The organism is Streptomyces sp. NPDC052040, assembly GCF_044548405.1.
GTDB lineage: Bacteria > Actinomycetota > Actinomycetes > Streptomycetales > Streptomycetaceae > Streptomyces.
This window is the reverse complement of the sequence record NZ_JBIUBV010000012.1, coordinates 113,729-170,758: the sequence shown is the minus strand read 5'-3', so window position 1 is coordinate 170,758 and position 57,030 is coordinate 113,729. Positions and strand designations below refer to the sequence as shown.

Annotated in this window: 45 protein-coding genes, 1 tRNA gene and 5 pseudogenes; 23 read left to right on the top strand and 28 right to left on the bottom strand. The window is 72.5% G+C overall.

What is annotated here, in order from left to right; all coding sequences use genetic code 11:
- Window positions 1–17: 17 nt before the first annotated feature.
- Window positions 18–533: pseudogene (locus tag ACIHAA_RS23280) on the bottom strand (DUF2617 family protein); the annotation flags it as partial.
- Between the two features lie 818 nt (window positions 534–1,351).
- Window positions 1,352–1,660: a hypothetical protein gene (locus ACIHAA_RS23275; protein WP_399820152.1), complete on the bottom strand. Its 309-nt coding sequence runs from the start codon at window positions 1,658–1,660 to the stop codon at window positions 1,352–1,354.
- Between the two features lie 131 nt (window positions 1,661–1,791).
- Between ACIHAA_RS23275 and ACIHAA_RS23270 the strand changes: the two genes are divergently transcribed.
- Both ACIHAA_RS23270 and ACIHAA_RS23265 read left to right on the top strand, forming a co-directional pair.
- Window positions 1,792–2,991: a pyridoxal phosphate-dependent aminotransferase gene (locus ACIHAA_RS23270; RefSeq protein WP_399820150.1), complete on the top strand. Its 1,200-nt coding sequence runs from the start codon at window positions 1,792–1,794 to the stop codon at window positions 2,989–2,991.
- Between the two features lie 127 nt (window positions 2,992–3,118).
- Window positions 3,119–4,321 (top strand): hypothetical protein, encoded by a 1,203-nt coding sequence (locus ACIHAA_RS23265; RefSeq protein WP_399820148.1) that lies wholly within the window; start codon window positions 3,119–3,121, stop codon window positions 4,319–4,321.
- 13 nt (window positions 4,322–4,334) lie between these two features.
- Here the strand turns inward: ACIHAA_RS23265 and ACIHAA_RS23260 are convergent, their stop codons facing one another.
- The 3 genes from ACIHAA_RS23260 to ACIHAA_RS23250 form a co-directional block, all read right to left on the bottom strand.
- Window positions 4,335–4,859 (bottom strand): YbjN domain-containing protein, encoded by a 525-nt coding sequence (locus tag ACIHAA_RS23260; RefSeq protein WP_399820146.1) that lies wholly within the window; start codon window positions 4,857–4,859, stop codon window positions 4,335–4,337.
- A gap of 183 nt (window positions 4,860–5,042) precedes the next feature.
- On the bottom strand, window positions 5,043–7,640 hold the full coding sequence (gene clpB, locus ACIHAA_RS23255) for an ATP-dependent chaperone ClpB (protein WP_399820144.1): 2,598 nt from the start codon (window positions 7,638–7,640) through the stop codon (window positions 5,043–5,045).
- A 385-nt stretch (window positions 7,641–8,025) separates the two neighbouring features.
- Window positions 8,026–8,322, bottom strand: a complete 297-nt coding sequence (locus ACIHAA_RS23250) for a (2Fe-2S)-binding protein (protein ID WP_399820205.1) — start codon at window positions 8,320–8,322, stop codon at window positions 8,026–8,028.
- 336 nt (window positions 8,323–8,658) lie between these two features.
- Here ACIHAA_RS23250 and ACIHAA_RS23245 point away from each other — a divergent pair, with 336 nt between their 5' ends.
- A complete protein-coding gene (locus ACIHAA_RS23245; RefSeq protein WP_399820142.1) occupies window positions 8,659–9,708 on the top strand; it encodes a helix-turn-helix transcriptional regulator in 1,050 nt (349 codons plus the stop codon).
- Window positions 9,709–9,736: 28 nt separating this feature from the next.
- Here the strand turns inward: ACIHAA_RS23245 and ACIHAA_RS23240 are convergent, their stop codons facing one another.
- From ACIHAA_RS23240 to ACIHAA_RS23205, 8 genes are all read right to left on the bottom strand, one after another.
- A complete protein-coding gene (locus ACIHAA_RS23240) occupies window positions 9,737–10,774 on the bottom strand; it encodes a LuxR C-terminal-related transcriptional regulator (protein WP_399820140.1) in 1,038 nt (345 codons plus the stop codon).
- 201 nt (window positions 10,775–10,975) lie between these two features.
- Window positions 10,976–12,082 carry a sugar ABC transporter substrate-binding protein gene (locus ACIHAA_RS23235; protein WP_399820138.1) on the bottom strand — a complete coding sequence of 369 codons (1,107 nt, stop codon included), beginning with the start codon at window positions 12,080–12,082 and terminating at the stop codon, window positions 10,976–10,978.
- A gap of 392 nt (window positions 12,083–12,474) precedes the next feature.
- Window positions 12,475–12,924, bottom strand: coding sequence for a heat shock protein transcriptional repressor HspR (locus ACIHAA_RS23230; RefSeq protein ID WP_399820136.1), 450 nt, complete (start codon window positions 12,922–12,924; stop codon window positions 12,475–12,477).
- A gap of 4 nt (window positions 12,925–12,928) precedes the next feature.
- A complete protein-coding gene (gene dnaJ, locus ACIHAA_RS23225) occupies window positions 12,929–14,098 on the bottom strand; it encodes a molecular chaperone DnaJ (protein ID WP_399820135.1) in 1,170 nt (389 codons plus the stop codon).
- A 39-nt stretch (window positions 14,099–14,137) separates the two neighbouring features.
- The gene (grpE, locus tag ACIHAA_RS23220; RefSeq protein WP_399820133.1) at window positions 14,138–14,797 is read right to left on the bottom strand and encodes a nucleotide exchange factor GrpE; all 660 of its coding nucleotides are present in this window, start codon (window positions 14,795–14,797) and stop codon (window positions 14,138–14,140) included.
- Window positions 14,794–16,644 carry a molecular chaperone DnaK gene (dnaK, locus tag ACIHAA_RS23215; RefSeq protein ID WP_399820131.1) on the bottom strand — a complete coding sequence of 617 codons (1,851 nt, stop codon included), beginning with the start codon at window positions 16,642–16,644 and terminating at the stop codon, window positions 14,794–14,796. Before dnaK ends, grpE begins: the two co-directional genes overlap by 4 nt.
- A 178-nt stretch (window positions 16,645–16,822) precedes the next feature.
- Window positions 16,823–17,374 carry a low molecular weight phosphatase family protein gene (locus ACIHAA_RS23210; protein ID WP_399820129.1) on the bottom strand — a complete coding sequence of 184 codons (552 nt, stop codon included), beginning with the start codon at window positions 17,372–17,374 and terminating at the stop codon, window positions 16,823–16,825.
- 16 nt (window positions 17,375–17,390) lie between these two features.
- Window positions 17,391–18,854 carry a polysaccharide biosynthesis tyrosine autokinase gene (locus ACIHAA_RS23205; RefSeq protein ID WP_399820127.1) on the bottom strand — a complete coding sequence of 488 codons (1,464 nt, stop codon included), beginning with the start codon at window positions 18,852–18,854 and terminating at the stop codon, window positions 17,391–17,393.
- Window positions 18,855–19,185: 331 nt separating this feature from the next.
- Here ACIHAA_RS23205 and ACIHAA_RS23200 point away from each other — a divergent pair, with 331 nt between their 5' ends.
- The 6 genes from ACIHAA_RS23200 to ACIHAA_RS23175 all read left to right on the top strand — a co-directional run bounded on the left by ACIHAA_RS23200 (window position 19,186) and on the right by ACIHAA_RS23175 (window position 27,906).
- A complete protein-coding gene (locus ACIHAA_RS23200; protein ID WP_399820126.1) occupies window positions 19,186–19,773 on the top strand; it encodes a hypothetical protein in 588 nt (195 codons plus the stop codon).
- Window positions 19,770–21,641, top strand: coding sequence for a DUF4012 domain-containing protein (locus tag ACIHAA_RS23195; protein WP_399820124.1), 1,872 nt, complete (start codon window positions 19,770–19,772; stop codon window positions 21,639–21,641). Before ACIHAA_RS23200 ends, ACIHAA_RS23195 begins: the two co-directional genes overlap by 4 nt.
- Window positions 21,634–22,497 (top strand): glutaminyl-peptide cyclotransferase, encoded by an 864-nt coding sequence (locus tag ACIHAA_RS23190; protein ID WP_399820122.1) that lies wholly within the window; start codon window positions 21,634–21,636, stop codon window positions 22,495–22,497. The genes ACIHAA_RS23195 and ACIHAA_RS23190 overlap by 8 nt, the downstream gene beginning before the upstream one ends.
- Window positions 22,498–22,667: 170 nt before the next feature.
- The gene (locus tag ACIHAA_RS23185; RefSeq protein WP_399820121.1) at window positions 22,668–24,950 is read left to right on the top strand and encodes a (Fe-S)-binding protein; all 2,283 of its coding nucleotides are present in this window, start codon (window positions 22,668–22,670) and stop codon (window positions 24,948–24,950) included.
- A 218-nt stretch (window positions 24,951–25,168) separates the two neighbouring features.
- Window positions 25,169–26,665, top strand: a complete 1,497-nt coding sequence (locus ACIHAA_RS23180) for a sugar transferase (protein WP_399820119.1) — start codon at window positions 25,169–25,171, stop codon at window positions 26,663–26,665.
- Between the two features lie 56 nt (window positions 26,666–26,721).
- On the top strand, window positions 26,722–27,906 hold the full coding sequence (locus ACIHAA_RS23175) for a hypothetical protein (protein WP_399820117.1): 1,185 nt from the start codon (window positions 26,722–26,724) through the stop codon (window positions 27,904–27,906).
- Here ACIHAA_RS23175 and ACIHAA_RS23170 read toward each other — a convergent pair.
- Window positions 27,882–29,786 carry an asparagine synthetase B family protein gene (locus ACIHAA_RS23170; RefSeq protein WP_399820116.1) on the bottom strand — a complete coding sequence of 635 codons (1,905 nt, stop codon included), beginning with the start codon at window positions 29,784–29,786 and terminating at the stop codon, window positions 27,882–27,884. The two genes, ACIHAA_RS23175 and ACIHAA_RS23170, sit on opposite strands and share 25 nt — an antisense overlap.
- Entirely contained in the window at window positions 29,786–32,056 is a 2,271-nt protein-coding gene (locus ACIHAA_RS23165; protein WP_399820115.1) for a bi-domain-containing oxidoreductase, read from the bottom strand. The genes ACIHAA_RS23170 and ACIHAA_RS23165 overlap by 1 nt, the downstream gene beginning before the upstream one ends.
- A gap of 300 nt (window positions 32,057–32,356) precedes the next feature.
- On the opposite strand from ACIHAA_RS23165, the gene wecB reads away from it, so the two are divergent.
- A complete protein-coding gene (gene wecB, locus ACIHAA_RS23160; protein WP_399820113.1) occupies window positions 32,357–33,697 on the top strand; it encodes a non-hydrolyzing UDP-N-acetylglucosamine 2-epimerase in 1,341 nt (446 codons plus the stop codon).
- On the opposite strand, the pseudogene wecC reads toward wecB, so the two are convergent.
- Window positions 33,599–34,831 (bottom strand): annotated as a pseudogene (wecC, locus tag ACIHAA_RS23155) (UDP-N-acetyl-D-mannosamine dehydrogenase); the annotation flags it as partial. The gene wecB and the pseudogene wecC overlap by 99 nt on opposite strands.
- A gap of 119 nt (window positions 34,832–34,950) precedes the next feature.
- Between wecC and ACIHAA_RS23150 the strand changes: the two are divergent.
- Window positions 34,951–35,784 (top strand): glycosyltransferase, encoded by an 834-nt coding sequence (locus tag ACIHAA_RS23150; protein ID WP_399820111.1) that lies wholly within the window; start codon window positions 34,951–34,953, stop codon window positions 35,782–35,784.
- Window positions 35,785–35,806: 22 nt separating this feature from the next.
- Here ACIHAA_RS23150 and ACIHAA_RS23145 read toward each other — a convergent pair whose 3' ends face one another.
- From ACIHAA_RS23145 to ACIHAA_RS23125, 5 genes are all read right to left on the bottom strand, one after another.
- A complete protein-coding gene (locus ACIHAA_RS23145; RefSeq protein WP_399820109.1) occupies window positions 35,807–36,757 on the bottom strand; it encodes a GDP-L-fucose synthase family protein in 951 nt (316 codons plus the stop codon).
- Window positions 36,758–36,771: 14 nt separating this feature from the next.
- Complete coding sequence (locus ACIHAA_RS23140; RefSeq protein WP_399820107.1) at window positions 36,772–37,935, bottom strand: DegT/DnrJ/EryC1/StrS family aminotransferase; 1,164 nt, start codon at window positions 37,933–37,935, stop codon at window positions 36,772–36,774.
- Window positions 37,932–39,377 carry a lipopolysaccharide biosynthesis protein gene (locus ACIHAA_RS23135; RefSeq protein WP_399820105.1) on the bottom strand — a complete coding sequence of 482 codons (1,446 nt, stop codon included), beginning with the start codon at window positions 39,375–39,377 and terminating at the stop codon, window positions 37,932–37,934. Before ACIHAA_RS23135 ends, ACIHAA_RS23140 begins: the two co-directional genes overlap by 4 nt.
- A gap of 11 nt (window positions 39,378–39,388) precedes the next feature.
- On the bottom strand, window positions 39,389–40,435 hold the full coding sequence (gene gmd / locus ACIHAA_RS23130; RefSeq protein WP_399820103.1) for a GDP-mannose 4,6-dehydratase: 1,047 nt from the start codon (window positions 40,433–40,435) through the stop codon (window positions 39,389–39,391).
- A gap of 253 nt (window positions 40,436–40,688) precedes the next feature.
- Window positions 40,689–42,164: an O-antigen ligase family protein gene (locus tag ACIHAA_RS23125; protein ID WP_399820101.1), complete on the bottom strand. Its 1,476-nt coding sequence runs from the start codon at window positions 42,162–42,164 to the stop codon at window positions 40,689–40,691.
- A gap of 289 nt (window positions 42,165–42,453) precedes the next feature.
- Here ACIHAA_RS23125 and ACIHAA_RS23120 point away from each other — a divergent pair, with 289 nt between their 5' ends.
- From ACIHAA_RS23120 to ACIHAA_RS23110, 3 genes are read left to right on the top strand one after another with little or no spacing between them, the layout of a single operon-like run.
- Window positions 42,454–43,464, top strand: a complete 1,011-nt coding sequence (locus ACIHAA_RS23120) for a glycosyltransferase family 4 protein (protein ID WP_399820099.1) — start codon at window positions 42,454–42,456, stop codon at window positions 43,462–43,464.
- A gap of 17 nt (window positions 43,465–43,481) precedes the next feature.
- Window positions 43,482–44,456, top strand: a complete 975-nt coding sequence (locus ACIHAA_RS23115; RefSeq protein ID WP_399820098.1) for a WecB/TagA/CpsF family glycosyltransferase — start codon at window positions 43,482–43,484, stop codon at window positions 44,454–44,456.
- A 27-nt stretch (window positions 44,457–44,483) separates the two neighbouring features.
- Window positions 44,484–45,479, top strand: coding sequence for a YIP1 family protein (locus tag ACIHAA_RS23110; RefSeq protein WP_399820096.1), 996 nt, complete (start codon window positions 44,484–44,486; stop codon window positions 45,477–45,479).
- A 187-nt stretch (window positions 45,480–45,666) separates the two neighbouring features.
- On the opposite strand, the gene ACIHAA_RS23105 is transcribed toward ACIHAA_RS23110, so the two are convergent.
- The 3 genes from ACIHAA_RS23105 to ACIHAA_RS23095 form a co-directional block, all read right to left on the bottom strand.
- A complete protein-coding gene (locus ACIHAA_RS23105; RefSeq protein ID WP_399820094.1) occupies window positions 45,667–46,164 on the bottom strand; it encodes a phosphoribosyltransferase in 498 nt (165 codons plus the stop codon).
- A 7-nt stretch (window positions 46,165–46,171) separates the two neighbouring features.
- Window positions 46,172–46,747, bottom strand: a complete 576-nt coding sequence (gene dcd / locus ACIHAA_RS23100) for a dCTP deaminase (protein ID WP_399820092.1) — start codon at window positions 46,745–46,747, stop codon at window positions 46,172–46,174.
- A gap of 71 nt (window positions 46,748–46,818) precedes the next feature.
- Window positions 46,819–46,977, bottom strand: a complete 159-nt coding sequence (locus ACIHAA_RS23095) for a hypothetical protein (protein WP_399820090.1) — start codon at window positions 46,975–46,977, stop codon at window positions 46,819–46,821.
- Between the two features lie 271 nt (window positions 46,978–47,248).
- Here ACIHAA_RS23095 and ACIHAA_RS23090 point away from each other — a divergent pair.
- The 5 genes from ACIHAA_RS23090 to ACIHAA_RS23070 all read left to right on the top strand — a co-directional run bounded on the left by ACIHAA_RS23090 (window position 47,249) and on the right by ACIHAA_RS23070 (window position 51,729).
- A tRNA-Gly gene (locus ACIHAA_RS23090) sits at window positions 47,249–47,319 on the top strand.
- A gap of 334 nt (window positions 47,320–47,653) precedes the next feature.
- Window positions 47,654–48,463 carry an alpha/beta fold hydrolase gene (locus ACIHAA_RS23085; RefSeq protein WP_399820088.1) on the top strand — a complete coding sequence of 270 codons (810 nt, stop codon included), beginning with the start codon at window positions 47,654–47,656 and terminating at the stop codon, window positions 48,461–48,463.
- Window positions 48,463–49,731 (top strand): PP2C family protein-serine/threonine phosphatase, encoded by a 1,269-nt coding sequence (locus tag ACIHAA_RS23080; RefSeq protein WP_399820087.1) that lies wholly within the window; start codon window positions 48,463–48,465, stop codon window positions 49,729–49,731. The genes ACIHAA_RS23085 and ACIHAA_RS23080 overlap by 1 nt, the downstream gene beginning before the upstream one ends.
- The gene (locus ACIHAA_RS23075) at window positions 49,728–50,087 is read left to right on the top strand and encodes an STAS domain-containing protein (protein WP_399820085.1); all 360 of its coding nucleotides are present in this window, start codon (window positions 49,728–49,730) and stop codon (window positions 50,085–50,087) included. Before ACIHAA_RS23080 ends, ACIHAA_RS23075 begins: the two co-directional genes overlap by 4 nt.
- A gap of 256 nt (window positions 50,088–50,343) precedes the next feature.
- Window positions 50,344–51,729, top strand: coding sequence for a GAF domain-containing SpoIIE family protein phosphatase (locus ACIHAA_RS23070; protein ID WP_399820082.1), 1,386 nt, complete (start codon window positions 50,344–50,346; stop codon window positions 51,727–51,729).
- A 122-nt stretch (window positions 51,730–51,851) separates the two neighbouring features.
- Here the strand turns inward: ACIHAA_RS23070 and ACIHAA_RS23065 are convergent.
- Window positions 51,852–52,001: pseudogene (locus tag ACIHAA_RS23065) on the bottom strand (aldo/keto reductase); the annotation flags it as partial.
- Window positions 52,002–52,296: 295 nt separating this feature from the next.
- Here ACIHAA_RS23065 and ACIHAA_RS23060 point away from each other — a divergent pair.
- A pseudogene (locus ACIHAA_RS23060) lies at window positions 52,297–52,485 on the top strand (transcriptional regulator); the annotation flags it as partial.
- Between the two features lie 46 nt (window positions 52,486–52,531).
- On the opposite strand, the pseudogene ACIHAA_RS23055 reads toward ACIHAA_RS23060, so the two are convergent.
- The 3 genes and pseudogenes from ACIHAA_RS23055 to ACIHAA_RS23045 form a co-directional block, all read right to left on the bottom strand.
- Window positions 52,532–52,768 (bottom strand): annotated as a pseudogene (locus ACIHAA_RS23055) (transcriptional regulator); the annotation flags it as partial.
- Window positions 52,769–52,791: 23 nt separating this feature from the next.
- Window positions 52,792–53,208: a DUF5994 family protein gene (locus tag ACIHAA_RS23050; RefSeq protein WP_399820080.1), complete on the bottom strand. Its 417-nt coding sequence runs from the start codon at window positions 53,206–53,208 to the stop codon at window positions 52,792–52,794.
- A complete protein-coding gene (locus tag ACIHAA_RS23045) occupies window positions 53,205–53,600 on the bottom strand; it encodes a hypothetical protein (protein WP_399820078.1) in 396 nt (131 codons plus the stop codon). The genes ACIHAA_RS23050 and ACIHAA_RS23045 overlap by 4 nt, the downstream gene beginning before the upstream one ends.
- A gap of 302 nt (window positions 53,601–53,902) precedes the next feature.
- On the opposite strand from ACIHAA_RS23045, the gene ACIHAA_RS23040 reads away from it, so the two are divergent.
- From ACIHAA_RS23040 to ACIHAA_RS23030, 3 genes are all read left to right on the top strand, one after another.
- Entirely contained in the window at window positions 53,903–54,904 is a 1,002-nt protein-coding gene (locus ACIHAA_RS23040) for an STAS domain-containing protein (protein ID WP_399820076.1), read from the top strand.
- Window positions 54,905–55,118: 214 nt separating this feature from the next.
- A complete protein-coding gene (locus tag ACIHAA_RS23035; protein WP_399820074.1) occupies window positions 55,119–55,298 on the top strand; it encodes a hypothetical protein in 180 nt (59 codons plus the stop codon).
- An 88-nt stretch (window positions 55,299–55,386) separates the two neighbouring features.
- Entirely contained in the window at window positions 55,387–56,652 is a 1,266-nt protein-coding gene (locus tag ACIHAA_RS23030) for a PP2C family protein-serine/threonine phosphatase (protein WP_399820072.1), read from the top strand.
- The last annotated feature ends 378 nt before the right edge of the window (window positions 56,653–57,030 follow it).

Below are 57,030 nucleotides of genomic sequence, written 5' to 3'. Positions count from 1 at the left end.
GAGCGGCCGCCTTCGGTCCGCGCCGCGGGGGTCTTCACCCCGACCCGGGTCCGGGTCGCCACCAACTGGCCGTCCTGCGGGTAGGCGTGCCAGGTGCGCCAGTGGACCTGGCCCTCGTGGTGCCGGGCCAGCATCGCGGTGAAGGCGTGCGGGCTGCCGGGGAAGACACCGGCCAGGCCGTGGGGATGGTCGGAGACCAGGGCCAGCAACTCCTGGGCGCGGCCCGCGAAGGAGCGGGGCGGCAGCACCTCGACCCGCGCCGCGAACTCGTACTCCCAGTCGCCGACCCGCTTGGCGACGCCCAGCGGCAGGGGGGCGCTGGAGCCCGCGATGCACGCCACGGTCTCCGAGCAGGTGCCTCTCTCCTCCTCGACGAGCACCTGGTGGGACGCGCCGAGAAGTCTCAACTGGAGTCGTGTGCCCGACAGTTCGAGGTCGAGTATGGCGAGGGCGGGCAGCGGCTCCCGGCCCAGGGTCCAGGCGAGATCGGCCGCACGCGTGTCGGTGTAGGAGGTGTTCAGGGTCGTGAGCATGGGTCGGCTCCGCTAGCACGCAAAGTGAGGAGTGGGGTCCGGCGCACCCCGGTCATGGCGCCGGGGGGCGGGGCCGGCCCGGCCAGTCGGGTGGTACGTCCGGTGGGCCCGGTGGGGGAGACGCTTGCGGGACAGGTGTCCGAGAGGCGTCCGCGGGCTGCTTCGGTGGTTGAGAGGGAATCATGAACTGCGCCGCCGCCACAGCGTTTTTACCCAAGACCGCCCGGTTTCCATCCCCCAGAGGGCTCCACAGCGCAACTGTTCAACTACGGCGTACGCCAGGGGCATGGGCGCGACCGACATATGCGCCTCCACGGCTCCCGACCGGGCGCGCAGGCGCATCCGATACGGAACCCGCACCTCCAAGCGCTTACCCGTTCGAGTGACTCCCCTCTGACGTCACTCCGGGCCACTCCCGCCCCTCGACACGCCCCGCGAACGCCGTACGGACGCCGTGCGGCCGCTGCCCCGGTTGCCGTGCCGACGCCGTGCGAACGGCCCCGCCGAGAACCCGCGAACGCCCTACGGAACGGCACCGGCCCCTGCACCGCGCATCTGCCTCGCCCGTCTGCACGGGCCGCCCGCACGCCCCGCCTGCACGCGCCGCCCGCACGCCCCACCTGCACGCGCCGCCCGCACGCCCCACCTGCACGCGCCGCCCGCACGCCCCCGAACACGCCGACGGAGGACGGCTCCCCCTCCCAGCCGCCCTCCGCCACCGTCGGTCCCCGACCGACTCCCCCGTACCGCGCCCCCCCCGTCAACGCCCGTCAACGTCCTTCAGCGCCCGCCATCGCAGGCCCCCCCAACTCCCCGGGTCAGTTGCTCCCCCCGCACCCGCCCCCGCCGCACGAGTGCCCGCCCCCGCACGAGTGGCCGCCGCCGCACGAGTGGTGGCCGCCCGAGTGGTGGCCGCCCGAGTGGTGGCCGCCCGAGTGGTGGCCGCCGTGGTGGCCGCCCGAGGAGGAGCCGCCGTCGGAACCGGCCCACCAGCTGCCCCCGCCGCTGTCGCCCCCCGAGTACCCGCGCCAGCGCGGCTCCGCCTTGCCCCTGCACCTGCGGCCGCTCGTCATCAGTTTCCCGACCAGCACCGCGATGACGACCACTGCAACGACGCCGAAAGCCATGGCCCCGTCCCCCTTCCGTGTCTCCCCGGGCGGCCCCCTGCGGGCCCCTCCGTGTTCCCGGGTGCTCGGGGGATGCCCTCGCGCCTCCCGGCCCAAAGCAGAGTTGAGGAACTCCAGAGCTTCGGCGCAGGATGGCGGCCATGACCTCCAGCGCGCGCCCCTTCCTCAACCGCCGGCTCGGCGAGTTCGGGACGACGATCTTCGCCGAGATGTCGGCCCTCGCCCAGAGCACCGGATCCATCAACCTCGGCCAGGGCTTCCCCGACACCGACGGCCCGGAGCAGGTCCGCGAAGCAGCGGTGCGGGCGCTGCGCGACGGCCGCGGCAACCAGTACCCGCCGGGCCCCGGCGTCCCCGAGCTGCGCACCGCCGTCGCCGAACACCAGCAGCGGCACTACGGCCTCACGTTCGACCCCGACACCGAGGTGCTGGTCACCGCGGGCGCGACCGAGGCCATCGCCGCGACCCTGCTGGCGCTGCTGGAACCCGGCGACGAGGTGGTCGCGCTGGAGCCGTACTACGACTCCTACGCTGCCTGCATCGCCATGGCGGGCGGCCGGCGGGTGCCGGTCACCCTGCGGCCGCAGCAGGACGGGAGCGCGCGCTTCCGGCTCGACCTGGACGAGCTGCGCGACGCCGTCACCGACCGCACCCGGCTGCTGCTGATCAACACCCCGCACAACCCGACCGGCACCGTGCTCACCCGCGAGGAGCTGGCCGCCGTCGCGGAGCTGGCCGTGGAGCGGGATCTCCTTGTCGTCACCGACGAGGTGTACGAGCACCTGGTGTTCGACGATGCCGAGCATGTGCCGCTCGCGACCTTCCCGGGCATGCGCGAGCGGACCGTCACCATCTCCTCGGCGGGCAAGACGTACTCCTTCACCGGCTGGAAGGTCGGCTGGGTGACGGCGGCGCCGAAGCTGGTCGCGGCGGTGCGCTCGGCCAAGCAGTTCCTGACGTATGTGGCCTCGGGGCCGTTCCAGTACGCCGTCGCCGAGGCGCTCGCGCTGCCCGGGACGTACCTGGAGGAGCTGCGGGCGGATCTGCGCGCCAAGCGGGACCTGCTCGCGAACGGGCTCGCGGAGGCGGGCTTCGGGGTGTTCCGGCCGGCCGGCACCTACTTCGTCACCACCGACATCCGCCCGCTCGGCGAGAGCGACGGCTTCGCCTTCTGCCGCGCCCTGCCCGAGCGCGCGGGTGTCGTCGCCATCCCGAACGCGGTCTTCTACGACCACCGGGACGCCGGATCCCCGTTCGTCCGCTTCGCCTTCTGCAAGCGCGCCGACGTCCTGGAGGAGGCCGTCCGGCGGCTCAAGGCACCGATCGACTGAGGCGGCGGCGCACTGGGGCACCGGCGCGTGCGGGGACCGGGCGCGCGCTCCCTTCCGTATGCGGGAATTCGTGCCCCCACGGCGTGCAAGCTTCGCAAATGGGGTGTGTTGGACGCATGGTTCCGGTGTGACCGACGTCAGGACCATTCCGGCCCCCGCCAGCCGGGCCACGAGAAGCAGTGCCCCCGTCCCCCCGGCGCGCAGGGGCCCGCGGCTGCCGACGACCGCCGCCGCGGCCCTCACGCTGTTCCTCGTCGCCCGGCTGTGCGGCGGCCTGGTGCTGGCCCTCTTCGCCCGGTCCGCGGGCAAGCACCCCCTGCTGCTGCTCGGCCGGTCCTGGGACTCCGTCTGGTACCTGGGGATCGCCGCGCACGGCTACGGCCTGGTGCTGCGCAACCACAGCGGCGTCCATGTCGACCTGGCGTTCTTCCCGCTCTACCCGGGGCTGGTCCGCGCGGTCACCGCGCTCACTCCGCTCGACGGCGTGGCGGCGGCGCTGCTGGTGTCCTGGACGGCCGCCGTGGTCGCCGCGTACGGGATCTACCGGATCGGCGTCCGGCTGTACGGCCCCTCCGTGGCCACCGCCCTGGTCGGGCTCTGGGGCCTGCTGCCGCACTCGGTGGTGCTGTCGATGGCCTACACCGAGCCCCTGCTGACGGCGTGCGCCGCCTGGTCGCTGTACGCGGTCCTGACCCGGCGCTGGGTATGGGCGGGGACGCTGGCGGCGCTCGCCGGGCTGTCCCGGCCCAATGGCTGCTCGGTGGCGGTGGCGGTCCTCGCGTCGGCGGCGCACGCGGTGTGGCGGGCGCGCGGCCGCGGAGTTACCCACAGGCTGTGGACGGGCGCGGCGCTCGCGCCCCTGGGCTGGAGCGGCTATGTGCTGTGGGCCGGTCACCGCAGGGGGGACACGCTCGGCGGCTACTTCGCCGTACAGCGGCTGTGGGGGTCCCGCTTCGACTTCGGGCAGGGCTCGCTGCGCTTCACCGGGCACATGGCGCTGCACGGCACCCGGCTGCTGTTCCCGATGGCGCTGGTGATCCTCGGGGTGAGCAGTGTGCTCTTCGCGCTGCTGATCGCGGACCGCGCACCGCTGCCGCTCGTCGTCTACAGCGGGGTGCTGCTGGTGATCGCGCTCGGCGGCTCCGGCTTCTTCGAGTCCAAGCCGCGCTTTCTGCTGCCCGCGTTCCCGCTGCTGATCGTGGTGGCCCGGGCGCTGGTGCGGACGGCGAGAGCCCGGCCGTGGCACGCCACCGTGGTGGCGAGTGCCCTGGCCGGGCTCTCTCTCGTCTATGGGGCGTATCTGGTGGTACTGGCCCGGTCGCCCCTCTAGCGGCCGACCGGAGTCACTCCTCGTCGTCCTCGGGCTTCTCCGCGCCGTCGACGTCCTCCGTGAGGCCGAGCTGCTCGACGAGCCACCGGTCGAACTCGATGGCGGCGCGCACCCAGCTCACGGCCGACGAGACGAAGTGGTCCAGGCTCACGCCGGTGCCGATCAGCATCTGGGCCTCACCGATGAGGCGGACGGTGCCGTCGTCGTGCGTGTGCGTGTAGACCTTGGGCCACAGAGTGCGCCGGTTCCAGTCGTCGATGGACTCCAGCAGCTGCGGCTTCTCGCCGATCTGGTGGGGACGGTCGTAGAACGTGCGCACGGAGAAGACGGCCTGCTCGGCCTCGCCGCGGAACATGAAGTACGTACGGAACTGCTCCCACGGTGCGACGAGGTCTCCCTCTTCGTCAACGAGGTGCTTGAGCTCCATCTGGTCCAGGAGCTGCTTCACGAGGTCCTGATCCGGAATGACGGGGCCCGCCGGCGGCTGCGGCTCGGGCTGGCCCCCGAAATTCGGAATCGAGGACGGGTCGATGCTCACCGTGTTCTTCCCTTCGTACGGATTCCGCCATCCTCCCTCATCCGGGGAGGGGGGTGGCAACCCCGGCGGAGCGTGTCAGCGGCCGGTCGGCGCGATCCGGCCCGTCACGGCCCCTGCCGGGGGCGGCGCGCCCGTGGCCCGTCCCCGGGAAGGGAACGGGCCACGGGACACGGGAGTGCCCGGTCAGAGGGTCTTTCCGGTCGCCGGGCCCACGAGGAGTCCGTCGCCGAAGGTGTCCACCCGGACCGTGTCGCCGTCCTTGACCTCGCCGGACAGGATTTCCCGGGCCAGGCGGTCCCCGATGGCGGTCTGGACCAGGCGGCGCAGCGGGCGGGCGCCGTAGGCCGGGTCGTTGCCCTCCTCCGCGAGCCAGGCCAGGGCCTCGGGCGTGATCTCCAGGGTGAGGCGCCGGTCGGCAAGGCGCTTGGCCAGGCGGTCGATCTGGAGCCGGGCGATCCGGCTCAGTTCGTCCTTGTTCAGCGCCGAGAAGACCACCAGGTCGTCGAGCCGGTTGAGGAACTCCGGCTTGAAGGAGGCCCGCACCACCTCGAGAACCCGCTGCTTCTTCTCCTCCTCGGTGGAGGCCGGGTCGACCAGGAACTGGCTGCCCAGGTTGGAGGTCAGCACCAGGATCACATTGCGGAAGTCCACCGTGCGGCCCTGGCCGTCCGTCAGACGGCCGTCGTCCAGCACCTGGAGCAGGATGTCGAAGACCTCCGGGTGCGCCTTCTCCACCTCGTCGAGGAGCACCACGCTGTACGGGCGGCGGCGCACCGCCTCGGTGAGCTGGCCGCCCTCCTCGTAGCCGACATAGCCGGGCGGGGCGCCGACCAGCCGGGCGACGCTGTGCTTCTCGCTGTACTCCGACATGTCGATGCGGACCATCGCCCGCTCGTCGTCGAAGAGGAAGTCGGCGAGCGCCTTGGCCAGTTCGGTCTTGCCGACACCGGTCGGACCGAGGAAGAGGAAGGATCCGGTGGGGCGGTCCGGGTCGGCGATTCCGGCCCGGCTGCGGCGCACCGCGTCGGAGACGGCCCGTACGGCCTCGCTCTGGCCGATGAGCCGGCGGCCCAGCTCCTCCTCCATGCGCAGCAGCTTCTGGGTCTCGCCCTCCAGGAGCCGTCCGGCGGGGATCCCGGTCCAGGAGGCGACGACGTCCGCGATGTCGTCGGGGCCGACCTCCTCCTTGACCATGGTGTCCGTGGCGGCCTCCTCCTCGGCCTGCGAGGCGGCCTCCAGCTCCTTCTCCAGGGCCGGGATCTGCCCGTAGAGCAGCTTGGAGGCGGTGTCGAAGTCGCCGTCGCGCTGGGCCCGCTCGGCCTGGCCGCGCAGCTCGTCGAGCTTCTCCTTCAGCTCGCCTACGCGGTTGAGGGACTGCTTCTCCTTCTCCCAGCGGGCGGTCAGGCCACGCAGCTCCTCCTCCTTGTCGGCGAGGTCGCGGCGCAGCTTCTCCAGCCGCTCCTTGGAGGCCTGGTCGGTCTCCCTGGCGAGCGCCAGCTCCTCCATGCGCAGCCGGTCCACGGTGCGCTGGAGCTCGTCGATCTCCACCGGGGAGGAGTCGATCTCCATGCGCAGCCGGGAAGCGGACTCGTCGACCAGGTCGATGGCCTTGTCGGGCAGGAAGCGGGAGGTGATGTAGCGGTCGGAGAGGGTGGCCGCGGCGACCAGCGCGCTGTCCGCGATCTGCACCTTGTGGTGGGCCTCGTAGCGCCCCTTGAGGCCGCGCAGGATCGCGATGGTGTCCTCGACGGTGGGCTCGGCGACCAGCACCTGCTGGAAGCGGCGCTCCAGCGCGGGGTCCTTCTCGATCCGCTCGCGGTACTCGTCGAGGGTGGTGGCGCCGACCATGCGCAGCTCGCCGCGCGCCAGCATCGGCTTGAGCATGTTGCCGGCGTCCATGGCGGAGTCCCCGCCCGCTCCGGCGCCCACCACGGTGTGCAGCTCGTCGATGAAGGTGATGATCTGGCCCTCGGAGTCCTTGATCTCCGCGAGGACGGTCTTCAGGCGCTCCTCGAACTCGCCGCGGTACTTGGCGCCCGCGACCATCGCGCCGAGGTCCAGCGCGACCAGCCGCTTGTCCTTGAGGGACTCGGGCACGTCGCCCTTCACGATCCGCTGGGCGAGCCCCTCCACGACGGCGGTCTTGCCGACGCCGGGCTCCCCGATGAGCACCGGGTTGTTCTTGGTACGGCGGGACAGCACCTGCACCACGCGGCGGATCTCCTGGTCCCGGCCGATGACCGGGTCCAGCTTGCCGTCACGCGCGGCGGCGGTGAAGTCGGTGCCGAACTTCTCGAGGGCCTTGTACTGGCCCTCCGGGTCCGGGGTCGTCACCCGGCGTCCTCCCCTGGTCTTCTGGAACGCTTCGAACAGCTTCTTGGCGGTCGCGCCCTGGCGGGACAGTACCTCTCCGGCGGCGCCGCCCTTGGCGGCGAGGCCGATGAGCAGGTGCTCGGTGGAGAGGTAGTCGTCACCGAGGTCCTTGGCGCGCTTGGTCGCGTCGGCGATCACGGCCAGCAGCTCGCGGTTGGGCTGGGGCGGTGCGACGGTCGACCCGGTCACGCTGGGCAGGGCGCCGAGCACGCGCTCGGCGTCGGCCCGCACGGAGGCCTGGTCGGCGTCCACGGCGGCCAGCAGATCGACGATGTTCTCGTTGTCCTGCCCCTCCAGCAGTGCGAGGAGCAGATGGGCAGGGGTCAGGTCCGGGTGGCCGTCCGCCACGGCCCGGCTGCTCGCCGCGTTGATCGCGTCCCGGCTCCTGTTGGTCAGCTCGGCGTCCACGTTCCCGATCTCCTCCTTGCGTTCGGCCGCGCTCAGCTGTCGTCCGTCACTCTGACGAGAGCAACGTACACAAAGTTGAGTCTATTCCACTCAAGGCGCGAACGGGAACGCACAGTGCCCGCTGCTCGCACGGAGCGGGCAGCGGGCAGCGGGACATACGGCCCGGGACGCGGGCATGGCTCAGCGGCCGCCGGGAAGGCGAGGTCACGGATGGTGAAGGGCGGGGCGGGGAGTGAACCCCGGGTAACGACTGGTTCCGGCCACCATGGCGCCGGGGCATACCCGGAGTTTCCGCACAAACACAGCGGCGTCACCGTGTTCAGGTCACGGTGACGCCGCTGCGGGGGGAAGCACCTGAGCGATCTGTTGCGACGGGGGAATCGCGTCAGGCACTGCGGGGGGTGGCTGAGATGGTCTGGAGGTCCGGGGTGTCCGGTTCGACCAGCCGGTGGTCGCGCTGGTCCAGGTTCACAAAGATCATTCCGTACCGTATGGCGCACCGGACAGGCTGCGGCGCCCCCCGAGGCCGCCGCAGAAGCCGGTAGGCCCGCACATCGTCGTCCTCGTCACGGGTGACGACGACGGGCTCTCCGAACACGGTCACCATCAACGAGTCACCACTGTGGGGGATGGCGGTGACCAGGTCGATGAAGTGCCAGCCGGAGCGGTAGGCCGTGGCCATCTCGCGGCGGAAGGTGCGGTCGTCCGGAGGAGTGGTCACATCAGCTCCACACGCTGTCATCTGCGTGGACCGGCGTCCCGGCAGCAGCGGCCGCGGAAGAAGCAGGCACCAAAGACCAGACGCTGTCGGCTCGCACGTCCCCCTTCGTGCCGGAGAGGCCACTCAGTGCTCCGAAGGCCACAACGGCGGAGAAGGTGGCGACAAGCACCGAGCGAAGCATTCTCTTACCCATAGTCGGCTTCGTCCTCACTTGAAGGTCCCCTCTTCCCCCGTCGACTTAGACGATGGCTCATTCGGGCACGTCATGGCCACACAATCGGTGCATCATGTTCCTGCATGTTCAGGACCCTGGGGGGTGGAGGTTTGACAACCAATCGGGCTAAAGCGACACATCCCCATGCCTTGACCGAACTGTGCGAGGAGGGCGGCCGCCTGTACGCGAATGCCCTGCGCACAGGGCGTATCGCGCGCGCCGACGCGGAAGAGGCCCCGTGTCTGATGGAGTTCGCCCTTCTGCATCCCGATCCGGACGACGCCACCTGGCTGCGTCCGGTTCCCCCCTCGGTCGCCCTGGCCCGGCGGCTGAACCCGATAGAGCGTGAGATATCCGAGCGCAGGCGGCTGTCGACCACTCTGGCCGAAACCTTCGAGCCGTTCATGGCCCTCAGCGCCCAGGCGACCGCGCCCACGCATTCGATCACGGTGCTGGAGGGCCTGGACCGGATCAACGCGGCGCTCGACCTGGCCACCGCACAGTGCCAGAGCGAGATGCTCACGGTCCAGCCGAGCGGCCACCGGCCCGAACGCCGGCTCATCGAGGGCCTGGAGCGGGACCGGCCGCTGATCGAGCGCGGGGTGCGCATCCGCACGCTGTACCAGCACACCGCCCGCTACAGCCCCGAACGCCTCGCCTACGTCGACCAGTTCACCGACGGCAAGGCCGAGTACCGCACCATCGACGAACTGGTCGAGCGGCTCATCATCTGCGACGAGGCGGTCGCCTTCATCCCCATCAGCGACGACCGCCAGGTCGCCCTGGAGCTGCGCCACCCGGGCCTGGTGAGCTATCTGGTGAAGGTCTTCGAGTTCATGTGGGGCCGCGCGGTGCCGCTCCAGGCGGGCACTCCCTACGAGACCGACCCGGACGGCATCACGGACATCCAGCACTCCATCGCCAAACTCCTGGTGGAGGGCCATGTCGACGAGGCCATAGCCCGGCGGCTGGGCATGAACGTACGCACCTGCCGGGCTCACATAGCCAAGCTGGCCACGGCCCTCGGCAGCGGCAGCCGGGCCCAGCTCGGCTATCTGATCGCCAAGTCGGGGATCCTGAGCCAGGGCGAACCACTGCCGTCGGAGGGCTCCGGGCCCCCACCGCCGCCGTGAGGCCCTACCCGGCGCCTCGGCGGCCGTCTCAGAGGCCGGCGGGGGACTCGGGGGCGCCGGGCGCGGTGAGGGGCATCAACTGGGGGGTGCGGGACGGGCCGTCCAGGCCCGCCTGCGCGATACGGACGCCCAGCTGGGTCCGGCTGGCCGCCCCCAGGGTCTCGGAGAGCCGGGCGATATGGGCGCGGCAGGTGCGCACACTGATGCCGAGCCGCTCGGCGACCGCCGCGTCCTGGTGACCCTCGGCCAGCAGCGCCGCGATCGAGCGCTCCCGGTGGGTGATGCCGTCGATACCGGTCTCCGGCAGCGGTGAGGTGAGCGGGATCGCCAGCCGCCACAGCCGCTCGAAGACGGTCACCAGATAGTCGATCAGGGCCGGGTGGCGCAGCTCCAGCGCGATGGTGCGGTCGGTGTTCGCCGGGACGAAGGCCACCGTGCGGTCGAAGAGGATCAGCCGTTCGGGCACCTCGTCCAGGGTGCGCGCCTCGGCCGCGTCGCCCATCAGCTCCATGTAGGTGTGCAGCCCCTGGCCGTGCCGGGCGACATGGGTGTACAGATCGCGCATCCGGACGCCCCGGCGCCGCATTTCCAGGGCCCGGTGCAGGCCCTCGGAGAGTTCGTCCTCGCGGCGGATGCCGCCCGGCTGTACGGTCAGCACCTCACGGGTGCACCGCTCGGTCGCCTCGTCCATGGCGGCCCGGATCCGCGGCAGCCCGTCCAGCACCCGGATCGCCACGCCCTCCGGGGAGCCCTGCTCACGGCCGCCCAGCCCGGCGTACCACTCCACCGCGGCCACCGCCGCCCCGACCCGTGCCCGGCTCGCGCTGACCTCCTCGTGGACCCCGCGCAGCAGCCTGGTCATGACCTCCTGCGGGGAGGTCGGCACCAGCCAGTCCATGTCGTCGGGGTCCGGGTGCAGCAGCGCGAGTTCCAGCAGGCAGGGCACCGCAGCGGCGTCGGCGCGGGGCACCCGGCCCCGGCGCACCGCACGGGAGTACACGCGGTTCCCGGACTCGCAGAGCCGGTCAGCGCCGTGCGGATGCGCGTCCGTCCCGTGCCCGGCCATCTTCCACCCCTGGCTCCCACTCCCGGTTCCGGCGTCCTGAGCGCCTTCGCAGCGCAACTATGCGCGGACCGGCCCGCCTCCGCAACAAGGCTCGGCCCTTCCGGCGCCCGCTCCCTCCGGGAACGTCCGGGATTCTCCCTCCCTCCGGAAGTTCCGATTGCACCCAGGTGACGGGGGCCCGTCACCACGGGCCCGTACCGGCTACTTCAGGCCGATCGCCGTGCAGTCCGCCTTGAACTCGGGGGTGCAGATGTCCTGGACGGTGTAGATGCTGTCCTGGATCACGGTGTCCCGGATGTTGGCCTTGGTGAGCGCGACCACCGGCACCAGCATCGACGGGATCCGCTTCTCGGTCGGGCTGTCGACCTTGTCCCGGGTCAGCGCGTCGAACTCGATCGAGCGGCCCTGGACCTTGGCGACCGCCATCTCCGCGGCGTTGTTCGCCTCTTCGGGGTACGACTTGTAGACGCTCATGTACTGCTCGCCGGAGACGATCCGCTGCACGGCGTCCAGCGAGGCGTCCTGCCCGGTCACCGGCGGCAGCTTGGCGGCGCCCGCCGCCTTCAGCTCCTCGATGACCGCGCCGGCCATGCCGTCGTTGGCGGAGTAGACGCCCGCGATGTTGCCCAGTCCGACCGCACGGATCGCCTCGGCCATGTTCGCCTTGGCGTTCTCCGGCTTCCAGTCCTTGGTGTCGTAGGACTTGACGATGTTGACCTTGCCCTGGAGCTCGCCGAGCGCGCCCGCCTTGAACTGGGCCGCGTTGGGGTCGGTGACCGAGCCGTTCATCATGACGACCTTGGCGGTCTCCGCCTTGCTGCCGAGCGCGTCCACCAGGGCGCGGCCCTGCACCTGGCCGACCAGCTCGTTGTCGAAGGAGATGTACGCGTCGATCGGTCCCTGCGCGAGCCGGTCGTAGGCGATGACCGGGATGCCCGCGTCCTTGGCCTTCTGCACGCCGGGCGCGATGGACTTGGCGTCCACCGGGTCCACCAGCAGGACGTCCACCTTGTCGGCGACCATCTGGTCGAGCTGCTCGCTCTGCTTGGCCGCGTCCGCGTTGGCGTTGGCGTAGACGACCTTGCCCTTGTCGTGGGTGAGGGAGCGCACCTGGTCCCGGATGATCGGGTAGTCGAACTTGTCGTACCTCGGGTTCTCCTTCTCCGGCAGGAGGAGACCCACTGTGATGTCGTCGCCCTTCTTCGGAGAGGCGGAGCTGCTGCCCCCGCCGACTCCGTCGACGACCCCGCACGCGGCGAGGGAGACGGCCGCCGGTGCGGCGGCCAGGGCTATGGCGATTCGACGCACAGCGGTCCTGCGGGTGGTACGAGCGTTCACATCAGACCTTCCGGGCGGGGGAGCAGCATTGCGACCCAGGTGGCTGAAAGCCAACGCGGCAACGGTGGGCAGCGTCAAGAAGTACCGGTTAACGAGATGGCAACAGCATCCCCGTGGAAGTCAAGTGAAAACCAAGAGGGTCTTGTGCGGCGCCCGTTTCCAAACCCCCGCCGGATGGAGATTCCACCCCCGGCCTGCGCGGGCTCCGCGCCCGGCGCTCCGTCAACTCGCTGGGCAGGCAGGGGCGTTCAGCGATGCCTGCAAACGTGATCCGCGTCACTTCCGCGTCGGGGCGGGGGCATACGGAAGGGCCCGGAGCCGTTTCCGGCCTCCGGGCCCTTCCCTGTCCACGCGACCGCGCGTCAGTCGTTCAGCTGCCGCTTGGGCCGCCACACCACCAGCGCGCTGGTCTGCTGCACCTCCTGGTACGGCACCAGGTCGCGACGGTACGAGGCGTGCACCGCGGCCTCGCGCTGACGCATCGTCGCCGCCGCGCCCTCCAGCGCGTCCTGGAGCTCCGCCATCCGGGACTGGAGCGCGGCGACCTGGTTCTCCAGCTCGATGATGCGCTTGATCCCGGCCAGGTTGATGCCCTCGTCCTGCGACAACTGCTGCACCTGGCGGAGCAGTTCGATGTCGCGGGCCGAGTAGCGGCGGCCCCGGCCCGCGGTGCGGTCCGGGGACACCAGCCCGAGGCGGTCGTACTGGCGCAGCGTCTGTGGGTGCAGTCCGGAGAGCTGGGCCGCCACCGAGATGACATAGACCGGGGTGTCCTCGGTCAGTTCGTACGGGTTGCGTCGACGGCCGTCCATCGCCTCATGCTCCCTTCGCGGCCTGGAACAACTCCGCTCGCGGGTCCTCTTCCGAGGTGGCCTCGCGATAGGCCTCCAGTGCGTCGCGGGCCTTGCCCGAGACGTCCTGGGGGACCGCCACCTCCACGGTGACCAGCAGGTCGCCCCGGGTGCCGTCCTTGCGGACCGCGCCCTTGCCGCGGGCACGCATGGTGCGCCCGTTCGGCGTGCCCGGGGGTAGCTTCAGGGTGACCGGGGACCCGCCCAGGGTGGGCACCCGGATGTCGGCGCCGAGCGCCGCCTCCGCGAACGTCACCGGCACGGTCACCGTCAGATTGTCGTCCTTGCGGCCGAAGACCGGATGCGCGTTGACATGCACGACGACATACAGGTCGCCGGCCGGGCCGCCCCGCTCACCGGGCGCGCCCTTGCCGCGCAGCCGGATGCGCTGCCCGTCGGAGACACCCGCGGGGATGCGCACCTGCATCGTCCGGGAGGACTTCGCCCGGCCGCTGCCCTTGCAGACCTCGCAGGGCTCCTCCGCGATCAGACCGCGGCCCTTGCAGTCGGGGCAGGGGTCGGTCAGCGAGAAGCCGCCGCCCGAACCCCGTGCCACCTGCCCGGTGCCGACGCAGGTCGGGCACACCCGGGGGGTGCCGTTCTTGTCGCCGGTGCCCGAGCAGGCCTTGCAGGGCGCCTGGGAGGACATGCGCAGCGGTACGGTCGCGCCGTCCACCGCCTCCATGAAGCTCAGCGTGACCTCGGACTCGATGTCCTGGCCGCGCCTCGGCTGCGTGCGCGTGCCCGCGCCGCCGCCGCGGTTGAACAGGCCCCCGAAGACGTCACCGATGCCCCCGCCGAAGTTCCCTCCGGCGCCGGCCTGGCCGCCGAAGAGGTCGCCGAGGTCGAAGTTGAACGAGCCGCCGCCCGCCCCGGGTCCGGGGCGGAAGCCCCCGTTGCCGAAGAGGGTGCGGGCCTCGTCGTACTCCTTGCGCTTCTTGGGGTCCCCGAGGATGTCGTTGGCCTCGGAGATCTCCTTGAAACGCTCCTCCGCCCTGGCGTTGCCCTTGTTGGCGTCCGGGTGGAACTCGCGGGCGAGCTTCCGGTACGCCTTCTTGATCTCGGCCTCGGTGGCGTCCTTGGGGACGCCGAGGACCTTGTAGTAGTCCTTCTCGATGAAGTCCTTGGTGCTCATCCCCGACGCCCCTCCTTCCCTGTGCGTCCGTGGTGTACGTCAGCCCTCGTCCGGGCCACCGTTCTCCTTGTCGTCGCCCGCCTCGGTCGTCTCCTCGGCCTTGACCGTCTGCGCCCCGGGCTGCGGCTCGGCCACCGCCACCCGCGCGGGGCGGATGGTGCGCTCGCCGAAGCGATACCCGGGCTGGAGAATCGCCACGCACGTCGTCTCGGTGACGTCCGGCGCGTAGCTGTGCATCAGGGCCTCGTGGATCGTCGGATCGAAGGGCTCACCCTCCTTGCCGAACTGCTGGAGGCCCAGCTTCGCGGCGACGGTCTCCAGCGACTCGCCGACGGACTTGAAGCCGCCGACCAGCTCGCCGTGTTCCCGTGCGCGGCCGATGTCGTCGAGCACGGGCAGGAGCTCGGTCAGGAGGTTCGCGATGGCGATCTCCTTGACCGTGGTCCGGTCGCGCTCGACCCGGCGGCGGTAGTTCTGGTACTCGGCCTGGAGGCGCTGGAGGTCCGCCGTGCGCTCACCGAGCGCCGTACGCACCTGGTCCAGCTGGGCCACCAGACCGGCGTCCTGTGCGCTTGCGTCCCCTGCCGGGGCCGCCGCCTCCTCCGAGGAGGGGGCGGCGGCCTTCGGCTCGGCGTCCTCAGGGGTGGCGCCGGAGGGGACGTCGGGCTTCTCCTCGAAGCCCGGGGTCTCCTCCGTCACGCGGCACCGTCCTTGCGCTCGTCGTCCACGATCTCGGCGTCGACCACGTCGTCCTCGGCCTTGGGCTGCTCGGCGCCGCCCGCGGCGGCCTGGGAGGCCTGGGCGTCGGCGTAGAGGGCCTGGCCCAGCTTCTGGGAGACGGCCGTGACCTTCTCCGTGGCGGAGCGGATCTCGGCGGTGTTGTCGCCCTCGGCGGACTCGCCCTTGAGCGCTTCCTTCAGCTCGGCGACGGCACCCTCGACCTCGGTCTTGATGTCGCCCGGGACCTTGTCCTCGTTGTCCTTGAGGAACTTCTCGGTCTGGTAGACGAGCTGCTCGCCCTGGTTGCGGGTCTCGGCGGCCTCGCGGCGGCGGTGGTCCTCCTCCGCGTACTGCTCGGCCTCCTGGCGCATCCGGTCGACCTCGTCCTTCGGCAGCGAGGAGCCGCCGGTGACGGTCATCTTCTGCTCCTTGCCCGTGCCCAGGTCCTTGGCGGTCACGTGCATGATGCCGTTGGCGTCGATGTCGAAGGACACCTCGATCTGCGGGACGCCGCGCGGCGCCGGGGGCAGACCGGTCAGCTCGAACATGCCGAGCTTCTTGTTGTACGCCGCGATCTCGCGCTCGCCCTGGTAGACCTGGATCTGCACGGACGGCTGGTTGTCCTCGGCCGTGGTGAAGATCTCCGAACGCTTCGTCGGGATCGTGGTGTTGCGCTCGATCAGCTTGGTCATGATGCCGCCCTTGGTCTCGATACCGAGGGACAGCGGGGTGACGTCGAGCAGCAGGACGTCCTTGACCTCGCCCTTGAGGACACCGGCCTGGAGCGAGGCGCCGATGGCGACGACCTCGTCCGGGTTGACGCCCTTGTTGGCCTCCTTGCCGCCGGTCAGCTCCTTGACGAGCTCGGCCACGGCGGGCATACGGGTGGAGCCACCGACGAGGACGACGTGGTCGATCTCGTTGATGGAGATGCCGGCGTCCTTGATGACGTTGTGGAACGGCGTCTTGCAGCGCTCCAGCAGGTCCGCGGTCAGCTGCTGGAACTGGGCGCGGGTGAGCTTCTCGTCCAGGTGCAGCGGGCCCTCGGCGGACGCCGTGATGTACGGCAGGTTGATCGAGGTCTCGGTGGACGAGGACAGCTCGATCTTGGCCTTCTCGGCGGCCTCGCGGAGGCGCTGGAGGGCCATCTTGTCCTTGGACAGGTCCACGCCGTGGCCGGACTGGAACTGCTTGACCAGGTAGTCCACGACGCGCTGGTCCCAGTCGTCGCCGCCGAGGTGGTTGTCACCGTTGGTGGCCTTCACCTCGACGACACCGTCGCCGATCTCCAGCAGGGACACGTCGAAGGTGCCGCCGCCGAGGTCGAAGACGAGGATCGTCTGGTCGTCCTTGTCGAGGCCGTAGGCCAGGGCGGCCGCGGTCGGCTCGTTGACGATGCGCAGGACGTTCAGGCCCGCGATCTCGCCGGCCTCCTTCGTCGCCTGGCGCTCGGAGTCGTTGAAGTACGCGGGGACGGTGATGACCGCGTCGGTCACCTTCTCGCCCAGGTAGGACTCCGCGTCGCGCTTCAGCTTCTGCAGGATGAAGGCGCTCATCTGCTGCGGGTTGAACTGCTTCCCGTCGAGCTCGATCTTCCAGTCCGTGCCCATGTGGCGCTTCACGGAACGGATGGTCCGGTCCACGTTCGTGACCGCCTGGCGCTTGGCGACCTCGCCGACCAGCACCTCACCGTTCTTCGCGAAGGCGACGACGGACGGCGTGGTCCTGGCACCCTCGGCGTTGGTGATGACGGTGGGCTCGCCGCCCTCCAGAACGCTGACGACGGAGTTAGTCGTGCCCAGGTCGATGCCGACCGCACGTGCCATTTTTGATTCCTCCAGCTGACTTGAGTGGAACAGGCTCAAGGATGCACGAGGGATCGCACGACGTCAACAGACCTGAGTCAACCTCACTCAACTTTTGTCCGGCGATGCTCGGCAATACCGAAGAAACCGCAGGTGAGAGCCGTAAGCAGGACGTCGGCGAGGCGTCGGTGGGGTGCGCTCAGACCGTCGTTCCGGGGCCCTGAAGCACCCGCACCAGCCTGGTCACCTGCCCGTCGATCTCCCGGGCACACGCGTACAGCTCATGGTGCGGCCTGCCCCAGGGATCCGCGATGTCGTCCTCCTCCGGCGCGACCGCGGCGACCCGGCCCCGCCGGGCGGCCACCGCCGCCACCGCGGCGGCGGCACCCCCCGGCGGCACCTCCGCCCCGGCCGCCAGCCGCAGGAACTCCTTCAGGGTGAAGCAGCGCCGCAGTGCCGCCGGGACGAGCCGCACGGCCGCCTCCCGGTGCTCGCGCGCGAGCCCCAGGACCAGGGCGGCGTCCGCGACCAGCGGCGCGGCGAGCGGCCGGGACGCGAAGTCCGCGCCGTCGCCGCCCAGTTCCTCCAGCACCCTCCGGGTGGCACCGTCCATCCCGGCCCGGTGCCACGCCTCGGTGCCCGCGCTCCCGGACCGCACCGCGGAACCGGGCCCCAGCCGTGCGGCCAGCAGCCGCTCGGCCAGCGCCGAGCGGTACACATTGCCCGTGCAGACGAACAGCACCCCGGTCATGCCCCGCCGCCCCCGCTCAACTCCCGTCCGCCCCCCGGGCCGCCGGGGGCGCGCCGGACCCGGCCGCGGGGCCGGTGGAGGCGCGGGGCGCGGGCAGTTCGCCGTAGTTCCCGTAGGCGCCGTAGCGGTCGCCCTTCGGGGCCGGGGCCATGTTGAAGACGGTGCCCAGGACCCGTACGCCCACCCGCTCCAGCGACTCGGCGGCCGTGCGGAGCTGGTGGCGGCTGGTGCGGCCCGCGCGGACGACGAGCAGCGCGCCCTGGGTCAGCGAGGCGAGTCCGACGGTGTCGGCGACCGGCAGCAGCGGCGCCGTGTCCACGATCACCACCTCGTACAGGTCCGCCAGCTCCCGCAGCACCTCCTCCATGCGTGCCGAGGCGAGCAGTTCGGTGGGGTTCGGCGGGACGGCCCCGCTGGTGAGCACGGCGAGGCGGCCCTCGGCCTCCTGCATCACGTCCTCGATCCGGGCCTGCCCGATCAGGACCGTGGTCAGACCGGCGTCCTTGACCAGGCCGAAGTGCCCGGCCACACAGGGGCGGCGCAGGTCGCCGTCGACCAGGCAGGTGGAGACCCCGGCCTCGGCCAGCGAGCAGGCGAGGTTCACCGCGGTGTTGGTCTTGCCCTCGCCGGGCACCGAACTGGTCACCGCGATGATCCGCGGCCGGTCGTCGACCTGCGCGAACTGGAGGTTGGTGCGCAGCTTGCGAAAGGCCTCGGCGCGCTTGGAGTGCACGTCGGCGCTGAGCAGCGGCTGCCGGACGGCGTTCTTGTCGTAAGGGATGCTGCCGAGGCCCGGCAGTCCGGTGAACTCCCCCAGCGCCTCGCCCGACTTGAGCGTGGTGTCGAGGTTCTCGCGGACGGCGACGAGCCCGGCGCCCAGCAGCAGACCGGCCAGCACCCCGGCGGCCAGGTTGAGCAGCGGGCGCGGCGCGACCGGGGCCGTCGGGGGAACGGCCTCCTGGGTGACGCTCAGCGAGACGGGGGAGTCGGGCGCCTCGGCCCGGGCATGCCGTCCGGAGCGCGGGGAGACGGCGGCGCGCCGGGGCGTCTCCAGCCGCTCGACGACCTCGCCGAACCGGTCGGCGACCGCGTTGGCGATCCGCGCCGCGCGCTGGGGGGCGGTGTCCCGGACGGTGATGTCGATGAGGACGGTGTTGAGCGGGGCGCTGGCGGTGAGCCGCGACGCCAGTTGCTCGGGCGTGGTGTGCAGACGCAGCTTCTTCACCACGGACGCGGTCACCTGACGGGTCGTCACGATCGCGGCGTAGGACTGCACCCGCGCCTGCGAGAAGCTCTGCCCCTGGTTGAGCTGGGCCGTGTCGTCGCCGGTGCGGGTGGCGACGAAGAGCTGGGTCCGGGCCTCGTAGACGGGCCTGCTCAGACAGGTCGCGGCGACCGACGCCCCGATCGCGAGCACCAGGCAGACCACGAGGGTAGGCCAACGCCTGCCCAGAGCCTTCAGGAATCCGTGGAGATCCAAGCTGCACCCCTCATAGAACCAAGGGAACCGCCCGTATTGAGGCGCTATGTTCCCTGTGCGCACAGCCGAAGATAGGCACTCGCGCGCACCAACCGGGGGAGGCACCGCCCGCCGGGCCGCCGAACGGCCCCCGGCGGCATATTCCGCCCGTCACTCCATCGGCACGAGGGCTTGGGCCATTGAGGAGCAACCGCTCCCCCATCCGGTGACTTCTGGGCATCAGCAGGTCCGTCGGGATCAAATGTCCCATTTATTCGATGTATCCAGATCATGCACCACGGCCGACGCAGCAGCCGCCTGGCCCGGACCGACCTAGAGGAGAGTGAACACGATGACGCCATCCCCCGGACGGCGGCGCGCCCTGGCATCCGCAGCAACGGCTGCTGTGCTCGTGGCCGCACCGCTGGTAGGAGCAGGGACCGCCCATGCGCAGTACCCCCCGCCGCCGCCCACCCTGACCCTCAGCAGGACCGTGGTGCCCGAAGGAGGCCGGGTGACCTTCCACGGCACCGGTTTCTTCCCCCAGCGGTTCGTCCTGGCCGAGCTGTTCAGCCGTCCGGTCGATCTCGGCCGCTTCCGGGTCCACCTCAACGGGACGGTGGACGGGACCGTGACCATCCCGCGCAGGACCCGCCTCGGGCTGCACGTCTTCCGGCTCGTCGAGCGCAACCCCTTCCGCAGCGCCTCCGCCACACTCCGGGTGGTGCGCGGGGTCGGCCGCCCCGGCTTCCCCGGTGACGGGCGCCACCACGGCCGCCACGACCGGAACGGGGACGGCCGCAACGGCGCCCCCGGGCAGCGCGCGGGCCTCGCGGCCACCGGCAGCGAGAAGACCCTGGCCCTCGGCGGGACCGCGGCGGGTCTGATCGCGGCGGGCGGCGGCACGCTGCTGGCCGTGCGCCGTCGCCGCAGTTCATGACCGAACAGGACACGCGTACCGCGGCACCACGGCGTCCCGGCCCCGGCCGGGACGCCGTCCCCGTGCCCGGGTCCGGCCGCCCGGGCACGGGGGCCCGGGTCCGCCGTCGCGCGCTCCGGGCCGCCCTGCTGACCGCCGCCGCGCTCCCGGTGGGCACCGCCCTCTGGATCGGTGTCACCGGGGTCCTCGCCCGCTCCGAGATGCTCGCCGCCCAGCGGGACCTGGACGGACTGCGGCACCCGGCGGCCGCCGACCGGACGCCCGGCACCGCGCGGGAGCAGCTGGCGGCCGTGCGGTCCGCGGCCCGGCACGCCGCCCGGGCGCACCGCCTGACCGGCGGCCCCGCCTGGTACGCGGCGGCCCTGCTGCCGGTGGCGGGCGACCCGGTCCGCACCGTGCGCGGAGCGGCCCGCGCGGCCGACCGGCTGACCGGGCAGGTGCTCACCCCGCTGGCGGACGCCCTCCCGGCGGCCGCCCCGGACGGCCGCGGCGGAGCCCTGGCCGAGGCCCTCACGGCACTGCGGCGCTCGGCCCCCCGGCTGGTGCGGGCCGCGGGCGTCGCCGACGAGGTGCGGGCCGAGGTGCACCGGCTGCCCGCGGCCACCTGGCTGCCCGCCGCGGACCGGGCCCGGGCCGGGCTCTCCCGGCAGCTGGACCGCCTGGCGCCGGTGCTGACCGATGTCTCGGTGGCGGCCCGGGTCCTGCCGCCCATGCTCGGCGTCCAGGGGGAACGGCACTACTTCCTCGCCTTCCAGAACATCGCCGAGGCGCGCGGCACCGGGGGCGTGCCCGGGGCCTTCGCCGTGCTGCGGGCCGACCGGGGCCGACTGTCCTTCGAACGCTTCGGCAACAACACCGAGATGACCGCGGCGGGCGCGGACCCGGGACTCGGTGCCGAGTTCGCCGCCCGCTACCGGGGCGCCGACCCCACCACGGTGTGGGCCAACTCCAACATGAGCCCGCACTTCCCCTACGCGGCCCGCATCTGGTCGGCCGCCTGGCAGCGGCACACCGGGGAGCGGGTGGACGGGGTGATCGCCCTCGATCCGGTCGCCCTCAGCCGCTTCCTCGGGGCCACCGGCCCCGCCCGGACGGCCGACGGCACCGTGCTGACCGCGCAGAACGTCGTGGACCTCACCGAGCGCACCAGCTACGCGGTCTACGGCGACCAGACCAGGCGCAAGGCGTTCTTCGTGGAGGCGGCGCGCGCGGCGGCCGCCCGGCTGATGTCCGCGGCCGACGACGGCCGGACGCTGCCGGGGCTGCTGCTCGCCGCGTACGGCGCCGAGCGGGACGGACGGCTGAAGGTGTTCAGCGCCCACGCCGAGGAGGAGCGGCTGCTCGCGTCCCGCCCGTACGGCGGTGTCCTCCCGGACGCCCCGGGCCCCTTCGCGGGCCTGGTGGTGAACAACGCGGCGGGCTCCAAGCTGGACTACTACCTCGACCGGAGCCTGCTCTGGGACGCGCGGGGGGACGACTGCTCCGGCGGCGGCCACCCGGTCACCGTCACGGTGACCCTGGCCAACCGGGCGCCCGCCGGGCTGCCCGGCTATGTCACGCTCCGGGAGGACGCCCCGCCGTACCGCACCCGGCCCGGCGACAACCGGCTGCTGGTCTCCTACTACGCGTCGGCCGGGGCCCTGCTCGCCGGTGCCGAGCTGGACGGCCGCCCGGCCCTGCTCTCCTCCGGCACCGAGCGCGGGCACGCCGTGTTCACCCTGGACCTGGAGCTGCCCGCCCGCTCCCGGCGCACCCTGGTGCTGCATCTGCTGGAACCCCGCGCCGACCACACCCCGGTGCTGCTGCGCCAGCCGCTGGTGACACCCCTGCGGGCGGTCCTGAAACCGGGAGGTACCTGCCGTGCGTGACCGCCTGACACCCGTCCTGACCGGGGCGGCCCTGCTGGCGGGGGCGCTGCCGCTGGTGTCCTGCGCCGCCGGGGACACCGCCCGCGCCCGTCCCCCGGCGCCCGCGGCGGGGGCGCCCGCCGCGCACCGGCACCGGGCCGAGCGGCTGCGGGTCAGGGTGCTGGAGGTGCTCCCGCACGACCCCGCGGCCTTCACCGAGGGACTGGAGATGGCGGGGCGCACCCTCTACGAGGGCACCGGGATCTCCGGCGGCTCCTGGGTGCAGGCGGGGCCCCCGGGCCGGCCGCCCCGGGCGCGGGCGGCGCTGCCCGGGCCCCTGTTCGGCGAGGGGATCACCGTGCTCGGCCGGACACTGTGGCAGCTCACCTGGCGGGACCACCTCGCCGTGGAACGCGATGCGGCCACCCTGAAGGAGCTGCGCCGGGTCCGGTATCCGGGCGAGGGCTGGGGGATGTGCTTCCAGAGGGATCGCGGCCTGCTGGTGACCAGCGACGGCTCGGCCCGGCTGGCGTTGCGGGACCCGGGCTCGCTCGTGGAGCGGGGCGGGGTGACGGTCACCGAGGACGGCACCCCGGTGACCCGGCTGAACGAGCTGGAGTGCGTGGGCTCCGCGGTGTACGCCAATGTGTACGACACCGACCGCATCGTGCGGATCGACTCCGCCACCGGCGCGGTGACCGCGGACATCGACGCCTCGGGCCTTGCGGGCAAGGACCCGCTGCCCCCCGGAGCGGTGCTCAACGGGATCGCGGCCGTTCCCGGGACGGACCAGTTTCTCGTCACGGGGAAGTACTGGCCCAGAATGTTCCGTGTGACGTTCGCTCCGGCGGCCGGTGCGGGGGCCCCGGGCGCCTGAACCGGCGGGCGGGGCCACAGCGACGCAGATCACCGCTCACGCGACTACAGTGCGGCGGCATAACTGGGTAGTCTCAGACCGACCCATAAGTTACCGCTTAGTAATCGCGCCTTCGGCGTACACAGGACGTACATCGGAGGAAAACCCTCGCAGGCCCGAGGAGCCCCGAAATGCAACTCGCCGCGATCATCGTGTCGCTGGTTCTGATCGTGGTCGGCGTGGCCCTGTTCGCCCGCGCCCTCCTCCAGATCTACAACTTCATGCGGCTCGGCCAGAACGTGCCCGCGGGCACGCGCACCGACGAGCCCTACCAGCGCACCGTCACCGTGGTCAGGGAGTTCCTCGGCCACACCCGGATGAACCGCTGGGGCATCGTCGGTGTCGCACACTGGTTCGTGGCGGTGGGCTTCTACACCCTGATCCTGACGATCGTCAACGCCATCGGCCAGCTGTTCAAGGCCGACTGGCTGCTGCCGTTCCTCGGCGAGTGGACCCCGTACAACGTCTTCATCGAGTTCATCGGCACCACGACCACGCTGGGCATCCTGACCCTGATCGTGATCCGCCAGCTGAGCAGGCCGGACAAGCCGGGCCGCAAGTCCCGCTTCGCGGGCTCCAACACCGGCCAGGCGTACTTCGTCGAGGCCGTCATCCTCATCATCGGCGTCTGCATCTTCCTGCTGCACGCGCTCGAGGGCGCCCAGCACCACGTGGACGGCTACGAGGCGTCCTTCTTCATCTCGTACCCGGTGGTGGCCTGGCTGCGGGGCATGGACGTCTCCACGCTCCAGAACCTCACCTACTTCCTCGCGGCCCTGAAGATCTCCACCTCCTTCATCTGGATGATCACGGTCTCCCTGAAGACCGACATGGGTGTGGCCTGGCACCGCTTCCTGGGCTTCCCCAACATCTGGTTCAAGCGGAACGCGCGGGGCGGGACCGCGCTCGGCGCGCTGCTGCCGATGACGTCCGGCGGCAAGGCGATCGACTTCACCGACCCCGGCGAGGACGACGTCTTCGGTGTCTCCCAGGTCGAGCAGTTCTCCTGGAAGGGCCTGCTGGACTTCTCCACCTGCACCGAGTGCGGCCGCTGCCAGTCGCAGTGCCCCGCCTGGAACACCGGCAAGCCGCTCTCCCCGAAGCTGCTGATCATGTCGCTGCGCGACCACGCGCACGCCAAGGCGCCGTATCTGCTGGCCGGCGGCGGCAAGACCATGGAGGGCACGGAGAAGGCGTCCGAGGAGCAGCTGGCGGACGTGCCCGCGGCCGCCCTCGCCGAGGCCGAGCGCCCGCTGATCGGCACCGTCGAGGAGAACGGCGTCATCGACCCGGACGTCCTGTGGTCCTGCACCACCTGCGGCGCCTGCGTCGAGCAGTGCCCGGTCGACATCGAGCACGTCGACCACATCGTCGACATGCGCCGCTACCAGGTGATGATCGAGTCCGCGTTCCCGTCCGAGGCGGGCACGATGCTCAAGAACCTGGAGAAGAAGGGCAACCCCTGGGGCCTGGCCAAGAAGCAGCGCCTGGAGTGGACCAAGGAGGTCGACTTCGAGGTGCCGGTGGTCGGCCGGGACATCGAGGACCTCACCGAGGTCGAGTACCTCTACTGGGTCGGCTGCGCGGGCGCCCTGGAGGACCGCGCCAAGAAGACCACCAAGGCCTTCGCCGAGCTGCTGCACATCGCGGGCGTCAAGTTCGCGATCATGGGCGGCGACGAGAAGTGCACCGGTGACTCCGCCCGCCGCCTGGGCAACGAGCCCCTCTTCCAGGAGCTCGGCATGGAGAACGTGATGGCCCTGAACACGGCGTTCGGCGAGGAGCTGGACGACGACGGCAAGGCCACCGAGGAGTCGAGGAAGCCCAGGTCGGCGAAGAAGATCGTCGCCACCTGCCCGCACTGCCTCAACACCCTCGGCAACGAGTACCCGCAGCTCGGCGGCGACTACGAGGTCATCCACCACACCCAGCTGCTCCAGCACCTGGTGGACGAGGGCAAGCTGGTCCCGGTCACCCCGGTCGAGGGCATCATCACCTACCACGACCCCTGCTACCTGGGCCGCCACAACAAGATCTACACGCCCCCGCGCGAGATCATCGGCAAGGTCCCGGGCCTGCGCAACGAGGAGATGCACCGCCACAAGGAGCGCGGCTTCTGCTGCGGCGCGGGCGGTGCCCGGATGTGGATGGAGGAGCGGATCGGCAAGCGCATCAACAACGAGCGCGTCGACGAGGCCCTCTCCCTCAACCCCGACATCGTCTCCACCGCCTGCCCGTTCTGCCTCGTGATGCTGACCGACTCGGTCAACGGCAAGAAGAACGACGGCAAGGCCAAGGAGTCCATCCAGGTCGTGGACGTGGCCCAGCTGCTCCTGGACTCCGTCCGGACGCCGGCCGACCCGGCGGGCCACGCGGAGGCGGAGAGCGAGCCGGAGCCCGAGCCGGTCAAGTAACACCCCCGCGCGCCCGCCGCGCGCATGCCCGAGGGGCCGGAGCCGCACAGCAGCGGCTCCGGCCCCTCGCGCATGCGGCCCCGCCCGCAGCAGCGGATCCTCCGGCACCCAGCTCTGCCCAACGGGTGACAGTTCCCCCTCCCCCGCGTCGTGCCCCGCTCTCCCAGGAGCCGCCGTACACACTCGGTTCGTCCTTTCCGATTCCTCCTGGAGGGCGCATGCGGCTGTTCGGGGAGACGATGCCCCACCCACCGATCCCGAGACCCGCACGGACGCAGGTCCTCAGGGAACAGCCGCCCGCCGGGCGCCGCGCCCACACCAGGCCCGCCTGGTACGCGCCCGCGGCCGTCCTCGGCGACGCGGCCGCCGCGGGCGTGCCGGTGGGGGCGGCCTTCGCACCGGGCGACGGCCGGACCGCGGCGGCGTACGCGACGGTGGCGGCGCTGGCCTGGCTGCTGGTGCGCACCGCACGGGACCGCTACGGCGAGGGGCGCCTCGGCGAGCGCGACAGCATCGCCGCCGCGCTGGGGGACTGGCCGGTGCTGGTCGGACTGCTCGCGGTGGTCCGGGCGGCGACCGGCGAGGAGTCACCCTTTCTGCTCGCCCTGGCCGCCCTGCTGCCCTGCGCCCCCGCGAGCGCGGCCGTGCACACCCTGCTCCACCGCCATCTGCTCGCCCGGCGCCGTGCCGGCCGCGCCGTCCGCCGGGCCCTGGTGATCGGGGAGACGCAGGCCGTCGAGGGCCTGGTGGGCCATCTGGCGCAACGCACCGACCACGAGTTCGTGGTGGTGGGGGTGTGCCCGGTCGGCGGGCGGGACCCCCGGGACCCGGCCCCGGTCGCCGCCCGCCTGCCGCGGCAGGCCCCCTCCGCCCTGGCCGACGACTCCGCGCCGGTCCTGGAGGCGGCCCGGCGGCTCGCCGCGGACGTGGTGGTCGTCGTACCGGGGCCGTGTCTGAGCGGGGTCCGGCTGCGGCGGCTGTCCTGGGCCCTGCACGGCGCCCGGTGCCCGCTCGTGGTCGTCCCCGGACTGACCGAGGTGGCCGGGCGCCGGGTCGGTGTCTCCTCGGCCGCCGGACTCACCCTGCTGAGTGTGGCCCCGCCGGTGAGCCGGGGCCCGGCCGCCCTGCTCAAGCCGGTGACCGACCGGGTGGGCGCCGCCCTGCTGATCCTGCTGCTCTCCCCGGTGTTCGCGGCGGTCGCCCTCGCCGTACGGCTGGACTCGCCGGGGCCCGTGGTGCACCGGCAGACCCGCATCGGCCGCGGCCGGCTCCCCTTCACCATGGTCAAGTTCCGCACCATGGTGGCGGACGCGGAGCGGATCAGGCCCCAGCTCGCCGCGGCCAACGAGCAGGACGGGCGCATGTTCAAGATGCGCCGCGACCCCCGGGTCACCCGGGTCGGCCGGGTGCTGCGCCGCTACTCCCTCGACGAACTGCCGCAGCTGTTCAATGTGCTGCGCGGGGACATGTCCCTGGTCGGCCCCCGGCCGCCGCTGCCCGACGAGGTCGCCCGCTACGACGAGGTGGAGCTGCGGCGGCTGGCCGTCAGGCCGGGACTCACCGGGCTGTGGCAGGTCAGCGGGCGCTCCGACCTGTCCTGGGACGAGACCGTCGCCCTGGACCTGCGCTACGTGGACAACTGGTGCCTCTCCGTGGACATCGGGGTGCTGGTGCGGACGGTGCGTGCCGTGCTGATGGGCACCGGCGCCTACTGACCCCGGACCCCGCCCCGCGACACCCCGCCCCCGCAACCGCGCCCCCGGGAGGGCCCATGCCCCCGTACGACCCGACGGATGTGCCCGCCCTGACCGAACGGCTCTTCGGCTGGGCCGACGCCCGGGACTGGGCGGGGCCCGACCCCTACGACGGACTGACCGGCCCGCTGGGACGGGCGGCCGTCCACCGGGTGCTCCGGCAGGCGCTCCTCCAGACCGTCAAACGCAGCCCGCTGGATCTGCGCCCCGCCCTCGGCATCCGCCCGCTGCGCACCGCAACGGCCACCGGGACCGCCGCGACCGCCTGCGCCCGGCTCGCCGACGACCCCCGCTGGCAGGAGCGCGCCCGGCGGCTGGGACGGCGGACGGCGGACGAGCAGCTGTCCGGGCGCTACGCCGGGCTGTGGCGCTACGAGTTCGATGTGCAGACCCGCTGGGCGCACTACCCCTCGCACGTCCCCAACCTGGTGGCCACCGTCTTCTGCGCCGACGGCTGCCTGGACTCCGGAACGCTCGACGACACCGCCGTACGGTCGCTGGCCCGCGCCCTGCTGGAGCATCTGCACAACGGGGAGTTCTTCACCTACACCCCCGCCGGTGACGTCCTGGTCCACAACGCCAATCTGATGGGCGCCGCGCTCGCCGCCCGCCTCTCCCGCACCCCGGCCGTCCCCGGGGACCTGGCGCGGCGCCTCGCCGCCGCCGCCCGGGACGCGGCCGGGGTGAGCCTCGCGGGCCAGCGCCCCGACGGCTCCTGGCCCTACGGCGAGGCCGCCGGCCTGGGCTGGGTGGACGGCTTCCACACCGGCTATGTGCTGCTGCGGCTCGACCAGGCGGCGGCCCGGCTCGGCCTGGACGTGCGGGCCCCGCTGGAGCGGGGGGCCCGCCACTGGCTGCGGGACCTCTTCGACGGGCCGCTGCCCCGCTACTTCGCGGGCGGCGGCCCCCGGCGCGACCCCAACAACGACGCCACGGCGGTCCGTACGGCCGTCTGGGCCGCCGGGCACGGCTTCGCCGCCCCCGGCTTCGCCGTCTCCGTGCTGGCGGCGGTCGCGGACCGCTACCCCGGTCTCGGCGCGGACGGGCGGCCCGTGCGCCCCGCGCGGAACCGGGCCCTGTGGGAGTCGCCCCGCTGGAGCGCCGCGCCTCTGCTGGACGCCCTGACCGCGCTGCACACCGTGGTGGGGGACGGGCCGCGGCCCGCCTCCCCCGGCGGTCAGCCGACGGCGGCCGCCCGGTAGCCCGACAGGACCTCCGCGGTGCGGCCGGTGCCCGCCGCGTTCCGCTCCCACCAGACGGCCGCGCACAGCAGCCCGAACACCGCCAGTCCCCGGTCGCGGCGGCCCTGGACATGGTCGGCGACCACCCGGTCCGCGGTCCGCCGGTCCAGGACGTCGTCGAACAGCGGGGAGCGCCGCACCTCCCGCCACAGCCGGGCCCCGTGCTCCCGCAGCAGCGAGCGCACCGGCGCCCCGAACCCCGTCTTGGGGCGCCGGGCGACGAACTCCGGCACCCCGGACGCCACCGCGGCCGCACGGAACCGGGATTTGCCGACGCCCAGCCGCAGTTGGTCCTCGGCGGCCGCCCCGAACGCGGCCGCCACCACCGGCTCGCCCAGGAAGGGCACCCGCAGCTCCACACCCGCCCGCATCGACGCCCGGTCCGCGTAGAGCAGGTTCAGCCCCGGCAGGAACAGCCGCCGGTCGCACTCGGCCAGCGCGGCGAGCGGGGTGCCGCCCGCGTCCAGGACGGCGCCCGCCACCTCGCGGTGCCGCTCGGTGACCTCGTCCAGCCCGGCCAGCGGGGACAGCGCCGCCCACTCCCGCCCGCCGTAGTACGCCTGGGTCGCCCAGGACCAGTCGAGGGCGTCCAGCCGCAGCAGCCGCTCGAACTTGTCCGCGCGGCCCCGGTAGCGGCGGGGAGCCGGGATCGCGCCGGTGGCGCCGAGGGCGGGGCGCGCCCAGGCGGGGAGGCGCTGGAGCAGCCATACCGCCTGGTAGCGCTCGTAGCCGAGGAACAGCTCCTCCACCCCGACCCCCGACAGCAGCACGGTGGCCTTGCCGCGGGCGGCCCGGGAGAGCTGCATCAGGGCGAGGGCGGCCGGGTCCCCGAAGGGCACCTCGGCAGTGGCGACCAGGTCCGGGATCCGGCGCAGCACATCGAGGTCGAGGTCCGCCCAGGCCAGCGGCAGGCCCAGCTGCCGGGCGACCCGGGCCGCATAGGGGGCGTCGTCCTCGAAGGGCTCCGGGGTGCCCGCTGGGGTACGGGGCCGGGCGGCGAAACAGGGACCGGCGAAGCCGTGCCGGGCCATCTCCACGCCCAGCCAGGTGCTGTCCAGGCCCCCGCTCAGCAGCAGACCCACCGTCACGTCCGCGCGCAGCTGGCGGGCGACCGAGGTGCGGACCGCGGCACCGATGTCCCCGGGGGGCCCGGTGCGCGCCGCCCGCCAGCGCTCCGACACCTCGCCGTAGCCCGCGCCGCGCGCGGCGAGGACCGTCCCGGCGGGCACCGACCGCACCCGCTGCCAGCCGGTCCGCGGCGGGGGCGTCCACAGGAACATGGCGCCCTGGGCCACCGCGACCGGATCGGCGTCCCCGGCCAGACCGCAGGCCCGCAGCGGCTCGATCTCACTGGCGAGGGCGGCCGGGCGGCCCCCCGCGTCCGCCGCCGTGTACAGCGGTTTGATCCCCAGCCGGTCGCGGCCGTAGCGGATCTCGCCGCCGGGCAGGACGAGCACGAAGGCGAACATCCCGTCCACCTCGTCGAGCAGCCGGGCGAAGTCCGGTTGCAGCAGCAGCTCGTAGAGGACCTCGGTGTCGCCCTCGGTGGTGAATGCCACCCCGCGCCCGCTCAGGCGTCCGCGCAGGCGCGGGGCGTTGTACAGCTCGCCGTTGTAGACGAGGACGCCCCGCGCGGGGTCCCCGAAGGGCTGGTCGCTGCGCGGGTCCGGGTCCATCACGGCCAGTCTGCGGAAGTGCAGTTCCGCGTGCCAGCCGTCCCCGTGGAGGTCCAGATGGCCGTCGGCGTCCGGACCGCGGTGGGCGAGCAGCGCGCACGGATCCGGCCGTGACGACGGGCGGCCGTGCGGGGTCCGGTTCAGCAGGACCACGAAGCCGCACATCAGGTCACCGCCGTGGCCGCTGCGGGACCGCCGGGGTGCGGCACCGCGGCGGGCGCGGCCGGGCCGGGCGCCGGGCAGCCGAGCGCCCGGGCCAGGGCGGGGGTCGCGGGCGCGGTCTCCACGGTCCGGTCCTCGGTGAGGGAGCGGGCGGCGCGGCAGGCCACCAGGGAACTCCACAGCGCCGAGGGGAAGTCGGCGGCGGCCGCGTCCTCGCCCAGCGGTTCGCCCCGCACCAGCCGGACCAGCCCGCGCATCTCGGCCGCGTGCCCCTTGGAGCCGCCCCGGTAGGCCGTGGTCGCCGCCCGGCCGCCCTTCCACACGGTCAGCGAGCGGAAGTCGTCGATCCTGGCCGCCACCCCGTCGGCGGCGACCTCCAGGAGTTCCTTGGGGGCGCCGGGCGGGGTCAGCCCGCCGTAGACGACACAGGCGCTGGAGCCGTCGTCGTAGGTCAGCTGGAGGGTGAGGCTCTGCGCGGTCGCCGGGTCCCGGCCGTCCGTGCCGACGGCCCGCACCCCGGACGGCCGTCCCGGCACCAGGAAGCCCGCCGTGTCGATGAAGTGGCAGACCTCGCCGAGCAGCCGTCCGCCCTGCCGGGGGTCGGAGTACCAGTGGTCGGCGGACAGCCGCCCCGCGAACACCCGGTGGACCACCTGGAGGGGAGCCCCCTCGGGAAGCGCGGCCCGCAGGTCGCGCACCGCGGGTGCGAACCGCCGGTTGAACCCGGCCATCGCCGGGGCGCCCGAGACCAGCCAGGCGTCGGCCAGGTCCTCCAGCTCCGTCTCGGTCAGACCGAGGGGCTTCTCGCAGTAGAGGGCGGCGCCCGCGCGCAGCACCCCGGCCGCGTACCGGCCGTGGCTGTCGTGGCGGCTGAGCACCATCACGCAGTCCGCGTCCCCGGAGGCGAGACCGGCCTCGACGCTCTCGGCGACCGTGCCGAACCCCCAGCGGCGCCCCTGGTGCGCGGCGGACGGCCCGCGTCCCCCGGCCACCCAGGAGAAGACGGCGCCCGGTGCCCGCTTCAGCTCCGGGAAGAGCGTCCTGGTCGCGAAGTTGCCCGCGCCGATCGCCGCGAGGCGGACCGTGCCCCGGGGCGCGGTCCAGGTGCCGGGTTCCGCCCGGGCCGGGGGCCGGGAGGGCGGTTCGGCGGTCCCGGCGTAGCGCAGCAGCAGGGCCACGGCGCGTCCGCCGGGCGACGGCTTCAGCGCCTCGTAGGCGTCGGCCGCCTCCTCGACGGGGAAGACCCGCGGCTTGAGCAGGGAGGGGTCCAGCGCGCCCGTGGCCGTCAGCCGCAGCACCTCGGCGAGGTTGCGGCGCTCCGTCCACGGGACATAGCCCTCGGGGTAGGGGTGGCCGCCCTCCTCGAAGCCCGGGTCGTAGCGCCCGGGCCCGTAGGAGCGGGCGTAACGGAGCGTCAGTTCCTTGTGGTAGTAGGACGACCGGGGCGGTACGACACCCACGTCACCGACGACGACCACGGCGGCCCGGTCCCGGGCCAGCCGCCCGGCGAACTCCACGGGATCGGAGCTGGCGGTGGCGGCGGTGATGAGCACCGCGTCCGCGCCGCAGCCCGCCCAGTGCCGCGCCACCGTCTCGGGCAGTCCCTCTGCGCCGCGCGGGAAGGCCGTCAGACCGGCCGATCCGGCGAGCGCCACCATGGCGGGGTCGGGATCGACACCGAGGGCGTCGTAGCCGTAGGCGCGCAGCAGTTGCAGGGTGATCTGGCCGACCAGGCCCAGTCCGATGACGGCGATCCGGGAGCCGGGCACCGCCTCCGCCTGGTGGATTCCCTGGAGGGCGATCGCGCCGACGGTGGCGAAGGCCGCCCACCGGCTGTCCACCCCGTCCGGCACCGGGACCACCAGATTGCGCGGCACGGCGACGAGTTCGGCGTGCGAGGCGTAGCGTGCCCCGGCGGCGGCGACCCGCATGCCCGGGCGGAGGTCCTCGACGCCCTCGCCGGTGCGCAGCACCGTGCCCGCGCAGGAGTAGCCGAGCTGCATCGGGCGGTCCAGGCGCTCCCTGACGGTCCGGTAGGTCTCGGTCAGGCCGGTGCGCCGCACGCTGTCGAGCACCTGGGCCACCTGGTCCGGACGCCGGCGGGCCTTGCCGATCAGACTCTGGGCGCCGGTGGAGACGGTGGCCCGCTCCGTACCCGCGCTGATCAGCGACCACTCGTTGCGGATCAGCACCGTCCCGGGATCCGTGTCGGGGGCGGGCACATCACCCACCGTGACGGCACCGGTGCGCGGGGACAGAAGGACAGTTTTCATTTCCCGCCTTCGGGTGAGGGAAGCAGCGTGGGAGAGGGAGCGTCCGCCGCGGAGAGTAGTCGGGGCCAGGCCGCACTGTAGGAAGGCCATCGTCACGGAGCGTGTTCACTGCCCCGACGAGAGGACCAGACGGCCGAACATCTCCATCCGGCCGGGTGAATATGTCCCCAGCATGACGGGCACGGCCGCACAACAGCGATTCGCTGGACCCCTTCAGAGAGCCTCTTCCGCTCCGGGCGACGCAGCCGCCGGTGCCGCGGGCCCGGCGGCGGTCCGGCGCAGCGCGGAGGGACGTCCCCGGTGAAACGACTGATGATGGTCTACGGAACACGGCCGGAGGCCATCAAGATGGCCCCCGTCATCGAGGCCCTCGGCCGTTCCCCGCTCTTCACGGCGACGGTGGCGGTGACCGCCCAGCACCGCGGACTGCTCGACCAGGTACACACGTTGTTCGGCATCCGCGCCGACCACGACCTCGGCATCCTGCGCGCGGGCCAGTCGCTGGCCGACATCACGGTGCGCGTCCTGGCCGGGCTGTGCCCGCTGCTGGAGCGGGAACGGCCGGACGCGGTCCTGGTCCAGGGGGACACCACGACCGCCTTCGCCGGGGCCCTCGCCGCCTTCTACCACCGGATCCCCGTGGTGCACCTGGAGGCGGGGCTGCGCACCGACGACCGCTACGCGCCCTTCCCCGAGGAGATCAACCGCCGTCTCGCGACCCAACTGGCCTCCCTGCATCTGGCGCCCACCGCACACGCGCGGGACAACCTGCTGCGCGACGGAATCCCCCGGTCCTCGATCGTGGTCACCGGGAACACCGTGATCGACGCCCTGCGCGGGGCGGTCGGCCGCACCGCGCACTACGGCGACCCCGCCCTCTCCGACCTCGACGACATCCCCCGCCGGGTGCTGCTGGTGACGGCTCACCGCCGGGAGTCCTGGGGCACCGCCATGGAGTCCGTCGGCGGGGCGCTGGCCGACCTCGCCCGCAGCGAGCCGGGGCTGCTGATCGTGCTGCCGCTGCATCCCAACCCGGTGGTGCGGGCCGCGATCGTGCCGCAGCTGGCGGGACTTGAGGGGGTACGCCTCACCGAGCCGCTGCCCTACGGCGCCTTCGCCCGCCTGATGAACCGCGCGCATCTCATCCTGACCGACAGCGGCGGCATCCAGGAGGAGGGGCCGGGGCTCGGCAAGCCGGTCCTGGTGCTGCGGGACACCACCGAACGCCCGGAGGCGCTGCGGGCGGGCACCTCCCGGCTGGTGGGCACCGACCGCGAACGCATCGTGAAGGAGGTACGGCGGCTGCTGCACGACCGGGCGGCCCACGCGGCGATGGCGAGGGCCGTCAACCCGTACGGCGACGGACGCGCCGCCGACCGCACCGTACGGGCCGTCGGGCACTGGCTGGGGCTGTGCCCGCCCCCCGCGGAGTTCGTTCCGGCGCCGGAGTCCGCGGACCGCGGGGCGGGCGGCCGGGCCTCAGCGCCAGAAGCCGCGGGTGTCGAACACGGCCTTGCCGCGCAGCGCCGTGCGTTTGACGCCCCGGAAGGCGTCGTGGTCCACGAGCAGCACCACGACGTCCGCGTCCCGCACGGCGGTGGCGGCGTCGACCAGCCCGACGGTGCCCGTGCGGGCCAGTGACTCCGGCAGCCGGGTGATGTGCGGTTCGGCGACCAGCAGCCGCCCGCTCTGCCGCTGGGCCAGCTGCGTCACGATGTGCAGGGCCGGACTCTCCCTGAGGTCGTCGATGTTGGCCTTGAAGGCCAGGCCGAGGCAGGCGATCACCGGGTCCTTGAACCGTCCGGCCGTCCGCAGGACCTCGCCGAGCACATAGCCGGGCCGCTCGTCGTTGACCTCGCGGGCCAGCCGGATGAGCCGGGCCTGCTGCGGCGCGCTGCCGACGACGAACCAGGGGTCCACGGCGATGCAGTGGCCGCCGACACCCGGCCCCGGCCGCAGGATGCCGACCCGGGGATGGCGGTTGGCCAGGGCGATGACCTCGGCGGCGTCGATGCCCAGGTGGTCGCAGACCATGGACAGCTCGTTGGCGAAGGCGATGTTGACGTCGCGGAAGGCGTTCTCACTGAGCTTGGCCATCTCCGCCGTGGTGGCGTCGGTGAGCAGGCACTCCCCCTTGGTGAACACCTCGTAGAGCGCCCGCGCCCGCTCGGCGCAGCCCTCCCCCACCCCGCCGACGACCCGGTCGTTGGTGACGATCTCGATCATCGTGCGGCCCGGCAGGACCCGTTCGGGGCAGTGGGCCACGCGGATGTCCGGCGCGTCGGCCGCCTCGTGCGGGAAGGACAGGTCGGGCCGGTGCTTGCCGAGCCACCGGGACAGCTCCACGGTCGTGCCGGGCGGCGAGGTGGACTCCAGGATCACCAGGTCGCCCGCCTTGAGCACGGCGGCCACCGAGGCCGCGGCCGCCCGTACGCAGGACAGGTCGGCGGTGCGGTCGTCCCGCAGCGGAGTGGGGACGGCGATGACGAAGGCGTCCGCGGGCTCGGGCGCCCCGGTCGCGCGCAGCCGCCCCATGGCCACCGCGCCGCTGACCGCCACGGCCAGGTCCGGTTCGACGAACGGGGCCCGCCCGGCGTTGATCAGGCCGACGGTCGTCGGGTTGATGTCCACGCCGACGACATCGATGCCGTTCGTGGCGAGCGCGGCGGCGGTGGGCAGTCCGATGTAGCCGAGGCCGACCACGCACACAGTGGAGAACACGGGGAGTTCCTTTCCGGAGGGGGACCGCAGGGGAGGGGGCGCGGGGGAACGCATGGTTTTTCGGCGGGACCGGGCCGTGTCGGCCGGGGCGGCCCGCCGCCGGGGTGTAGCTCTACGTATGCACGGCGGCAGCAGGCCGGGCAGCGGCCTCGGACAGCAAAGGCGCACAGGCGATGAACTCCCGCACCCCTCCGCGTATCCGGCTGGTGGTCCCGACCACCGGGGAGCGCCCCGCATATCTGGAACAGGCCCTGGCCTCGGTCGGGCGGCAGCGCGAGGCCGTGGACGTGGTCCTGGTCGGACCCGCCCGGGCCGGGGACACCCTGCGCGCCGCGGCACAGCGCCACCGCTGCCGGTTCCTCGTGGAGGAGCGGCGGGGGCTCAGCAACGCCGTCAACCAGGGCTGGCGGGACGCCGGCACGGAGTACCTGGCCTGGCTCGGCGACGACGACCTGCTCACCGAGGGCAGCCTGACCACGGCCCGCGAGGCGCTCGACCGGTCTCCCGGCACCGCCATGGTCTACGGGCGGTTGCGGGTCATCGACGCCGACGACCGCACCCTCTACACCCTGCGCCCGGGAGCCTTCGCCGGCTGGCTCTCCCGGTACGGCCAGAACTTCGTCGGTCAGCCCGGCTCCCTCTACCGCCGCAGCGCCGTACGGCGGGCCGGGACACTCGACCCGGAGCTGCGCTACGCCATGGACTTCGACCTGCATCTGCGGCTGCGGCAGGACGGGGGCATGGTGTACCTGCCGCGGGTCCTCGGCTGCTTCCGGGTCCACTCCACCTCCCTCACGGTGACCAACCCCTGCCCCGACGACGAGGGGCGCCGGGTGATGCGCCGTTATCTGGGGCCCGCCGCGCTGCGCCTGGAGTCCTGCTGGTGGCCGCTCGTCCAGGGCGTGAGCATGGCGTGGGGCGCGGGCAACCGGTCCGGGCTGATCGACGCGACGGCCCGGCACGCCGCCCGGCTGCGCGGCCCCCGGCCCCCTTCCCAGGGCCGCTGACCGGCCCCGGGAAGGGGGCCCGTCAGACCGCCGCCCCGGTACGGGCGACCTCGGCGAGATACCAGTCGTACGTACGGCGCAGGCCCTCCTCGAAGCCGATCCGGTGGTGCCAGCCCGCCGCGTGCAGCGCGGACACGTCCAGCGCCTTCCGTGGCATGCCGTCGGGCCCCGAGGCGTCGAAGACCAGGCGGCCCCGGTAGCCCACGAGGTCCCGGATCCGCTCCGCCAGTTCCCGCACCGAGATGTCGCGGCCCGTGCCCACGTTGAGGAACCGCTTGGCGCGATGATGGGCCAGCAGCCAGAGCACCGCGTCCGCCAGGTCGTCCACATGCAGGAACTCCCTGCGGCTGTCCCCGCTGCCCCAGACCACCACCTCAGGCGCCCCCGACTCGCGGGCCTCGTGCATGCGCCGCAGCAGCGCCGGGATCACATGGGAGGTCTCCGGGTCGAAGTTGTCGCCCTCGCCGTAGACGTTGGCCGGCATGCACGAGACGAAGTTCCGCCCGGACTCGTCGTGCAGGTACTCGCACAGCTTCATCCCGGCGATCTTGGCGTAGGCATAGGCCTCGTTGGTCGGCTCGGGACGGCCCGTCATGAAGTACTCCTCCCGCATCGGCTGCGGGCAGTCCCGCGGGTAGATGCAGGAGCTGCCGAGGAAGAGGAAGGTCCCGACCCCGGCGTCCCGGGCCGACCAGATCAGGTTGTTCTGGATCTGGAGGTTCTCGTACAGGAACTCCGCGGGCCGCGCCATGTTGGCCCGGATGCCGCCGACCCTGGCCGCGCAGTCGACGACCCGGTCGGGCCGCTGCTCCGCCATGAAGTCCCGCACGGCCGCCTGATCGGTGAGGTCGAGTTCCGCGCGGGTCCGCAGCACCAGGTTGTGGTGTCCCGCCGCGCGCAGCCGCCGCACGACGGCGGAGCCCACCATGCCGGTGTGCCCGGCGACATAGATCCGGTCCTCCGGATCCGTCATCCGCGTCACCCGCGTCACCCGCCCAGCAGTTCGCACAGCACGGCCGTCTCGTCCCCGGTGAGGTCGGGGTTGTTGCCGAAGTAGAAGCCGTTGCCGTGGACCAGCCCGGCCACCGGGCACGCGGGCGCGTCCCGGACATGGCGGCGGTAGAACGGCTGCCGGGTGATGTCCCCGGCGACGACCGGGCGGATCTCCACCCCGGCCGCCTCGAACTCGGCACGGTACTTCCCGGCCAGCTCCGGGGTCCGGCAGACCACCGGCATCGCGAAGTTGGACACCAGGTCCATGTGGGACAGGTCGTACGGGTGGAAGTCCGCGTTGCCCGCCATGGCCTGGCTGAAGCGCGCGAAGTGGGCCGCCCGGGTCTCCACGATCTCGTCCCAGTGGCGGAGCTGCCGGTTGCCGATGAACCCGTTGAGTTCGGTGGGCCGGAAGTTCGAGGCGAGGTCGTGGAAGGTGTACCGGGCGTGGAAGTCGTCCACCCCCGCCTCGGCGCGCAGCCGGGCCCGCCGCTCCGGCGGCAGATCGCGGTCCCAGCCGTGCGCCCGGGAGACCACCAGCCGCTCGTGCAGCTCGTCGTCGTCGGTGCACACCATCCCGCCCTCGACGGTGGACAGATGGTGGCCGACGAAGAAGGAGAACGTCGAGGCGAGCGAGAAGTTGCCGAGCTGGGTGCCCGCGGTACGGGACCCGAGCGCCTCGCAGTTGTCCTCGAGGAGCAGCACCCCGTGGTCCTCGCACATCACCCGCAGCGCGGGAAGGTCGTCGCAGAACCCGAGGACATTGGTCAGGAACAGCGCCCGCAGCCCGGCGACACACGGCTCCAGGGTGTCCGGGGAGACGTTGAGGGTGTCCAGGGCGCAGTCGACCGGCACCGGCTCCAGGCCCAGTTGGAGGAGCGGCATGACATTGGTGGGCCAGGTCAGGGCCGAGAAGCCGACCCGGTCGCCCCGGCGCAGCCGCCCCTCGTTCAGGAGGGCCTGGACCAGCAGCAGATTGGCCACACTGCCGTTGCCGACGAACACGGCGTGACGGCGGCCCTGGCGGAGGGCGAAGGCCTGCTCGAAGGTCCGGCACTGCTCGCCCATGCTCAGCATGTCCGCGCGGAGCACGAACTCGGCCAGGGCGCGCCGGGTCTCGGCCTCGCGGTGGAAGGTGGACTTGATCAGCTTGATCACGATGAGGACCTCTGCGGGGACACACGGTGGCGCCTCCTCGCCGGTGGCGCGGACGCCGGCCGGCGGAAGGCTCGGAACAGGGTGGGTACGAGGACGAAGACGGCGTAGGAGGCGACCGAGCCGATGACCGGGCCCGCCGCGCCCAGCCGCGCCAGGGGGATGGACACGGCCAGGTTCACCGCGGCCATCAGACTGCACACCACCGCCTGGAAGCGCAGTCCGGCCGCGTCGGTCGCCCACATGGTGGACGGGTAGGCGACCGCCTGCACGAACAGCAGCGCGGCGAACGCGGCCATGAGACCGGTCCCCACCCGGATCCGCTCGTGCATCATCCAGGTGCCCGCGAGCGGCCCGAGTACGGTGATCCCGGCGCCCACGGCCAGTCCGCCCGCCGCGAACCACGCGGTGAACGCGACGAGTTGGCGCCGGGGCGTGCCCGGTGAGCGCCTGCGGCGGGCGAACAGCGCCCACAGCGGCAGCCCTGCCGCGCCCAGCAGACTGCTCGCCGGGGCGAAGAACTGGGCCCCGGCCGAATAGCCCGCCACCGCCGAGGCGTCGGCGGTGTGGCTGAGGACGAGCCGGTCGGTGGCGTAGGCGACGGCCGTGGCCGCGGTGACGACGGCCATGGGCAGCGCGAGATGCGCGATGGGCGTCCGGTCCCGCACCGCCGACGCGCGGACACTGCCCATGGTCATGCCGAGCAGCGGCATCCCGAGGTACCGGCCCGCGAGCACCCCGCCCGCCGCGCTCACCAGGCACTGGGAGGCAAAGGCCACCGCGACGAAGGCGCCGGTGGGTGCACCCAGCCGGGCGGCGCCCAGCACCAGGGCGAACAGCAGCGCGCTGCCCGCGCCCTGGAGCAGGAAGGCGACGTCGTTGCGGTTCACGGCCAGCAGCACGGATCTGCTCAGACCGAGCGGCATGCTGCACCCGAAGAGCACCGCGGCGAGCGCCACCGTCGCGTCGGACCCCTGCTGCGCGCCCCGCCCCAGCAGGGTGTCCCACATCCCGAACAGGGCCAGGGTCACTCCCAGGACGGCGACGACGGCTCCCGCGCACATCAGATTGCGGGCCGCGGCGAGGACCGCGCCGCGCACCAGCCGCCGCTCGGGTGAGGTGTCGCGGGCGACGGCCTCCGTGATGGCGGCGCCCGCGCCCAGATCCGTCAGGGGCAGCACCGCGGGCAGGGTGGTGACCAGGGCGAACTGCGCGTAGCCGGGCACCCCGACCGCGCCGACCACGGTGTGCGCCAGGGCCAGGTTGGTGACCGCGGTGACCGGGAGTGTCACGGCGCGGGCGACGACCGACCGGACCACGGCACCGGCGAAGCGCGGCCGCGGGGCGCCGTCCCCGCCCTCGGGGGTGCGGGCCGCGGGGACCGGCACGGAGCCGGGCGGCCGCCCGGCGGGGCGCAGATCGCGCGACGGGCGCGGGGCTGCCACGGCGCTCCCGCCTAACGCCCGTGGGCGGCGGGCGCCTGGGCGGGCGCCGGGACCGTCGCCGCCGGGGAGCGCTCGGTGCCTTGCAGGGCGCCGAGTTCGGCGTCGGTCATCAGCCGCGCCAGCTCCGGCGCCCGGACGGCGGGCCGCCAGCCGAGCACGCGCGCGGCCTTCGACGCGTCGCCGACCAGGTCGTCGACCTCGGCGGGGCGCAGATACCGCTCGTCGAAGCGCACATGCTCGCGCCAGTCCAGGCCGACATGGGCGAAGGAGTATGCGACGAAATCGCGCACGCTGTAGCTGCTGCCGGTGGCGACGACATAGTCGTCGGGCTCGTCCTGCTGGAGCATCAGCCACATCGCCTCGACGTACTCGGCGGCATAGCCCCAGTCCCGCCGCGCGTCGAGATTGCCCAGGTACAGGGTGTCCTGGAGACCGGCCTTGATCCGGGCGGCGGCGTTGGCGACCTTGCGGGTGACGAAGGTGGGGCCCCGGCGCGGCGACTCGTGGTTGAAGAGGATGCCGTTGACGGCGTGCAGCCCGTACGCCTCGCGGTAGTTGCGGGTGATCCAGTACGCGTAGACCTTCGCCACACCGTACGGGGAGCGCGGGTGGAAGGGGGTTCCCTCGTGCTGGGGCGGCGGCGAGGCGCCGAACATCTCGGAACTGGACGCCTGGTAGAAGCGGCAGGGCAGCCCGGTGGTGCGGATGGCCTCCAGCAGCCGGGTGGTGCCGAGGGCGGTGGTGTCGCCGGTGAACAGGGGCTCGTCGAAGGAGACCCGCACATGCGACTGAGCGGCCAGGTGGTACACCTCGTCGGGCTGGATCCGTTCGAGGAGGCCCGCGACCCGGCTGCCGTCCGTCAGATCGCCGTAGTGCAGAAAGAGCCGGGCCCCGGGATCGTGCGGGTCCTGGTAGAGATGGTCGATACGGCCGGTGGTGAAGGTCGACGCGCGCCGGATGATTCCATGGACGGTGTAACCCTTTTCCAGGAGCAACTCGGCGAGATACGAGCCGTCCTGGCCGGTGATTCCGGTAATGAGCGCCTTGCGGGCTGTCACACACACTCCCTGTGGGTCGGGCGAAGACGATTCGGCGGCCGACCGGTGTTTTTCCTTTTCCCTGTTTCCGGACATCGGTTCGCGCCTCCCCCCGGGGAGACAGCCTAGGAAATCTTTCCGGATTCCCCTCGCGGATAGGGCCGGACGTCCCCCGTGCGGGTGTATGGACGCGGGGCGGAGCAGTATGCGCGGCGGTCGGGGAGTCTTTGTTCGCCGGGATCGGGGGGCCGTGTCGGCGGCGGCCCAGGACGCTCTACGAGCGGGACGGTGCGAGGCGCGCCGTGGCGGGGGAGACGTGCGGTCCCGCGGGGACGGCGGTTCCGAGGGGCGGCGCGGACCGCGGGCCCTCGCCGCCCGGGCGGGCACGAGCGCCGGGAAAGGCGGGAGCGACGGGGGCGCCAGGGACGGCGCGGGCGTCCGAGGTCCGGGCATCGGCGGCCTCCCCGTCCCGCGGCGGGACCCCGACCAGCGCGAAGGCGCAGGCGAGCACCAGCCAGGAGGGCAGCCCGATATAGGTGGTCTCGAAGGCGACATTGGTGGAGGCGGTGACTGCGACCCCCACCGTGGCCCCGAACCAGGCCGCGGCCGCGGGGTGCCGCCGGGCCCGCCAGGTCCGGCCCAGGGTCCCGGCGACCAGCAGCAGAAAGGCGATCCCCGCAGGCCAGCCCAGGTAGTAGACGTACCCGACGAAGGAGTTGTGCGGGCCCGCCCGGGGCGCGTTCAGCTGCTCGCCATGGCCGATCACCTCGATGGGGTGACCGGCGCCCACGCCCAGCAGCGGCTCCTCCCGGACCTCCCGGAAGGCCTCACGCCACATGCCCAGCCGCAGGTCCACATTGGCGCCCGCCTCGGTGCTCGCGTCCTCGGAGGCCGACACCCGGGCCGCGAGCCCCCCGACCACGGGCAGCCCGCCCACGTCCCGCCCGGTCAGGCCGACCCCCAGCACGCCGACCACCACCGCCGTGGCGACACCCCAGGTCAGCACCGGCAGCCGGACCGGACCCCGGGAAGAGCAGCGGCCCGCCAGGGTGGCGGCCGCCACCGCCGCCAACACCGCCAGCAGGGGACCCCGTTTGCTCGCGAGGGCGGTCATCAGGGCAGCTCCGGCCAGCGTCCACACCAGCAGCCTGCTGCTCCCCCGCAGCTTCAGCTGCGCCCCGAACGCACCGGCGACCGCCAGATAGAGGCCCGTCGCCGCGGCGGGCAGCGGATCACCGAGGGCCCAGGTCAGGACGACCCCGGCGGTCGGCACGTACAACACCCACTGCCAGCGCCCGGCCTCCCCGCCGCGCCGGGTGAGGAACCAGGTCGCGGCGCACCATCCGAACACCGGATACAGACCGAGGATCAGGCCCTTGAGGGCATCGGGATACCCCGCGCCCATCCCCCGGTACACCGCCTGGCAGGTCATCGCCGCCAGCCCCACGGCGGCGGCGCGGAACCGGCGCAGCCGCCGCTCCGTGAAGGCCCGGGGCCCCCAGGTGTGCAGGGTCGCCAGCAGCGCGAAGGCGGCGAGCACGTCCAGGGCGTAGAACGGGGCCACGCCCACCGTCGCATAGGTCCGGCCCAGCAGGAAGAGAGGCACCAGACAGGCCGCCCAGAGCACCCACCCCGCCCCTCTCAGGCACACGGCCAGCACCAGCACCGACAGCACGCAGACGACGACGCACCCGGCGGCGAAGACGGAGAAGCCGGAACCGAACGGTGCAGCGGAATCGGCAATACTCACAGCCCTCCCTTTCGCGGAACCCGTCGATTCATATCACGTCGCCCCGGAATACCGACGTCGCACGGCACGCCCGCTGCATACCGTATGAAAAAAGCGGTTCGACGTGTTGCACTGGACTCCCCCCCGCGGCGGGTGCTTCGGTTGATTCATCGGCCCATGCAGCCGGGTCAAGAAATCCCGCACACCCCACGGCTGGAGACTGGGAATGTTTCCCGTCCTTCCGCATGCTCCGCGGAAAACCGCCGAGCCGACCGTCCTCGTTTTCCGGCACAGCCGGCGCCTCGGTGGAATGGGACGGGCGGCGGAATTCTTCACACCCGTCCTCACCGGCCACTGCCGGGTACGGGCGGTCATCTCCCTCTCCGCCAGCCGAGCCGGCTCCGACCGCCTCGCGGCCTCCTGGCCCGCCAAGGTCTCGGCCACGGCCACGGCCCTCACCAGGGCCGTGTACGCGCTGACCCGCACCCGGCCCGACGCCGTCTATCTGCCGGTCTCCCAGTGGGGCCTGCCCCTGCTGCGCGACGTCCTCCTGGTCCTCCTCGCCCGGGCCGCGGGCTCGACCGTGGTGCTGCATCTGCACGGCGCCCAACTGCCCGCCCGGCTCGCGGGGAACCGGCTGCTGCGCGCGTCCCTGGGCGGCTGCCACTGGCTGGTGCTCGGCGAGGCGGTGGGCGGCCAACTGCGGGCCTCCGGCTGCCGTACCGCCTCGGTCACCGTGCTGCGCAACCCCGCGCTCGCGACACCCCCGGGGACGCGGGAGGCCGGGCCGCCGCGGGCGCTGCGCGTCGGCTGGATCGGGACGATGAGCCGAGCCAAGGGCTTCGACCTCGTCTGCGACGCGGTCGAGCAACTGAAGCGCCGGGGCGTCCCCCTGGAGTTCCGGGTCGCCGGGATGCGGCACGACGTACCGCCTCCGGCCTGTGTGGACGAGGACCTCGGGGTGCTCGACCTGTCCCGCGTCCTGTCCTTCTGGACGGACATCGATGCCTTCGTGCTGCCCGCCCGCTGGACCGAGGGCCTCCCCTTCGTCCTGCTCGAAGGGCTCCAGGCGGGCTGCGCCGTCGCCGCGACGCCCTCCCCGGGGGACGCCGAACTCTTCACCCATGGCTGCGTGGAACCCGTCGCGGCGTCGGTCGAGTCCGTCACCGGTTTCCTCAAGGCGTGCGCGGACGACCTCGACGACATCCGGCACCGCCAGCAGAAGGCCTGGCGGGAACTGCTCCCGCGGTACGAACCCGGCCGTGTCGCCGAGGAGTTCGTGCACTTCTGGCGCCACCTCGGCCTGACCCGCCGATCCTGACGAAACGGAGACCCGGCGTGCCGACCACCCCGCCGCCGAACGAGAGGGCACCCGACGGGAAGCCACCCGGCGAGAGGGCACCCGACGGGACGGCACCCCGCGGGCCGACACTCGACGAGACCGCATCCCAGGAGACCGCACCGCAGGGGACGGCACCCCCCGGCCCGGCACCGGCCACCAGCCGACGCCGACCGCCGGACGGGGCGGCGCGCACCGGCCCCGCGGGCCCCGTCCGGCCGGTGACGGTGTGCGGGCTGCCCGTTCACCCGCTGACCCTGGACGAGTCGGTCGCGGCCGCCGAGGCGCTGATCGCGGACGGCGGCCCCCACCAGCATGTGGTGCTGAACGCCGCCAAGATCGTGCAGGCCCGGGACGACCCGGCACTCGCGGGCATCATCCGCGCCTGCTCGCTCGTCAACGCGGACGGCCAGTCGGTCGTCTGGGCGGGCCGCCTGCTCGGCAGCCCGCTGCCCGAACGGGTCGCGGGCATCGACTTCATGCTGGCGATGTGGCGCAGCGCCGCCCGCCACGGCCACCGGGTCTACCTCCTCGGCGCGAAGCCGGAGGTGGTCCGGGAGACCGCCCGCATCGCCGCCCGCCAGGGCGTCCACATCGTCGGGCACCGGGACGGCTACTGGGACGAGGCCGGGGAGCCGGAGGTGGTGGCCGCCGTCCGCGAGACCCGCCCGGACCTGCTGTTCCTCGCCGTGCCGAGCCCCCGTAAGGAGTACTTCCTCGCCCGTCGGCAGCGGGAGCTGGGCTGCGCCCTGGTGGTCGGCGTCGGCGGCTCCTTCGACGTGGTGGCGGGAGTGCGCAGCAGGGCACCGCGCTGGATGCGGCGGACCGGCCTGGAGTGGTTCCACCGGCTGGCCCAGGAGCCGCGCCGTATGTTCCTGCGCTACGCGGTGGGCAACACCCGGTTCGTCGCCCTCACCGCCGCGTACTGGGCCCGGGAGCGCCGGACCCGGCGCCAAACCCCCCGGTCCCCCTGAATTCCCCGGCCACCGACCCCTTAGGGGATGTCACAGCTCGGCAGCAAACCCCCTCCCGCTGCCCCGGGCCCGGCACGTCACCCTCCGGGACCAGGTACGTTCGAAGGCGTGGCTGGATTCAGGATCGGACGCGGCCGGGACAACGGCGCTCCTCAAGCGCGACCGCAACAACCCCCGTACGGACAGCAGGCCCCGCAGGGCCCGTCGTACGGCTATCCCTCCGCGCCGCCGCAGCAGCAGTACGGCGGCGGCGCAGGGCCCTACGGAGCCGCGCGGCCCCAGGGCGGCGGCCCGCAGTGGAGCGCGCCGCAGGGCCAGGGCGAGCCGGAGTACTTCGGGGGCGGCGGCCAGGGCGGTCCCGGGACCCCGGACCCGTACGCGGCCGACCGCCCGGGCCACACCCAGGCGTTCGCCGTCGGCGAGGACCCCTACAGCCAGGGCGAGACCTATCGCGCGGGCCAGGCCCCGGCCCCGCCCATAGGCCCCCGTCTGCACTGGAAGGACCTACTGCGGGGCATCGTGGTCTCCCCGGCCCAGACCTTCCTGCGGATGCGGGACTACACGATGTGGACCCCGGCCCTCGTCGTGACCTTCCTCTACGGCCTGCTCGCGGTCTTCGGCTTCGACACCGCCCGCAAGGACGCGATCAACGCCACGCTGTCGAGCGCGATCCCGATCGTCCTGACCACGGCCGTGGCGTTCGTGCTCAGCTCCTTCGTCCTCGGTGTGGTCACCCACACCCTGGCCCGCCAGCTCGGCGGCGACGGCGCCTGGCAGCCCACGGTGGGCCTCTCCATGCTGATCATGTCCATCACGGACGCCCCGCGTCTGATCGTGGCCATGTTCTTCGGCGGCGACGCCTCCTTCGTGCAGCTCCTCGGCTGGGCGACCTGGGTGGCCGCGGGCGCGCTGCTGACCCTGATGGTCTCCAAGTCCCACGACCTGCCGTGGCCGAAGGCCCTGGGCGCGTCCGCGATCCAGCTGATCGCGATCCTGTCGATCGTGAAGCTCGGCACCTTCTAGCCGGAACGCGCCCCGAGCGCCCACGACGCACACGAAAGGCCCCGTCGGCCGGACCGACGGGGCCTTTCCACCTCACCCATTCCGCGGCGCGGACATCACCCATTCCGCGGCGCGGACATCACCCATTCCGCGGCGCGGACATCACCCATTCCGCGGCGCGGACATCACCCGTCCGCGGGCCGCCGCCTCAGGCGTCGAGCACCTGCCCGGCCCGGGAGACGACGGGAGGCTCCACACTCCACGGGAAGTTGATCCACTCGTCCGTGCGCTTCCACACGTACTCGCACTTCACCAGCGAGTGGGACTTCTCGTAGATCACCGCGGAACGGACGTCCGCGACGGTGTCCAGGCAGAAGTCGTGGACCAGCTTGAGCGTCTTGCCGGTGTCGGCCACGTCGTCGGCGATCAGCACCTTCTTGTCGGTGAAGTCGATCGCATTGGGCACGGGGGACAGCATCACCGGCATCGGCAGCGTGGTGCCCACACCGGTATAAAATTCAACGTTTACGAGATGGATGTTCCTGCAGTCCAGGGCGTACGCCAGCCCTCCGGCCACGAACACACCGCCGCGCGCGATGCTGAGCACGATGTCCGGCTCGAACCCGTCGTCGGCGATGGCCTGGGCCAGCTCACGGACGGCACCGCCGAAGGCCTCGTAGGTGAGGTTCTCTCGTATGTTGGTCATGTCCGGCTCACACCTGGGTCCGATGGAAGTTGACGAAGGAGCGCGAGGCGGTGGGTCCGCGCTGGCCCTGGTAGCGCGAGCCGTACCGCTCGCTGCCGTACGGGTACTCGGCGGGCGAGCTGAGCCGGAACATGCACAGCTGCCCGATCTTCATGCCCGGCCAGAGCTTGATCGGCAGGGTGGCGAGGTTGGACAGCTCCAGCGTGACGTGCCCGGAGAAGCCGGGGTCGATGAACCCGGCGGTGGAGTGGGTCACCAGCCCCAGCCGCCCCAGGGAGCTCTTGCCCTCCAGGCGCGACGCGATGTCGTCGGGCAGCGCGATGACCTCGTACGTCGAGGCCAGCACGAACTCCCCGGGATGCAGGATGAACGGCTCGTCGCCCTCGGGCTCGACCAGCCGGGTCAGGTCGACCTGCTCGATGGAAGGGTCGATGTGGGGGTATTTGTGGTTCTCGAACACCCGGAAGTAGCGGTCGAGCCGCACGTCGATGCTCGAGGGCTGCACCATGCCCGGATCGAACGGGTCGATCTTGACCCGCCCCTTGTCGATCTCGGTCCGGATGTCCTTGTCTGAGAGAAGCACGTCCCGAGAATACGCAAGGCACGCCGAGCCACCACAATCGTGACGACTCCACGCGCCCGCCGGGCCGACCGCTACCGCTTCTCCAGCACCACCGGCACCGCGCTGCGCAGCCGCGCACAGCGCGGACACCGCACGAGCCGGCCGGGCCCGAGACGCTCGGCACGCTGCATCGGGAACGACGCGGTACTGAACACGTGCCCCTCGGCACAACGGACGACGATGCGCTCCATCAAGTCCTCAGAGTCCCTTCCCCACGAGCCTTCGCCCCACGTCCCCAAGAGACGACGAAAACCACATTACGGGACCAAAGGAAACCCCCTCCAGGCGGCACACGGCCCCCCAACCCCTTCCCCCTCACCCCCACCGTATGCCCCAACTCCCGCCCCCCACAGCCCCGTAGCCCCCCACACACACCGGCAGACCCCACGGCTGCGACACCGGGGGCCGGACATGAGGTAGAGTGAGCGAGCATTCAGACACCGGCCCGAACCGGCGTCTTACGCGGGTGTAGTTTAATGGTAGAACATCAGCTTCCCAAGCTGAGAGCGCGAGTTCGATTCTCGTCACCCGCTCTGCGGAAAAGGCCCAGGTCATCGACCTGGGCCTTGTGTGTTTGTCCAGCCCAATTCGCGAGACACATTCCATGCAGCCTGCGTCACCAGGGCGGACCCTGGCAGCGAAGTCACTCTCGCGGAGCAGCAGTTCTGGCTCGTGCCGACCACGGCGCTCGATGCGCGACTCGGAGCCGAGGTGACCGCTCTCGGCCCACCGCACGAGTCCGCCACCCGATCGGACAGCCCCACAATGGTGGTCCCCGGTCGGAGCTGAGGCTGCGACCGTCACCTCGGCCGACTGCCTCCACGAGAAGACCGGAGGGCCGTGGAAGGGTCTGCGACGATGTGTGTCATGGACGTGCGAAGCAGGAACCATGTGAAGGTGACCGGCCGAGCCGGTGGACCGGTAGTGATGCTGGCGCACGGCTTCGGCTGCGACCAGAACATGTGGCGCCTGGTGATGCCGGCACTGGAGCGTGATTTCACCGTGGTCCGCTTCGACCACGTCGGCGCGGGCAACTCGGACCTTTCCGCGTGGAGTCCCCAGCGGTACTCCACGCTGAACGGGTACGTCCATGACCTGCTTGAGCTGTGCCGGGAGCTGGCACTGGGCCCGGTGACGTTCGTCGGGCACTCGGTGAGCGCAATGATGGGCGTGCTGGCCGCCGCGAGGGAACCCGAGGCGTTCTCGGGGCTGATCCTGCTGGCCCCCTCGCCCTGCTTCATCGACGATCCCGACGCCGGCTACCGGGGCGGGTTCAGCGCCGCGGACATCGACGAGTTGCTGGAATCGCTCGATGCGAACTATCTGGGCTGGTCGGGTGCGATGGCCCCGGTCATCATGGGCAACCCGGAGCGGCCGGAGCTGGGCGAGGAGCTCACCAGCAGCTTCTGCCGCACCGACCCGAAGATCGCCAGGCTCTTCGCCCGGGTGACGTTCCTGTCCGACAATCGCGCCGACCTGGCCAAGGTGACGGTGCCCACGCTGGTCGCCCAGTGCTCCAGCGACGCCATCGCCCCGCCCGAGGTGGGCGCCTTCGTGCACGCGCAGATACCGGACAGCCGGCTCATCACCCTGAACGCCACCGGGCACTGCCCGCAGCTTGCCGCGCCTGAGGAGACCGCCGAGGCGATCGCCGCGTTCGTGGGAGCCGCCCAGTGATGTGCAAGACCAACGACGAAGGGCGGGAGGGGCGAGAAGGCGAGGGGCCGGTGGATGACCAGGCACAGTTCTCCGCGCTGCTGGAGGACAGTGCCGAGGACCTGTACGAGCACGCGCCCTGCGGCTACCTCTCCACCGAGCTGGACGGCCGGATCGCGAAGATCAACACCACCCTGCTGGACTGGCTCGGATACCAACGCGATGACCTCGTGGGCCGCAAGCACTTCTCCGACCTGCTCACCGTCGGCGGCCGGCTCTACCACGAGACCCACTTCGGTCCGCTGCTGCGTATGCAGGGCGAGATCAGCGGCATCGCTCTGGAGCTCAAGGCCGCCGAGGGCGCCCGGCTGCCGGTCCTGGTCACCTCCACAGTGAAAACGGGCAGCGATGGGCAGCCCCTGCTGATCCGCACCACCGTCTTCGACGCCCGCGACCGCCGCGCCTACGAAACCGAGCTGCTGCGCGCCCGCCAGGAAGCCGATCTCGAACGCGACCGCCTCAAGAGCCTGAACACCACGCTCCAGAAGACCCTGCTGCCGCCGGCCCTGGTGAACGTTCCCGGCCTGGACGTCTCCGCGTACTACCACATCGCCTCCGTCGACGAGGTCGGCGGCGACTTCTACGACCTCTTCCCCCTGGCCGCCGGCACCTGGGGCCTGTTCCTGGGCGATGTCTGCGGCAAGGGGGCCGCCGCCGCGGCCGTCACCTCCCTGGCCCGCTACACCCTGCGCGCGGCCGCCGTCTACGACCCGGCCCCCGCCGCCGTCCTCGGCAACCTCAACACCGTCCTGAATCACGAGTACAACGGCACCGACCCCCGCTTCTGCACCGTCGTCTTCGGCCTCCTCACCCCGGACGAGGATCGCGGCGGCTTCCGCATCACCCTGGCCAGCGGCGGCCACCCGCCGGCCCTGCTGATGCGCGCGGACGGCACCGCCGACTTTCTGCCCACCCCCGGCGGACAGCTCATCGGCGTCCTGCCCGACGCCCACATCGCCACCACCGCCATCCACCTCGCGCCCGGCGACACCCTCCTCCTGCACACCGACGGCCTCACCGAGGCACACACCAACGCAGCGGCCGGCGGAGGGGAGCGCTACGGCGACGACGCCTTCCTCGACTTCGGCCGCGCCCTCGCCCCCACCACCGCCTCGGACACCATCAGCGCGGTCCGCAGCCTGCTCGACACCTTCGGCACCGGCGTCGACGACGACACCGCCGTCCTGGCGATCCACGTGCCCCGACCCACCAGTGATGAGCAGCAGTGACCCACCACCTGACCCTCCGCACCCGCGCCACCGCATCCGGGCAGCTCGTCGAACTCGCCGGAGAGCTCGACCACCACACGGCACCCGAAGTACGCGCCGCACTGCCCGCTCTCGAACTGCGCGCCGGCCAGCAGCTCGTGCTCGATCTCGGGGCGCTCACCTTCTGCGACTCCAGCGGCGTCACCGTGCTCATCGCCGCCCGCAACCACGCCCTCGCCGCCGAGGCAGGCATCGTCCTGGTCACGGTTCCCGACCGTGTCAGCCGCATCCTCCGCATCGTCGGACTGGACCAGGTCTTCCCGTTCCACCTCACCGCCCAAGACGCCGAAGCCGCCTGGCAGCACACGGCTGGCTGACCCACCGACGCCCGACCGGACGAGATCTCCGGCCACGCCACCTGGCTGGCCGGCCGGCTACGCACGGGTGACGCCCGCTTGCCACAGCAGGCTTCTCGTGACAATCCTGTACCTCACCCGCCCCACCGGACACCGACTTCCTGAACACCGGTGATGTGCTGACCGCTTGAGCCGGCCATCGTCCGCCGACAGGCCGGCTCCGGGCCGATCGGACCGCGGAGGTCGGTCGAACCGTAGCTGACAGGGCCGGAGGGCTGTGGTTGGCTGGCTCGCGAGATCCCGCGGTGGGCTGGGAAAGAGGCGGGTCGTGGGCGTGGTGGAGTATCCCGGCGGAATGCGGGAGGACGGGTTGCCGGCGGTGCTGTCGGACCCGGCCCGGCTGGCGGCGCTGGAGGCCCGCGGGATGATCGGCAGCGCTCCCGAGCGGGTGTTCGACGACCTGGCGCGGCTGGCGGTGTCGGTGACGGATGCGGCCATCTCGGCGATCACGTTCGTGGGGAAGACGCGTACCTACTGGAAGTCGGTGCCGCACCTGCCGTACGGGGGTGTGGAGAACTGGCAGAACGCGGTGGGAGAGAGCTTCTGCTACTTCGCCGTCGGAGCGAACGGCCCGTTCGTCGTGGAGGACGCCGAAAAGGACCCCCGCACCGCCGGGCACCAGGCGATCGGCCCGTGGGGGGCCGGCGCCTGGGCCGGTTTCCCCATCATCACCGCCGACGGACAGGCGATCGGGACGATGTGCGTCATCGACGCCGATCCCCGGCGGTGGGAGCCGCACGAACTGGAGTCACTCGCCGTCCTGGCCCGGGCGGTGTCCAGCGAGATCAACCTGCGGATCTCGCTGAGCGTCGCGCAGAGCGCACTGCGCAGCGCCCAGAGCGCTCTGGCCACGTCACGGGATCTGGCCCGGAGCCTCCAGGACAGCCTCCTGCCTCCGGTCCTGCGGCCGGTCCCCGGCCTGGACACCTCGGCCCGCTACCTGGCCGCCACCGGTGACGTGGAGGTGGTCGGCGACTTCTACGACCTCTTCCACGCCCGTGGGCCGTGGTGGACGGCCGTGCTGGGCGACGTCTGCGGCAAGGGCACCGAAGCGGCCAAGGTGACCGCCCTGGCCCGCTACACGCTGCGCGCGGACGCCGGCGACCACCTCTCACCCGCCGCGGTCCTGGACCGGCTGAACAGCGCCATGCTCGCCCAACGCGCTCCGCGCTACCTGACCGCCGTCCAGGCCACCTTCCGCACGACCCCCACCGGCGCGGCCGGACGGCTGTGCCTGGCCGGGCATCCCCCGGCCCTCATCCGCCGCGCCGACGGCCGCGTCCAGCAGGCCGGCGTCCCGGGCACCCTGCTCGGCATCATGCCCACCGTCCGCCTCGCCGACGTGCGGTTCAGGCTCGCTCCCGGCGAACTGCTTCTCCTCTACACCGACGGCGCCTGCGAAAGCCGCCCCGACCCGCGCAGCCCGCTGCCCCACCGGCCGATCTTCGACGAAGCGGCACTCGCCCGGGCTCTCGCGGACACCCATGGCATGGACGCGGCTGCCACCAACGCCCACATCGCCGACGTCCTGGCCGGCCACCACGGAGGCTGGGCCAGCGACGACACCGCCCTGCTGTCACTGCGCGTTCCCCCGCACCCCTGATTCCCGTACGGGCGCGCGCTGCCGTGTCACTTCCGGCGCCGGACAGCACATGAACAGCGCCCCAGCGGAGGGAAGGCACCAGACATGCAGGAACGCCAGCCCGATGATCTGTCGGTCCGGATCACGAACGTAACGCCCAGCTCCAGCGCCCGGTGCACGGTCCTGATCGACTCCGCGTCGTCGGTGCCCGAGCCGGTGTAGCCGTGGGACATGCCCATCGCGCCCAGACCGATCCGGGAGACCTCCAGGTCACGCAGCTTGATGTACCGCATCTCGCCCTCTCAGGCCGGCGGCGTTGCCCGTCCCCTCACTCTCGCCGGGCCCGGCAGGTCGTGCCGGTCGGAGCCAGAACGGCGGCAAGGGGGCCGGCGTCTTCCTCATTCACCTTCGCCCGAATCACTCCGGTGTGGCAGGGCGGGCTCTTCGGGGGTAATGACACGGCCTCCCTCGCGCCCGCGCGGCGGGCGCCCAGCGGGTGGGACTGGTGTCATGGCATCCGAGAGCGCGTACAGCGAAGGCGCCGAGCCGGGCCGCTTCCTGCGCGCCCGCCGCACCCAGACCGGTCCCAAACAGCGCAACCTCGCCCGCCACCTCTTCCTGCACCCCGCCGCCCGAGACCTCTTCCCCGACTGGGACCGCCAGATCACCGGCTGCGTAGCCCGCCTGCGGGCCATCGCCGGTACGGCGCCCGACGCGCCCGACCTGACCGGCCTGGTGGGAGAACTCCTTCTCAAGAGCCCCGACTTCGCGGGGCTCCCTGCCCCGCCCGACCCGGACGGGGTGACCGGCCCGCGGCAGCGGTTCACGGTCGCCGGCGGATCGCTCCCGGGGGGAAACCGTGTTCCGGCCGGGGCGCGGTCATGTCGAGCAGGAGCAGGGTGCCGTGGTCGGGGGTGCCGGGTTCGGCGACGTAGACGCCGATGCGCTGTTCCGGAGTGCCCTCGACGTGCAAGGACTGGGACGTAAGGGTGACCGTGCCCACCTGGGGGTGCTGGAAGGTCTTCTGCGGGGGTTTGCGTCCGGTCACCTCGTAGCGTTCCACAGACCCCCGCGAACCCCGGGTCAGACAGGGCGCCCCGCGAGCGGAGTCTCCGCCGTGGCCGTCACCATGATCCGTTCCGCCTCCTCCGCCGTGGCGGCGGGGGGCACGACGAGCAGGTCCCAGCGGCCCTGTCCGGGAGTGAGCAGGCAGACGGTGTCCTCGGCCCGCGGCGAACCCGTACGGCGCATGCGCACCTGTCGGTCGCCGACGGGCGTGCCGTCACCGGACAGCGACCACATCGCCCCGTTCACGAGGACGCTGGTGACGTGTCCCCAGCGGAGCGGCAATGCGGCGAGCAGTCCGGGCAGTTCGGCGGTCAGGTCGTACGACCTCGGCCACCACGCCCCGTCGATGCGCCGGACGGCGCCCCCCTGGCCGGGTTGCGCTCCCAGTCTCAGCCGGGCGGCGAACGAGTGGAGCGAAGGGGCGCCGGTCATGATGACTCCTGCGGTGAGGAAGGCGCGGGGCTCGCCGCGGCCGGGGGGTCGGCGGGCGCGTAGCGGTTCGACGGCGTGGGGAAGGGCGCGGTCTCGCCCGGATGTGTCCGGTCGACCTGCGGTCTGCTGGCCTCCAGCCAGGAGCGGAGCGAGCCGGCGGTCCGCGCGGGATCGAGCGTGAGGTGCAGACGGGTGCCCGCACCCGACGCGAACGCCGGGTAGCTGCGCTGCTCGCCCCCGGCGAACAGCAGTCGCAGGGCGTCCGCGACGTCCCGGGCCGCCTCGGCGTCCAGGGAGACGATGCGGACCTCGACCCTGCCTTCGGCGGGCGGATCGTCCGAAGCCCCCACGATCGGGGACGAGTGAGGGGGTGGAGCGGATTCGATGGTCATCGGGCAGAACCTGTCCCGGGCCGCGAGAGACGCTGGACCCGTGTTGTCGCGCGGCGCATATGTGCCGCGCGCCGAGGACGAGACCAGCCCGGTCACCGGAGTACGAAGGACCCTCGACCCTCCCCACCGTACTCCTGACCCCTTGCGGCGCAGCCGTCACCGGTCGCGGGCGGCGTACGGTGGACCTACCGAGGGCATCACGCACTCCGGCCGCCACGCCGGGTCGTCCCCGGCGAAGGACGGACTTCCGGGTCGTTCCAGTGGTCGACGCGGAGACGGGTCGGCACCTCATGTCCCCTGCGATGGTTCTCTCCCGCCTGGACATCCACCGGCGGAACCGGGGGGAGCACACGCTCGTCACGCTCGCCGGGGACATCGGACCTGCCACGACGCCGCTGTTGCGGGCCGCGCTGGAGCAGTGCCTGCTGGACGGCGTCACCGTGATCGACGTCGACCTGGCCGCGGTCGGCTCCTGCGACGACAGGGGCCTGGGCGTCCTCCTCTCGGCTTCGCACCGCGCCGGCCGGGTCCACGCCCGGTTGCGACTGCACCATCCGTGCGGCCAGATCGTCCGGCTCCTCGCCGCCGCCGACCCCGCTTCGCCGCTCCTGGCAGCCCCCGCGGGCCCCGTACCGCCCGGCGGCCCGACGGACACCGCGGTCCGGACGCCCGGGGGGCCCGCCGGTCGACCGGACCAGCCGGCCCTCCAGGACGCGCCGACCTCCAAGGACGCGCCGGCCCTCAAGGACGCGATCCGCGTCCGCCGGCTGACTCGCCAACAGGCCGAGGACCTGTGCGAGGACATCGCGGATCTGGCCGCCGAGTCCGTCGCGGGCACGCCCGGCGAGGCGTACCACGACCATGGGGACTTCCTGCGCCGCCTCGCGGTCACCGCCCACCGCCCCGGTTTCGTGCTGCTGGTGGCCGAGACGACGATGCTGGTCGGGTGCGCCTTCGGTTTCCCGGTGGGGCCTGACGGGTCCGGCCGCCGGGGGTTCGACGCGACGCTCCAGGGAATCGTCCAGCGGCTCACCTCCCGTGCGCGGTTCGTCGTCCTCACCCAGGTCGTCGCCCGTTCACACGCCCAGAACCGCGAGATAGCGCGCCGCCTCCAGCAGCGACTGCTGGCAGACCGGCACGCCCCACTCGGAGTCGCCCTGCTCCATCCGGCCGACCGGACCGGCCAGGCCGCCTTCGCGTCCTGGGGCTGGCGGAACATGGGCGAGGTCGTCGGGCTGCCCGGTCCTGTCGCCCCCTGCCTGCTGGTCCTGCCCGTCGAAGGGCCGCTCCCGGCAGACCGGTGATCGGCCAGGGGGAAGACGAGCCCGCGGTCGTACCGTCCGGACCGGCCCACGCCGTACGTCGGCGGTCGCGGGCGGCGGCCGCGCGCCGGCACTCTCCGGCCGCGCCGGGAGTAGCCTGGCAGATACCGAGAGCTTTGCGGGCGTACGACGACGGCGCCGTTCCCGGCGAACGACAGAAACGGGCACCGGGGGACGCCCGGGACGGGATCGCACGATGGACGTCACCAAGCCGACCGAAGGCCCGGCACCGGACGACGGTCACACCTACCTGCTGCTGTCCGCGGCCGCCGACCCGGGGAACCCGTTGTCGGCCCCGCGCCTGCTGGCCCTCGCCGAGAGCGGCCTCGACGGACAGGCGGTGTGGGAGTCGGAGGGAGGAGCCGGACCCAGGTGAGCGACCCGGTCCGGCCGGTGCGGACTGCCAGCCGGTGCGGACGCCCGTGATCCCGTGAATTGTGATTCCGTTATTCCGTGATGGAGCGATGACACCGACAGACCCTTCGTCGTCCCGGCCCGCCTCCCGGACGGAGCAGACCACGGCGGGTGCGAGGCCGACGGCCGGCCGGGGCGGCGCGGACCGCTCCGAGAGCTTCGGGGAATCCCTCCTGGGCGAGATCCTCGACCGCGCGCACGATCTGCCACCCGATTGCATCGGGCCCCTGGTGGCCGACGTACTGGAACGGCTAGGTGGCCGTCGGCCGCAGGTGCTGCTGCAGGACTACGGCCAACTGCTGCTGGCACCGCTGCCGGGTGAGGGCCTCATAGGCGGGGAGCCGCAGCCGATCGACGACTCCGAGGCGGGCCGGTGCTTCCTCGACGCTCAGTTCCTCGAACTGGCCGGGACCAACGGCGTACGGGTCCATCTGCCGCTGTTGGACGGCGGTGACCAGGTCGGTGTCATGTCGGTGACGCTGGACAGCGTCGACGACCACGACCGCCGGCTGCTGTACAGGATCGCCGGCCTGGTGGCCGACCTGCTGGTGACCAAGCACGGCTACTCCGACCTCTTCTTCGGAGTGCGGCGCCGCGAGCCGATGAGCGTCGCGGCAGAGATCCAGTGGGCCCTGCTGCCGCCCCTGGCCATGATCATGCCGCGCATCGCCGTGGCCGGAATCCTGGAACCCGCCTACGACGTGGCGGGTGACAGCTTCGACTACGCCCTCAACGGGGACGTCCTCCATGTGGCCATGATCGACGCGATGGGGCACGGCTTGGACGCGGCCACGATGGCCACCGTGGCCATCGGCGCCTACCGCCACGCCCGCCGTGCCGGCATCGGGCTGCCGGAGATCTACTCCTTCATGGACCGCGCGGTGGCGGAGCAGTTCGGCCCGGAGCACTTTGTGACCGCGCAGATGATGCAGCTGGACACCACGACGGGCCACCTGCAATGGGTCAACGCCGGGCACCCGTCACCGCTGCTCGTCCGGGACCACCGCGTCGCACTGAGGCTGACCGGCCCGACGACCCTGCCCGTCGGCCTCGGCGGTGCGGAGCCTCGGATGAACGAGATGCGCCTGGAGAGGGGGGACCGCCTCCTCTGTTTCACCGATGGACTGGTCGAGGAGCACGAGACGGGCGAAGAGCAGTTCGGGGAGGGGCAGTTGATCGAGTGGGTGAACCAGATGGAGAGAACCGGCCGCGGAATCCGGGCGGTGGCGCGTTCCCTGTCTCACACCCTCAAGCGGGCTCGGGGCGGACACACCACGGACGACGCGACGCTGCTCCTGTTGGAGTGGCGCGGCTGACGACGACGCCGGGCGGTGGTGGGCAGGCGTGCTGCGCTTCATGTGCACCAGCAATTCACCTTGCCGGAGGCGCCTCATGCAGCCGCAGCGCCGGCACCCCGGAGCACGAGTCGAGTTCCTGCACGGCCTCTTGTACGGTCTCGTGCCCACAGCGTGCCCGTAAGAGGGGAGAACGACGGCGAACAGCGGTGTGACCCCGCATTCCCGGACACCGCCCAAGAACAGATACGCCCAGGTCAGAACCTACCTGTCCTGCCCAAGCGCCGTCGCTTCCCAAGCTGAGAGCGCGAGTTCGATTCTCGTCACCCGCTCCATGATTGAGGCCCAGGTCAGAGACCTGGGCCGTTGTTGTTGTGTGTGGTGATCAATCACCGGGCG

What these genes read in the sequence shown, in the direction of transcription:
- ACIHAA_RS23120 (WP_399820099.1), top strand. Translation starts at nt 42,454, where the DNA reads ATGGGACGGGCGGCGGAATTCTTCACACCCGTCCTCACCGGCCACTGC.
- ACIHAA_RS23035 (WP_399820074.1), top strand. Translation starts at nt 55,119, where the DNA reads ATGGACGTCACCAAGCCGACCGAAGGCCCGGCACCGGACGACGGTCAC.
- ACIHAA_RS23250 (WP_399820205.1), bottom strand. Translation starts at nt 8,322, where the DNA reads ATGGCCACGGCCTACCGCTCCGGCTGGCACTTCATCGACCTGGTCACC.
- ACIHAA_RS23200 (WP_399820126.1), top strand. Translation starts at nt 19,186, where the DNA reads ATGACGCCATCCCCCGGACGGCGGCGCGCCCTGGCATCCGCAGCAACG.
- ACIHAA_RS23175 (WP_399820117.1), top strand. Translation starts at nt 26,722, where the DNA reads ATGCCCCCGTACGACCCGACGGATGTGCCCGCCCTGACCGAACGGCTC.
- ACIHAA_RS23170 (WP_399820116.1), bottom strand. Translation starts at nt 29,786, where the DNA reads ATGTGCGGCTTCGTGGTCCTGCTGAACCGGACCCCGCACGGCCGCCCG.
- ACIHAA_RS23150 (WP_399820111.1), top strand. Translation starts at nt 34,951, where the DNA reads ATGAACTCCCGCACCCCTCCGCGTATCCGGCTGGTGGTCCCGACCACC.
- ACIHAA_RS23050 (WP_399820080.1), bottom strand. Translation starts at nt 53,208, where the DNA reads ATGACCGGCGCCCCTTCGCTCCACTCGTTCGCCGCCCGGCTGAGACTG.
- dnaJ (WP_399820135.1), bottom strand. Translation starts at nt 14,098, where the DNA reads ATGAGCACCAAGGACTTCATCGAGAAGGACTACTACAAGGTCCTCGGC.
- ACIHAA_RS23030 (WP_399820072.1), top strand. Translation starts at nt 55,387, where the DNA reads ATGACACCGACAGACCCTTCGTCGTCCCGGCCCGCCTCCCGGACGGAG.
- ACIHAA_RS23245 (WP_399820142.1), top strand. Translation starts at nt 8,659, where the DNA reads ATGTTCAGGACCCTGGGGGGTGGAGGTTTGACAACCAATCGGGCTAAA.
- ACIHAA_RS23230 (WP_399820136.1), bottom strand. Translation starts at nt 12,924, where the DNA reads ATGGACGGCCGTCGACGCAACCCGTACGAACTGACCGAGGACACCCCG.
- ACIHAA_RS23180 (WP_399820119.1), top strand. Translation starts at nt 25,169, where the DNA reads ATGCGGCTGTTCGGGGAGACGATGCCCCACCCACCGATCCCGAGACCC.
- ACIHAA_RS23275 (WP_399820152.1), bottom strand. Translation starts at nt 1,660, where the DNA reads ATGGCTTTCGGCGTCGTTGCAGTGGTCGTCATCGCGGTGCTGGTCGGG.
- ACIHAA_RS23040 (WP_399820076.1), top strand. Translation starts at nt 53,903, where the DNA reads ATGGTTCTCTCCCGCCTGGACATCCACCGGCGGAACCGGGGGGAGCAC.
- ACIHAA_RS23085 (WP_399820088.1), top strand. Translation starts at nt 47,654, where the DNA reads ATGGACGTGCGAAGCAGGAACCATGTGAAGGTGACCGGCCGAGCCGGT.
- ACIHAA_RS23095 (WP_399820090.1), bottom strand. Translation starts at nt 46,977, where the DNA reads ATGGAGCGCATCGTCGTCCGTTGTGCCGAGGGGCACGTGTTCAGTACC.
- ACIHAA_RS23210 (WP_399820129.1), bottom strand. Translation starts at nt 17,374, where the DNA reads ATGACCGGGGTGCTGTTCGTCTGCACGGGCAATGTGTACCGCTCGGCG.
- ACIHAA_RS23105 (WP_399820094.1), bottom strand. Translation starts at nt 46,164, where the DNA reads ATGACCAACATACGAGAGAACCTCACCTACGAGGCCTTCGGCGGTGCC.
- ACIHAA_RS23195 (WP_399820124.1), top strand. Translation starts at nt 19,770, where the DNA reads ATGACCGAACAGGACACGCGTACCGCGGCACCACGGCGTCCCGGCCCC.
- ACIHAA_RS23185 (WP_399820121.1), top strand. Translation starts at nt 22,668, where the DNA reads ATGCAACTCGCCGCGATCATCGTGTCGCTGGTTCTGATCGTGGTCGGC.
- ACIHAA_RS23045 (WP_399820078.1), bottom strand. Translation starts at nt 53,600, where the DNA reads ATGACCATCGAATCCGCTCCACCCCCTCACTCGTCCCCGATCGTGGGG.
- ACIHAA_RS23110 (WP_399820096.1), top strand. Translation starts at nt 44,484, where the DNA reads ATGTCACAGCTCGGCAGCAAACCCCCTCCCGCTGCCCCGGGCCCGGCA.
- ACIHAA_RS23240 (WP_399820140.1), bottom strand. Translation starts at nt 10,774, where the DNA reads ATGGCCGGGCACGGGACGGACGCGCATCCGCACGGCGCTGACCGGCTC.
- ACIHAA_RS23145 (WP_399820109.1), bottom strand. Translation starts at nt 36,757, where the DNA reads ATGACGGATCCGGAGGACCGGATCTATGTCGCCGGGCACACCGGCATG.
- ACIHAA_RS23080 (WP_399820087.1), top strand. Translation starts at nt 48,463, where the DNA reads ATGTGCAAGACCAACGACGAAGGGCGGGAGGGGCGAGAAGGCGAGGGG.
- ACIHAA_RS23270 (WP_399820150.1), top strand. Translation starts at nt 1,792, where the DNA reads ATGGCGGCCATGACCTCCAGCGCGCGCCCCTTCCTCAACCGCCGGCTC.
- dnaK (WP_399820131.1), bottom strand. Translation starts at nt 16,644, where the DNA reads ATGGCACGTGCGGTCGGCATCGACCTGGGCACGACTAACTCCGTCGTC.
- ACIHAA_RS23165 (WP_399820115.1), bottom strand. Translation starts at nt 32,056, where the DNA reads ATGAAAACTGTCCTTCTGTCCCCGCGCACCGGTGCCGTCACGGTGGGT.